The following is a 57,671-nucleotide window of genomic DNA, read 5'->3' on the forward strand; positions in this document are numbered from 1 at the left end:
GCCGGGATGGGGCGAAGGTTTGTTGTCGTCCTTCGCCGTCATCGGCCTGCCCTGCGCGGGCGACGTATCCGGGCCTTGCTCGACCGCGTCGAACATTTCGGTCTCTGTGGGCTTCTTCGGCTGCTGTCCGTTACCCGAAGCCGCCTTTGTCCTGGCGGTGCCACCCTGGGCGCTCATGAGCTACTCTCCTCCCCCGTCTTCCTCACTCTCGACCGAAGTCTCCATGGACTCGGCGTTCCGGGCGAGGGCCACCACGCTGTCGCCTTCAGCGAGATTCATCAATCGCACTCCCATGGTCTGGCGGCCGGACTGCTTGATCTCGCCGGCACTCGTCCGGATCACCCCGCCGGCGGACGTGATCGCGAAAACCTCGTCCTCTGGGTTGACCATGACGGCTCCGACCAGCTTGCCACGGGAAGATACGATCTTCGCAGTCAGCACGCCTCTCCCGCCACGTCCTTGAACTGGATACTGTTCCACTGGCGTCCGTTTTGCGTACCCAGCCTTCGTAGCGATAAGCACGTCTTGACCGTCGGCGATGCGATTCATGGCGAGAAGTTCGTCGCCTTCGAGGAACCTCATCCCGATAACACCGCTGGTAGCCCGCCCCATGGGACGGAGTGCCTCGTCGGAGGCGGTGAACCGGATCGACTGCGCGCCCTTCGAGACGAGCAGCAGATCATCGGCTTCGGAGACCAGACGGGCTCCGATGACCTCGTCGTCCTCGCGCAGATTGATCGCGATCAGACCGCCGGACCTGGGGGAGTCGTACTCGGCCAGGCGGGTCTTCTTGACCAGCCCGCTGCGCGTGGCGAGGACGAGATAAGGAGCGACGTTGTAGTCGCGTAGGTCGAGAACCTCCATGACTGTTTCGTCGGGCTGCATGGCCAAAAGGTTCGCGAGATGCATGCCGCGAGCGTCGCGACCCGCGTCCGGCAGCTCGTACGCCTTGACGCGGTACACCCGGCCCTTGTTCGTGAAGAACAACAGCCAGTGATGCGTCGTGGTGACGAAGAAGTGGTCGACGATGTCGTCCTGGCGCAACTGCGCGCCGCGCACACCCTTGCCGCCTCGCTTCTGGGCGCGGTAGAGGTCGGTCCGGGTGCGCTTGGCGTAGCCGCCCCGCGTGATGGTGACGACGATCTCGTCCTCGGCGATGAGGTCCTCGATCGACATGTCGCCGTCGTAGGCGATGATCTCGGTCTGCCGGTCGTCACCGTAGCGGTTGACGACCTCGGCGAGCTCCTCGTTGATGATCTCGCGCTGGCGGGCCTCACTGGCCAGGATCGAGTTGTACTCGGCGATCTGCGTCATCAGGCCGTCGTACTCGTCCTGGATGGACTGCCGCTCCAACGCGGCCAGCTTGCGGAGCTGCATGTCGAGGATGGCCTGGGCCTGCACCTCGTCGATCTCCAGCAGCGTCATGAGGCCCTGCTGGGCGTGCGAGGCGGAGTCGGAGGCCCGGATCAGCGCGATGACGTCGTCGAGCCGCTCCAGCGCCTTCAGCAGCGCGCGCAGGATGTGGGCGCGCTCCTCGGCCTTGCGCAGCAGGTAGCGCGTCCGGCGGACGACGACCTCGATCTGGTGCGCCACGTAGTGCCGGACGAACTGGTCGAGCCGCAGTGTGCGCGGCACGCCGTCCACCAGCGCGAGCATGTTGGCGCCGAAGGTGTCCTGGAGCTGGGTGTGCTTGTACAGGTTGTTCAGCACGACCTTGGCGACCGCGTCGCGCTTGAGCACGATCACCAGCCGCTGCCCGACCCGGGAGGAGCTCTCGTCGCGGACGTCGGCGATGCCGGTGAGCTTGCCCTCGCGGACCAGCTCGGCGATCTTCAGCGCGAGGTTGTCGGGATTGACCTGGTACGGCAGCTCGGTGACGACCAGCGCCTGCCGCCCCTTGTCCTCCTCGACCTCGACCACGGCCCGCATGGTGATCGAGCCGCGGCCGGTGCGGTAGGCGTCCTCGATGCCCCTGCGGCCCACGATGAGCGCCTTGGTGGGGAAGTCGGGGCCCTTGACCAGCTTGATCGCCGCTTCGAGCAGCTCCTCGTCGCCGGCCTCCGGGTTCTCCAGCGCCCACTTGACCGCCGCGGAGACCTCGCGCAGGTTGTGCGGCGGGATGTTGGTGGCCATGCCGACGGCGATGCCGCCCGAGCCGTTGACCAGCAACTGCGGGAAGCGCGCCGGCAGGACGTCGGGCTCCTGCGACTTGCCGTCGTAGTTGGGGCGGAAGTCGACGGTCTCCTTGTCGATGTCCCGCAGCATCTCCATGGCGATGGGCGCGAGCTTGCACTCGGTGTAGCGCATCGCCGCCGCCGGGTCGTTGCCGGGCGAACCGAAGTTGCCCTGCCCGTCGACCAGCGGGTACCGCAACGACCACGGCTGCGCCAGGCGTACCAGCGCGTCGTAGATCGAGGTGTCGCCGTGCGGGTGGTAGGTGCCCATCACGTCTCCGACGACGCGGGCGCACTTGAAGTAGCCGCGGTCGGGACGGTAGCCACCGTCGTACATCGCGTAGAGCACCCGGCGGTGCACCGGCTTGAGGCCGTCGCGCACGTCCGGCAGCGCCCTGGACACGATGACCGACATCGCGTAGTCCATGTAACTGCGCTGCATCTCGGACTGGATGTCCACCGGCTCGATGCGCTCAGCCGGGGGAGTGGTGTTCACGTCCGTCACAGGTAAGGTCCTTTTATTGGCTAAACGTCGAGGAAGCGCACGTCGCGAGCGTTTCGGATGATGAAGTCCCGCCGTGCCTCCACGTCTTCACCCATCAGCACGCTGAACAGGTCGTCGGCCTGCGCCGCGTCGTCGAGCGTGACCTGGCGCAGCAGCCGGGTCTCCGGGTTCATCGTGGTCTCCCAGAGCTGGCCGGCGTTCATCTCGCCCAGACCCTTGAAGCGCTGCACGTTGTCGCGCGGCCGGGGGTCGGGCTTGCCGTTGGCGATGCCCTCGGCGATGACGGCGTCGCGCTCGGCGTCGGAGTAGGTGTAGGAGGCGTCCTCGCCCTTGCGGTCCCACTTGATCTTGTAGAGGGGCGGGCACGACAGGTAGACGTGGCCGGCCTCGATCAGCGGTCGCATGAACCTGAACAGCAGCGTCAGCAGCAGCGTGTTGATGTGCTGGCCGTCCACGTCGGCGTCGGCCATGAGGATGACCTTGTGGTAGCGCAGCTTGCTGATGTCGAACTCGTCGTGCACGCCGGTGCCCAGAGCCGTGATCAGCGCCTGGACCTCGTTGTTCTTCAGGACCTTGTCGATCCGCGCCTTCTCGACGTTGAGGATCTTGCCCCGGATGGGCAGGATGGCCTGGAAGCGCGAGTCGCGGCCGCCCTTGGCCGAGCCGCCGGCCGAGTCGCCCTCGACGATGAACAGTTCGCACTTCTCCGGGTCGTTCCACTGGCAGTCGGCCAGCTTGCCGGGCAGCCCGCTGCCCGACTCCAGCAACGACTTACGCCTGGTGAGGTCGCGCGCCTGACGTGCCGCGAGGCGGGCACGCGAGGCCTGCAGGGACTTGTTGATGATGTCCTTGGCCTCGCCGGGGTTGCGCTCGAACCAGTCGCGCAGGTGGTCGTTGCAGGCCTTCTGCACGAACGACTTCGCCTCGGTGTTGCCGAGCTTGGTCTTCGTCTGCCCCTCGAACTGCGGGTCGGACAGCTTGACCGAGATGATCGCGGTCAGCCCCTCGCGGACGTCCTCGCCGGAGAGGTTGTCGTCCTTGCCCTCCTTGAGGAACTTCTGCTCGCGCGCGTAACGGTTGACGATCGACGTCAGCGCCGCGCGGAAGCCCTCCTCGTGGGTGCCGCCCTCGGCGGTGTTGATCGTGTTGGCGAAGGTGTAGACCGACTCCGAGTAGGAGTTGTTCCACTGCATGGCGATCTCGACCGCGATGCCGTCGCCCTCGGACTCGAAGGAGATGATCGACGCGTGCGCCGGCTCCTTCTTGGAGTTGAGGTGCTGGACGAAGTCGGCCAGGCCGCCCTCGTAGTGGTACTCGACGGTGTGCGGCTCGCCGTTGACATGGTCGGGACGCTCGTCGGTCAGCGTGATCTTCAGGCCCTTGTTGAGGAAGGCCTGCTCCTGGAAGCGCCGCGAGAGCGTCTCGTAGTTCCACGCCGTGGTCTCGAAGATGTCGGGGTCGGGCCAGAACGTGACCATGGTGCCGGTCTCGTCGGTCTCCTCGCCCTGGGCCAGGGGGGCCGTGGGCTTGGTCAGCTCGTAGCGCTGCCGCCAGTAGTGGCCGTTCTGCTTGACCTCCACCTCCATGGCGGTGGACAGCGCGTTGACGACGGCCGAGCCGACGCCGTGCAGGCCGCCGGAGACCGCGTACGCCTGGCTGTCGAACTTGCCGCCCGCGTGCAGCGTGGTCAGCACGACCTCGACGGCCGAGCGCTTCTCCACCGGGTGGATGCCCGTGGGGATGCCGCGCCCGTCGTCGATGACGCGCACGCCGTTGTCGGCGAGCAGCGTGATGTCGATCGTGCTCGCGTGACCCGCGAGAGCCTCGTCCACCGCGTTGTCCACGATCTCGTAGACCAGGTGGTGCAGGCCGCGCTCGCCGGTCGAGCCGATATACATACCCGGGCGCTTGCGAACCGCCTCAAGCCCTTCGAGTACGGTGATTGAGCTAGCGTCGTAGGACAACTGCGAAATCCTCCTGCCGCGGACACGCGGCGGGGGAGGCGATCAACTAGCGAAGCTGCCCCTACCGTGCCCGTCACCGTCGTGAGTGCCCCGATGCGCGGTCACCCGGGGGAGTCGGCTTGCTGCCGGGGTGACACGCAAGCGGACGTGTCCGGAATCCTTTTTCATTCTACCGCTTCCGGAGGGTCAAGGTGGCAATGAACGCGCCTGTGATGCCCTCTAGCTCGTTTTGCCCCCTGGCAAGCATCCCCCCTCCGGAAAGGGGGCTTATCGCGTCTGTGGCTTTCTGATCGCCCTGAGCGCCAAACGGCCGTGAGGTCGCCGCGCGGCTGTGGACGGCCGCCGAACGCGGTCATCCATAGGTGTCGCGGGGCCCCCGGCTTCCGGTCACCCGCAATCCCCCTGAGAGACGCGGCGCGTTCTGCGGGCCCCTGACCTTGACCTTTGTCACGGTGCCGTCGCCGAGCTCCTCGTTCAGCCGGCGTACGAGGGTGCGGGCGAGCAGCCGGACCTGGGTCGCCCACGCCGTCGAGTCGGCCGCGATGAGCACCTCGCCGTCGTCGAACGACTCGGGTTTGGTGTGCGCGGCCAGGTCGGGGCCCACGATCTCGACCCAGCGGCCGAACACCCCGCCCACCTTCGCCGAACGCTCCCAGCCGCGATCGGACAGCAGGTCGGCGATCGCGCGTCCGAAAAGCTGAGGGTCGCCGCCCGGCCGGTGCCCCCCCGCGGCCTTGCGCCTGGGCTCGCGTCGCGGCAACTGGCCGCGCTTGGCGGCGTCGGCCTTGGCCTGGGCGAGCTTCTCCCTGGCCATGGCCACTCCTCTGGCCGTCGCGTTCTCCCCACCGGCCGCCGCGGGACCTCCGCCGCCGGTTCTGGGCCCAGCGCCGGCGGCACCGCTCGCGGGCCCGTCCTGTGGACCGGCGCCGCCCGCCCGTGGTTGTCCACCGGCCGCGCCCGCCTGTGGACGATCGCCCGCCACCGCGCCGGGCCGCGGCTGTGGATGACCGGTCCCGCCACGCTCCCCGGCAGGGGAGCCCGCACCGCGGCGCGCGTCGTCAGCGGACACGGGCCACACCCCCCTCGGCGACGTCGAACCTGCCTCCCGCCAGCTCTCCCGGCACGTCGTCGGGCACGGCCGCGGTGATCAGCACCTGCTCGGCCGGCGCCACCATCTCGGCGAGCCGCCGCCTGCGCTGGCTGTCGAGCTCGGCGAACACGTCGTCGAGGATCAGCACCGGATCGCTCCCGTCGGCCCGCAGCAGGTCGTACGCGGCCAGCCGCAGCGCCAGCGCGAACGACCACGACTCCCCATGGCTGGCGTAACCGCGGGCCGGCAGATCGCCCAGCCCGAGAACCAGGTCGTCGCGGTGCGGCCCGACGAGTGTCACGCCCCGGTCGAGCTCCGACTGGCGGACCTCCAGTAGCCGTTCCCGCAGCCGTTCTTCAAGGGTTTTCCCCAAGTCTGTGGATAACGTCTGTGTATCGAAAGATCCCCGCTCACCGGGGACTTCGCCCTCCTGCTCACCGTCGCCGCCATCCCCACCTGTGGACAACGTGCTGCGGTAGGCCAGCGTCGCGGGAGCGCTCGACGGGGCGAGCGCCGCATAGGAGCCGGCCACCAGCGGGCGCAGCGCCTCGATGAGCTCCAGCCGCCCGCGCAACAGCTCCGCGCCGTGCCGGGCGAGGTGGGCGTCCCACACCTCCAGAGTGCTCAGCACGTCGCCGGCGCCGGCCGCGGTGAACCCGGTGTCACTTTCCTGCCGGCGCGCGCTCCTGCTGCCTCTGCGGGCCTGCGCGGCGGTGCGCAGCAGGGCTCCACGCTGCTTCAGCACCCGGTCGTAGTCGGCGCGCACCCCGGCGAACCTCGGGGTCCTGGCCACCAGCAGGTCGTCGAGGAAGCGGCGACGCTCGGACGGATCGCCCTTGGACAGCGCCAGGTCCTCGGGGGCGAACAGCACCGTGCGCAGCAGGCCGAGGGTGTCGCGGGCCCTGGACATGGCGGAGCGGTTGAGCCGGGCCCGGTTGGCGCGGCCCGGGTTGATCTCCAGCTCGATCAGCGCCCGCCGGTCCTGCCGTTGGATGGCGCAGCGCACGATCGCCCGGCTCGCCCCCTGGCGCACGAGCGGCGCGTCGCCGGCCACCCGATGGCTGGAGTGCGTCGCGACGTAGCCGAGGGCCTCGACCAGGTTGGTCTTGCCCTGGCCGTTGGGCCCCACGAAGGCCGTGACGCCCGGCTCCAGGCCGAGCTCCACGGACGGGTAGGACCGGAAGTCGGTCAGCGAGAGGTGGGCGACATGCACCCCACGAGGTTAATGCGCCTCACGCGCCACCGGGGTCACCGGCATGCGTTCTGTGGAAAACCCTGGTGTTGTGGACGACCCTAGCGCTCGGCCTCGCGGGGCGGCGTGACGTCCGCGCCGGGGGAGTCGGCGCCCTTGCCGGTGCTGCCCTCCGCCGAGGTGGTCGCGTGCCCGCCGAACTGGTTGCGCAGCGCCGCCACGACCTTCATCGCGGGGGAGTCGTCCTGCCGCGAGGCGAACCTGGCGTACAGGGCGGCGGTGATCACCGGCAGCGGCACCGCGTGGTCGACGGCCGCCTGCACGGTCCACCGGCCCTCGCCGGAGTCCTGGGCGTAACCGCGGAGCTGCTCGAGATGCTCGTCGTCGTCGAGCGCCCGTACCAGCAGGTCGAGCAGCCAGGAGCGGATCACGGTGCCGGTGCGCCAACTGCTGAAGGAGCCCTTGACGTCCTTGACGACGTCGGACGCCTCGAGCAGCTCCCAGCCCTCGGCGAACGCCTGCATCATGCCGTACTCGATGCCGTTGTGGACCATCTTCGCGAAGTGCCCGGCGCCGACGTCGCCCGCGTGCACGAAGCCGTCCTCGCCCTCGGGCTTGAGCGTCTCGAAGATCGGCATGAGCCGCCCGACCTCGGCCTCGCCGCCGCCGCACATGAGCGCGTAGCCGTTCTGCAGGCCCCAGACGCCGCCGCTGACGCCGCAGTCGACGAAGCCGATGCCCTTCTGGGCCAGCTCGGCGGCGTGCTTCTGGTCGTCCACGTAGTGGGAGTTGCCGCCGTCGATGACGATGTCGCCCTCGTCGAGCAGCTCGCCCAGGTCGTCGACGGTGGTCTGAGTGGGCTTGCCCGCGGGGACCATGACCCAGACGGCACGCGGCGCCTGCAGACGCTCGACCAGCTCCTTGAGGCTGGTGACGTCGCTGATCGCCGGATCGCGGTCGTAGCCGACGACCTCGTGACCGCCACGGCGAAGCCGTTCGGCCATGTTGCCGCCCATTTTGCCGAGCCCGACCATGCCGATCTGCATGATGTGTACCCCCTTGTCAGACTTCCATCATCTCCGATGACAGGGTCAGCCTGACAGTCGGATGGGCATGATCAGGTAGCGATAGTCGGTGACGGTTCCGTCCTCCACCGGCTTGCCACCGGTGAGGATAGCGGGCTTCGTGGACGTGGTCATCTGCAGCCTGGCCGTGTCCGAGTCGATGGCCCCCAGTCCTTCCAGGAGGAACTGGTGGTTGAAGGCGATGTTCATCTCCTCGCCCTCGTAGTCGACCGGCAGCGCCTCGACGGCCTGCGCCTCGTCGCCGCTGCCGGCCTCCAGCACGACCTCACCGCTCCTGAACGCCAGCCGTACCGGCGTGTTGCGCTCGGCGACCAGGGCCACACGCTTGACCGCCTCGACGAACGAGCTGGTGGACAGGTCGGCGCGGGCGGAGAACTCGGTGGGCAGCAGCGAGCGGTACTTCGGAAACTCGGGATCGAGCAGGCGGGTCGTCGTCCGTCGTCCGGCGCTGGAGAAGCCGATCATACCCTCGCCGGTGCCGCCCGCGGAGCTGAGCGCGATCTCCACCTCGGCGCCCGTCGTGCCGAGCGCCTTGGCGGTGTCGGCGAGGGTCTTGCCCGGGATCATCGCGATGGCGGCGAAGTCGGGCTGGCCCGGCTGCCACTTCAGCTCGCGCACGGCCAGCCGGTAGCGGTCGGTGGCGGCGAGGGTGACCGTGTCGCCCTCGATCTCCATCCGCACGCCCGTGAGCATCGGCAGCGTCTCGTCGCGGCCCGCGGCGACGGCCACCTGGCCGACTGCGGCGGCGAACACGTCGCTGCCGACCCGGCCCGCGGCCGGCGGCATCGCCGGGAGGGTCGGGTAGTCCTCCACAGGCATGGTCAGGAGGGTGAATCGCGCGCTGCCGCACGTGACGACGGCCTTGGCGCCGTCCACCACGAAGTCCACAGGCTGTGCGGGAAGCGCGCGCGTGATCTCGGCGAGCAGCTTGCCCGAGACCAGGACGACCCCGGGCTCGCCGGTGTGCAGTTCGAGCGTCACCTCGGCGGAGACCTCGTAGTCGAAGCCGGACAGTTTGAGCCGCTGCTCCTCCGTGACCTCCAGGCGCATGCCGGCGAGCACGGGCACCGACGGACGCGCAGGGAGGCTGCGTGCCGTCCATGCCACCGCCTCAGCGAGGACGTCTCGCTCGATTCGGAACATCACGGTGGTCAGCCTCCTGGGTTCGTCGTTGATTGCAGGATCTCAAGGATCCACCCTCCCGGACTCGCGCTCCGGGAGAACCCCTCTATGGGTCTTTGAGTTTCTTAGTTAGAGAGATAGGAAGTCATCACACTAGGGGCTGTGGAAACTGGGGACAACCGGCGTTCTGGCTGGTCAGACGCCAGATTTTCATCCACTGAGGCTGTGGGTGACGCCTGGGGAGAACTTCCGCGCCTGGGGATGACGAATCTTCGCCCACAGGCCGTCCCCAGATCATGGTGCCGTCATCCACCGCTGAGGCGGGGTTATCCACGGGGTTTCCACAGGTTATCCACGGGGTAGAAGGGGCCGTTCTGGAGCCCCAGATCGGTTGTTCACAGTCCGTCCACACGTTGTCCACTGGTAGTCCCCAGGTTCCCCACAGGATGTCCCCACCTTTGTCCCCAACCGATGTGGATGGATTTTTCCCAGCATTGTCGGGCGAACGGCGAGTGAATTTTTGTGTTTCCGCTGGTCCACAGTGTTTTCCACAGGCTGTGTACGAACTCAGGACCCGCGCTGTGTCTGCTTGATCCGCATTGTCAGCTCGTTGACCTGGTTGTACATCGACCTGCGCTCGGCGATGAGCGAGCGGATCTTGCGCTCCGCGTGCATGACGGTGGTGTGGTCGCGACCGCCGAACTGCTGGCCGATCTTCGGCAGCGACAGCTCGGTCAGCTCGCGGGCGAGGTACATGGCGATCTGCCGGGCGTTGACGAGCGCCCGGCTGCGTGAGGTGCCGCACAGGTCGTCGATGCTGATGCCGAAGTACTGGGCGGTCTCGCTCATGATGGCCGCGATGGTGATCTCGGTGTCGGACTCCGAGGTGATCAGGTCCTTCAGCACCACCTCGGCGAGTTGCAGGTCCACACCCTGCCGGTTGAGGCTGGCGAACGCGGTGACCCTGATCAGCGCGCCCTCGAGCTCGCGGATGTTGGTGGAGATACGGCTGGCGATGTACTCGAGCACCTCGGGCGGCGCGGCCAGGCCCTCCTGGATGGCCTTCTTCCTGAGGATGGCGATGCGGGTCTCCAGCTCGGGCGGCTGGACGTCGGTGATCAGGCCCCACTCGAACCGGTTGCGCAGCCGGTCCTCCAGCGTGATGAGCTGCTTGGGCGCCCGGTCGCTGGAGATGACGATCTGCTTGTTGGCGTTGTGCAGGGTGTTGAAGGTGTGGAAGAACTCCTCCTGCGTCTGCTCCTTGCCCTCCAGGAACTGGATGTCGTCCACGAGCAGGATGTCGATCGCCCGGTAGCGTCCGCGGAAGCCGTCGGCCTTGTGGTCGCGGATGCTGTTGATGAAGTCGTTGGTGAACTCCTCCGAGCTCACGTATCTGACCCGCGCCCCGTCGTACAGGCTTTGGGCGTAATGCCCGATGGCGTGCAGCAGGTGGGTCTTTCCCAGCCCAGAGTCGCCGTAGATGAAAAGAGGGTTGTACGCCTTCGCGGGGGATTCGGCCACCGCCACGGCCGCCGCGTGCGCGAACCGGTTGCTGGCACCGATGACGAATGTCTCAAATGTGTACTTCTGGTTGAGCCTGGCCGGTTCGCTGGGTTTATTGCTCTTCGCCTCCCACCGATTCGGCGCCTGCTCCGGCGACTTCTCCACAGGCGGTGTGTACGGCTGCGCCTGTTCAAAAGAGAAGCCCTGCTGTGGATACTCGGTGGATATCTGAGGCTGCTCCGGCTGTGGAGAGTAGAACTGCGGGGGCTCGGAAGCCGGGTTGTGCTGCGGCTGGGCGGGCTGTGCATATCGGAGCTGACTCTCCACACCCTGGGGATAACTTTGAGTCACAGGCTGTTGATGAGAGTCGATGACCGGCTGCTCGGGCGCCGTCGTGTCGAGCATCACGGCCACCCGCATGGTCTGGCCGAGCTCCTGCGACAGCGCGTGCGTGACGAGCGGGCGCAGTTTCGGGCCCTCGATGAGGTCCTTGAGGAAGTCGTTGGGGACGCCGAGCACGATCGTGTCGTTGGCCCGGGCGATCGGGCGCACCATCGACAGCCACGTACGCTGCTGGATCGGCACGCTCTCGTTGAGGAAGTTGCTCAGGGCCCTCGCCCATACCACGCCGAGGTCGACACTGTTCATGGTGCGCTTCCCCCTCCTTCCTCTCGCGGCCCCCCGCGATCGTTTGTCCACATGGCGAGGCCGGCCGCGTTGCTCGCCGGCCCCTTCGTCCACACGCGGGAGCCGGGCTCGCCGCCCCGCTCTCCACAGACGATCCACAGGCTGTCCACAGCCTCTGAGCGGGCCGAAAGGCCCGACAGTAGCTTTGTGCACAGCCGTGTTCAAGACGTTGTCCACAGCCTAGTGGCACCAGAGTGCACATCTTGTGGACGTGGGGCGGGCGGTGGAAAAGTGGCCTGTGGATTGGTGGACAACCGGTCCGGTTTGACCTGAGCGGTACTTGGCCCGTAACGTACGACGGTCGGCTTGTCACGCGGCGGCTATTTCGCGTGCCCTCGTAAACTGGCAGGCCATCCATGTGTTTTTAGGCGCCTTCGTGGCGCATCACCAAGCCTGGAGCCCACCCGTGAGCAAGCGTACTTTCCAGCCGAACAACCGTCGCCGCGCGAAGACCCACGGCTTCCGGCTGCGTATGCGCACCCGGGCCGGTCGTGCCATCCTCGCCGCTCGCCGCCGCAAGGGCCGCGAGAAGCTGTCGGCCTGATCGTCTCGAGCGAGTGCAGCCCGTCGGCGGATCACGCCGGCGGGCGTTAGACGTATACAGTGCTATCCCGTCAATCCCGCATGCGACGCGGGGAAGAGTTCGAGGCGGCGGTCAGGCGCGGCAAGCGCGCGGGTCGCCCGACTCTTGTGGTGCATTTCACCATCTCCGGCGAAGAACCACCTCTGGTGGGATTCGTGGTGAGCAAGGCCGTCGGCGGCGCCGTGACCCGGAACAAGGTCAAGCGGCGGCTCCGACACCTGATGCGGGACCGTCTTGACCGGCTGCCGCGAGGTAGCCTGCTTGTGGTACGCGCCAACCCACCGGCCGCGTCCGCGCGATTCGAGCAACTGGCCGCCGAACTCGACGTCGCGCTGGATCGTTTGCTCAGGCGGCGCGAGTCCTCGACGGGTGGACAGAGATGACGGAGCAACCGCAGGGGGAGGTGCCGGGCCTGGTCGCCCGGGCCCTCATCGTCCCCATTCGGTTCTACCGGGCGTTCATCAGCCCGATGCTCGGTCCACGCTGCCGGTTCTACCCGTCATGCAGTGCATACGGGCTCGAAGCGATTGCCGTGCACGGGGCATTGCGCGGCATATGGCTGACTGTCCGGCGCATCGGGCGGTGCCACCCATTCCATCCCGGAGGTATAGACCCGGTGCCCCCACGCCCGGTCCGGTCCCACGAAACGCAAGGGAGATAGCTCGGTGGAGCTGTCCTGGCTGAGCTGGCTCTATGAAGCCGTAGCCCATGTCATCATCTGGATCCATACTGGATACAGCACGGTTCTCGACCCGGACAGCGGGCTGACCTGGGCGTTGACGATCATCACGCTCACCGTGTTCATGCGGATCCTGATCTTCCCGCTCTTCCTCAAGCAGATGCGCTCGTCGCGGAAGATGCAGGAGTTGGCCCCCAAGGTCCAAGAGCTGCGCAAGCGTTATAAGAACGACAAGCAGCGCATGAACCAAGAGGTCATGGCGCTCTACCAGGGCGCGGGCGCCAACCCGCTCGGCGGCTGCCTCCCCGTGGTCGCCCAGTTCCCCATCTTCATCTCCATGTTCACCGTGCTGCAGAACATGGCGAACGGTCATCCCAAGTACGGCATGACGCAGGAGTTGGTCGACAGCGCCCGGTCCGCGCACATCTTCGGCGCGCCGCTGCCCGCCAACTTCTGGATGTCCTCCGAGGACATCGCGGGCTTCGACGCGGGTGTCGTCCAGACCAAGGTGGTCCTCGCGATCTTCGTCGCGATCAGCTCGCTGACCACGTTCCTCACCGTCCGGCAGAGCGTCACCCGCTCGATGGCCCAGATGCCGGACAACCCCATGGCGCAGCAGCAGAAGATCCTCATGTACATCTCTCCGCTGTTCGCCTTCTTCAGCCTGAACTTCCCCCTCGGCCTGATCCTGTACTGGGTCACCACCAACGTGTGGACGCTCGGCCAGCAGCACTGGTTCTACAGCCGGCACCCGATGCCGCAGTACGACGCCAAGGGCAACCCGATCCCGGTGGAGACCAAGCCCGGTCTCATGGCCAAGCTGCGCAAGACCACTCCGGAAGAACAGGCTCCTCCGCCCCCTCCGGAGCCTAAGATCGTTAGGCAGCAGCCGAGCAGGCAGTCCCGCAGCAAGCGCACCGGCAGCAAGAAGTCCTGAACATGAAGGAGAGGCCGGCCATGACCGAGGCCGAGCAGGAGAAGGCTCCTGACATCAGCGCTCTGGAACAAGAGGGCGAGATCGCTGCCGACTACGTCGAGGGCCTTCTCGACATCGCCGACATCGACGGCGACATCGACATGGACGTCGAGGGTGATCGTGCCATGGTCTCCGTCGTCGGGCTGAAGGGCACGGAACTGGTGGGGTCCGGGGGAGAGGTCCTGGAGGCGCTGCAGGAGCTGACCCGGCTGGCCGTGCACCGCCAGACCGGGGAACGTTCGAGGCTGATGCTCGACGTGGCCGGCTACCGCGAGCGCCGGAGGGCGGAGCTGACCAAGCTCGGCACCGAGATCGCGAGCCAGGTCAAGGATCACGGCGAGTCGAAGGCGCTGCAGCCGATGACCCCGTTCGAGCGCAAGATCGTGCACGACGCGGTCGCCGCCGCCGGGCTCCGTAGTGAGTCCGAGGGGGAGGAGCCGCAGCGGTACGTGGTGGTCCTGCCCGCCTGAGGCGCGTACCGCCGCCATCGGATCCGGCCGTCTGCCCGCTGTCGCGCGTGGCAGGCGGCCGTTTCGCATCCCGCGCCTTTCCGCACTGTGCGGCTTTCCTCCCGGTACGCCCCCGCCGACCCGGCGCGGGCGGGCGGACGGCGCGCTCACAGGCCACCTTCACCATGGCCCGCTAGTCTTCCTTTGTGATCTCACCCGTAGCCTTGGGGGAGACAGAGCAAGATTGAGAACGCGGAGCCGGGCTCCCGGAACGGAGCCGCTTCCAGCGGCGGCGCATCAGCCCGCCTGCCACCCGGCAACACGACCCCACAGCCGAGCGAGGGACGTCAGGTCCCAGAAAGGTCCACCGACCAGTGAGCGATGAGCTTCCGGAGCCGCCGGAGATAGCGCGGGACGTCTTCACCGGGGAGGCATGGGAGCGTGCGAACGCGTTCGCCGGTCTGCTGACTGGCCCCGGGGTCGTCCGCGGGCTGCTCGGTCCGCGGGAGGTGCCGCGGATCTGGGATCGTCACCTGCTCAACTGCGCGGTGGTCGCCGAGGCCGTGCCGCCGGACGTGCGGCTCGTGGACATCGGCTCGGGGGCCGGGCTGCCCGGCCTGGTTCTGGCCATTGTCCGGCAGGACATCACGGTTACGCTGTTGGAGCCGCTGTTGCGCCGTACTGTGTTCCTTGAGGAATGTGTTGAGGCGCTCAAGCTGGACAACGTCGAGGTGTTGCGCGGGCGGGCGGAGGACCTGGCGGGCAAACGCGAGTTCGACGTCGCCAGTGCCCGTGCGGTGGCACCGCTCGACCGCCTCCTGAAGTGGGCCATGCCGCTGCTCCGCGAGGGCGGCGAGCTGATCGCCATGAAGGGGGAGCGAGCCGCGGGCGAGCTCGCCGAGGCGGATGCCCAATTGCGGGCCAGCGGAGCCCGATCGGCCGAGCTCGTGACGGTCGGGCACGGTAAGGTCGAGCCGCCTGCAACATTGGTTCGGGTGGTAGCGGGTCGCGCGCCGGAGCGAGCAAGGCGGCGACGAAGGAGGTGACGGTTGTGCCAGTCGCGTCGAGCGGTGTTGGCTGGCCGGACAGCCGTCGGTCCGAGAGTCCAACCGGGGTTGGCTGGCCCGAAATGGGCATGTCGAGACAGCGAACTCCCGGCACCGGCACACCACTGGTTGAAAGGATGGCCAACGTGACCCAAACACCCCTGAACCCCGGTGATTCGCCCCTGGTACGAGAGGCCCTCAGCTCAGTGGTTTCACGTGAAACATCCGCAACCCAGACGGCCGCCCAGACGGGCGGGACCTCGAGCGAGGGGAACGGCGGCTGGCCGCGTCCGCCCAAGACCAGGGTGGTCGCGGTGGCCAACCAGAAGGGCGGCGTGGGCAAGACGACCACGTCGGTCAACATTGCCGCCGCTCTGTCGATGCACGGCCAGCGTGTCCTTGTGGTGGACCTCGACCCGCAGGGCAACGCCTCCACCGCGCTGGCCACGGAGCACCGTGGCGATGTGCCGGATGTGTACCAGGTGCTGGTGGACGACCTGCCGATGGCGGAGATCGTCAAGCAGGTGCCCGACATGCCGAACCTCTATTGCGCCCCGGCCACCATCGACCTGGCCGGCGCGGAGATCGAACTGGTCTCCCTGGTCGCCCGGGAGGCTCGCCTGCGGCGCGCCCTGGCGGCGTACGAAGCGGTGGACTTCGACTACATCGTGATCGACTGCCCGCCGTCCCTCGGCCTGCTGACGGTGAACGCCTTGGTCGCGGCGGACGAGGTCATGATCCCGATCCAGTGCGAGTACTACGCGCTGGAAGGGCTCGGCCAGTTGCTGCGGAACGTGGACCTGATCAAGGCGCACCTGAACCCGACGCTGCGGCTCTCGACGATCGTACTGACGATGTACGACGGGCGTACCCGGCTGGCGTCGCAGGTGGCGGAGGAGGTGCGGTCGCACTTCGGGGACACGGTGCTGAACACGGTGATCCCGCGGAGCGTCCGGCTGTCGGAGGCGCCCAGTTATGGGCAGTCGGTGATGACGTACGACCCGGGGTCCAGCGGGGCGATGGCGTACATGGACGCGGCCCGGGAGATCGCGCACCGCGCCGGCGTCGTCTGAACGGTGGCGCTGGTCCCTTCGGTTGCCGCATCGCCGCCCCATTCCATCGCCGGTTGCCACCCGGGCTGAGCTGCATCCTGTCGGGCCGTGTGGAACGGCGCCGTGCCGTGGCGTGGGTCACCGCGGTGAGTCCTGTCCACGGTTTCGGAGCCGACCATCCACCGTTGCGAAACGCCGGTCCGGCTTGGCGGCCAAGTTCAGGGGTGGGGTCCCGCTGCGCTTGGACGGTCGGGTTGGGTCTCCGGCGTTGAGAGCGCGGCGATGCACGACGTTCGGCTCCGGGTGCGGTCGGCTTCCCCCTAGAGTGCTGTGTCGGCTGAGGGGTTCGCAGCGCCCAGACCGATACCTCCATGTTCGGCGACGTTCGCACCTGGCGGCGTGTTCCTGGAATGGCTGTCTGCGGGGCCGTGGTCACGTGTGCGGTGCGTTGGTGGGCAGTCGCGTCCAAGTTGTGCAGGTCGTTCCGCGATGCCGTGCTGAATGTGATCAGCCGTGCCGGGGCGGGACTGCTGGTTCATGGGTAACAAGCAGTCGTGGGCAACGGGGCAGAGCGGCGGTGGTGGGTCTCGGGGCTCAAGTCAGGAGTTGGGCAGGTTTGTGACCGTGTCGGTGTAAATCCAACCGGGCGGTGTGTGGCGAGCGGGCACCGGGTGGGGCCTCCGACGGTAACCTCTCCTGGAGTGACCGGAATCGGCCGGGTGGATGAGGAGACGCAGTGAGTCAGCAGCGGCGGGGATTGGGCAAGGGGCTCGGGGCGCTCATCCCGACCGGTCCCATCGTTGACGGCACGGGGGCGGCACCGGCCCCGTCGAACGGGTCAACGGGGGAGACGGGCCCGATGCCGATCGCTGGGGCGTACTTCAGGGAGGTTGCTCTCGCCGCGATCGTGCCCAATCCGCGTCAGCCCCGTGAGATCTTCGACGAGGAACGTCTCGATGAGCTGGCTGCGTCCATCCGCGAGGTGGGCCTCCTTCAGCCGATTGTGGTCCGGTCGGTCGGGGGTGGCCAGTACGAGCTGATCATGGGGGAGCGGCGCTGGCGGGCGTGCCAGCAGGTCGGGTTGGATCCGGTTCCGGCGATCGTCCGCAACACCCAGGACACTGACCTCCTGCGGGACGCCCTCATCGAGAACCTCCAGCGCGAGCAGTTGAACGCGCTGGAGGAGGCGGCGGCGTACCAGCAACTGCTCGACGACTTCCAGGCCACTCACGACCAGCTCGCGAAGAAGGTCGGTCGCTCCCGCTCCCACATCACCAACACCCTGCGCCTTCTCAACCTGCCTCCGGACGTTCAGCGCACGGTTGCGGCCGGTGTCATCAGCGCCGGTCACGCGCGAGCGCTGCTCGGACTCGAGAGCGCGGAGGAGCAGATACAGCTCGCCAAGCGCATCGTGGCGGAGCTGCTCTCGGTGCGGGCGGTCGAGGAGATCGTCGCCATGGGAAGCGCGACGGCGGCCAAGAACCCGCCGAGGGAGCGTCAGGCGGCCAAGCCGACCGCCCCTGGTCTCACGCACCTCGCCGATCGACTCTCCGACCATTTCGAGACCAAGGTGAAGGTGGACCTCGGTCGTCGGAAGGGGCGGATCGTGGTGGAGTTCGCGACGATCGACGACCTTGAACGCATCATCGGAACCATGGCGCCTGAGGCGGCTCGTGCGATGCGGGAGGCCGAGGAGTGACCTCGGGGTGAGCTTGTCGGCCCCGGTGTTTCACGTGAAACACCGGGGCTCATTGTTTTTGGCGGCTGGGTTCTCGGCGTGTTTCACGTGAAACACGTGTCGGCCACTCGGCCGTTCCCCTTGCTTGGTCGCACCGTTCTCCGGTGTCCGGCTCATCGCCACGGGCAGGCCGGTGGGTGTTTCGTTCTGGGGATCGGCTCGCGTGGTGGATTCGCGGAGGAGGGGCGTGTGTTCCACGTGAAACACCGGGGCGGCGTAGCCGGCGTGGGCGGTCGGGGTTAGTTGTGGGCCGGACCGGTGTTTCACGTGAAACACCGGACGAGTCAGGCGCCGGCGGCCTTGTGGAGGTCGTCGAGGAAGTCGTCCACGTGTTCCGGTGTGGTGTCGAAGGCGGTCATCCAGCGGACGGTGCCGGCGGACTCGTCCCAGAAGTGGAACAGGTAGCGCTGCTGCAGCGCCTCGGCGAGAGCGTGGGGGAGGGTGGCGAAGACGGCGTTCGACTGCACGGGGTACGCCAGCGAGACGCCGGGGACGTCCGCCAGTCCGTCCGCCAGGCGTGCGGCCATCTGGTTGGCGTGGGCGGCGTTGCGGTGCCACAGGTCGTCCGTCAGGAGGGCTGAGAGTTGCGCGGAGATGAACCGCATCTTCGAGGCGAGCTGAAGGGACTGGCGGCGTAGAAACGGCACGGCGTGCGCCAGCGACGGATCGAGCACCACGACGGCCTCCGCGGCCAGCGCGCCGTTCTTGGTGCCGCCGAAGCTGAACACGTCCACCCCGGCGTCCGTCGTGACGGCCTTCAGGTCGCATTCGAGGAACGCGGCGGCGTTGGCGATCCTGGCGCCGTCCACGTGGAGGCGCAGTCCCGACTCGTGTGCCGCGTCGGCGAGGGCGGCGATCTCGGCGGGGGAGTAGGTGGTGCCGAGCTCCGAGGTCTGGGAGATGGAGACGACCGTCGGCTGGGACTCGTGGGGATTGCCGAGTCCGCCCAGGCGCGCCTTGATGTCGGCCGGGCGTAGCTTGCCGTCCTCGGTCGGGACCGTCATGAGCTTCACACCGAGCAGGCGTTCCGCCGCACCGGCCTCGTGGGTGGCGATGTGGGCGCTGTCGGCACAGATGACGGCGCTGTAGCGGCCCAGCATGAGGGCGAGGCCGACCATGTTGGCGCCCGCGCCGTTGAGTACCGGGAAACCGTTGGCGTCCGGGCCGAACGTCTCTTTGGTCTTTTCCTCGAACGCCGATGTCCAGGTGTCGCCGCCGTAGGCGGGGGAGTCGCCGTGGTTCGCGGCGGCCATGGCTTCCAGGATGGCCGGGTGCACGCCGGCGTGGTTGTCGCTGGCGAAGCTCTTGGGGTACATCGAATCGATCAGCACACCGTAAGGCTACTTATCCGCCTGCTCCGGCACTCCGGCCGGTCGTGGTGGGTGGAGGGAGTGGTGGCCGCGCCGGCTGTGAGCGGGCGCCGGTCGCGCGGTGTTCGGCGTGCGCGGCCGATCGGGCGGGACGGATGGGCGCGAGGGGTATCGCGTGTGAGGGCTGCGGGGGCGTTGAACGGGTGGAGGGGTTGGCTCCTGCGAGTGGTTGCCCGTGCGAAGGACGCCCGACCGAAAGGAGGGCCGTTCAGGAGGGGAGCGGGCGGCCTGGCCATGACGGGAACCGGACGTCGGAGGGGCGGGTCCGCGAGTGGTGCCACTCGGCGGGCGTGGGGTGAGAGGCGGATGGGATCTCGTCCGAGGCGTCCCGTCGCACGGGCCGCCCGGTCAGTTCTCGCGGGACGAGCGGTTGGCGGCGTTCTGGAGGAGGGTGTGGCAGAGCGCGCCCAGATCCTGCCCTGCGGCCTCCGCCGCCATCGGCAGCAGCGACGTCTCCGTCATGCCGGGCGCCACGTTGACCTCCAGGAAGTGCGGCACGCCGTCGCCGTCCACGATCAGGTCTGTCCGGGAGATGTCCCGCAGACCCAGCGCGGTGTGCGCGGTGACGGCGGTTTCGGCGCAGGCGGCGGCGGCCTGGGCAGGCAGGCGGGCGGGGGCGAAGAACTCGGTGTGGCCGGCGGTGTAGCGGGCCGCGTAGTCGTAGACGCCTTCGTCGGGGACGATCTCCACGGCGGGCAGGGCCACCGGGCCGTCACCGAGGTCGACGACGGAGACCGCCACCTCGACGCCCTCCACGTACCGCTCGATCAGTGCGGTGTCGCCGTACGCGAAGCAGCCGACCATGGCGGCGGGCAGTTCCTCCGCGGTACGGACGAACGAGGCGCCCAGGGCGGAGCCGCCACGGGCGGGCTTGACGAAGAGGGGGAGGCCGAGGTGTTCGACGATGCGGCCGAGCACGACCGTGGCGCCGAGGTCGTGGAAGGTCTCCTTGGGCAGCGTGACGGAGGCGGGGGTGCGCAGGCCGACGGAGCGGACGACGGCCTTGGCGGTGGGCTTGTCGAAGGCCACCCGGCAGGCGTCGGGGTCGGCGCCGACGTAGGGGACGTTCAGGAGTTCCAGCACGGAGCGGATGGCGCCGTCCTCGCCCGCGCCGCCGTGCAGCGTCACGAAGACCGCCTCCGGCGGGTCGGCCAGGATGGAGGGCACGAGGGAGGCGTCGGTGTCGCGGGTCTCCACGTCGATGCCCGTCGTCCGCAGCACCTCACTGACTCTGCGACCCGAGCGCAAAGACACCTCTCGCTCATAGGAGAGGCCCCCGGCCAGCACGAGCACGTGGCCCAGATCGCTCATCACATCTCCTCCGCTGGTGCCGTGGATGGCACGCTGTCCAACCGTACCGGCGGTGCGGGCACATGGTGTACGGGAGGTGCTTTCTCCGGCGATCCCCTCCCATCTCCCCCCGCAAAACGCCCTGGGCAGATCCCGGCGCGGCCGGGAAAGGTCGTGCCGGACAAAGCGACAGGCCGGCATCGCCACCCGCGACGCCGGCCTGCCGGTGGTTCAGGCCAGGTCGGGCCCGGGGGTGTCGACGCCCTGGTGGTCGCGGGCCGAGGCGGTGCCGAACGTGTCGCGGAGCTGGATCTCCTGCTCGATCACCCCGGCCAGCCTGCGCACCCCTTCCCGGATGCGGTCGGGCTCGGGGTAGCAGTACGACAGCCGCATGTGCCGCGCCCCGCTGCCGTCCGAGAAGAATCCGGTGCCGGGCACGAACGCGACCCGCTCGGACACGGCCCGGGGCAGGATCGCCTTGGAGTCGAGCCCTTCGGGCAGGGTGGCCCAGACGAAGAAGCCGCCTCCGGGTCGTGTCCAGGTGACCTCGGGCGGCATCAGCGATTCGAGCGCGTCCAGCAGCGCGTCACGGCGCTCGCGGTAGAGCTCCCTGAACGTCTTGATCTGCTCCTGCCACGGCTGCGTGGCGAGGTACTGGCCCACGGCGAGCTGGGTGAACGACGAGTGCGACAGCACCGCCGACTCCATGGCCAGCACGAGTTTCTCGCGGATGGCGTGCGGGGCGAGCGCCCAGCCGACGCGGAAGCCGGGGGCGAGCGTCTTGGAGAACGACCCGAGGTAGACCACTCCGTCGGGATTGTCGGCGCGCAGGGCGCGCATGGGTTCTCCGTCGAAGCCGAGCAGCCCGTACGGATTGTCCTCGATGATGAGGATCCCGGCCCGCTGGCAGATGTCGAGCACCTGCTGGCGGCGGGCGATGTTCAGGGTGACACCGCCGGGGTTGTGGAAGGTCGGGATCGTGTAGAGGAACTTGATGGGCGCCCCGGCGGTCTCCAGGGCGTAGACGGTCTGGGCCAGGGATTCGGGCACGATGCCCTGATCGTCCATGGCGATATGGACGACTTTGGCCTGATAGGCGGCGAACGTCCCCAGGGCCCCCACGTACGAGGGTCCCTCGGCCAGCACGACGTCACCCGGGTCGATGAAGATCCGGGTGATCAGGTCGAGGGCCTGCTGCGAGCCCACGGTGACGACCACGTCGTTCGCCCCGGCGGCGATCCCCTCCAGCCGCATGACCTCGCAGATCTGCTCACGCAGGTGCGGGTCGCCCTGGCCGGAGCCGTACTGCAGCGCGACGGGGCCGCGCCGGGTGACGAGGTCGGAGACCAGCTCGCCGACCATGTCGAGGGGAAGGGCCGTGACGTACGGCATGCCGCCCGCGAGCGAGACCACCTCTGGCCTCGACGCGACGGCGAAAAGAGCTCGAATCTCGGAGGCGACCATCCCGGTAGCTCGTGCCGCGTACCGATCGACGTAGGCGTCGATGCGCGACCCTTGGGTCGCGGGTGTCTGACCGTGATCCAGCTCTTCCGTCACGGCCCACCTCCTAGGTCTCATATGGGACTGAAATACCAGATTACGCCAGACGGACATGTCGCCCGTCGCCGGGCTCGCCCGTCGTGGTGTCCGGTGGCGGCATCTTCACTGGGCTACGATGCCACCTGTGGACGCGGTTTTCGCGCGCTTTTCCGGGTCAACGATAGGGGCGGTAGTTGTCGCGCCGGCTGGTCAACATAACCCTGGACAATCTCGGAGATCTACCGCGCCGCTGCGGGCGGTGTGTGTTCTGGGAGCTCGACCCCGTCAACGCGGAGCGAGCCCTGGATTCGGGAGACCCCAGGCTGGAGAAGGAGGCGTGGATCTCCGGCACGCTGCTTGAGTGGGGCAGTTGCGGGAAGATCGCCTATGTCGACGGGGCGCCGGCGGGGTTCGTGATCTACAGCCCGCCGCTCTACACCCCGCGCTCGGTCGCCTTTCCCACCTCGCCGGTGAGCGCCGACGCGGTGTTGCTGATGACGGCGCACATCATTCCCGAGTTCTCGGGCGGCGGGCTGGGCCGGATGCTGATCCAGGGTGTGGCCAAAGACCTGACGCGGCGTGGGGTGAAAGCCATTGAGGCTTTCGGGGACCTCAAGTGGGAAGAGCCGAGTTGCGTAGTTCCGGCGGAATACTTGCTTTCTGTGGGGTTTAAGACAGTTCGTCCGCATTTGCGATTTCCGCGACTGCGACTGGAACTCAAGACCGCGGTCTCGTGGCGTGAGGACGTCGAGGTGGCGCTTGAACGTCTCCTCGGCTCCATGAGTCCGGAACGCGCCCTACGTCCCGTCTGATGCCCCCTCAGGGCTGCCCATCACGGCATGAACAAGCCCCCCGCGCACGGAAGGCGCGGGGGGCTTGGCCGTGGGCGTCCTAGATGATGCCCTCGAGCTCGCGCAGCAGCATGGCCTTCGGCTTGGCGCCGATGATCTGCTTCACGACCTCTCCGTTCTTGAAGACGTTCATCGTCGGGATCTGGAGTACGCCGTACTGGCGCGGAACCTCAGGGTTCTCGTCGATGTTCAGCTTGACGATCTCCAGCTTGTCGCCGTGCTCGTTGGCGATCTCCTGCAGGATGGGCGCGACCTGACGGCACGGGCCGCACCACTCCGCCCAGAAATCGACCAGCACAGGCTTGTCGCTCTTGAGTACTTCGGACGCGAAATTGGCGTCGGTGACAGCCTTCACGGGTGCGCTCCTCACTTCTCGTTGTCAGCCAGCCAGCGCTCGGAGTCGAGCGAGGCCGCACAGCCGGTGCCCGCCGCGGTGATGGCCTGGCGGTAGGTGTGGTCGACGAGGTCGCCGGCCGCGAACACGCCCTCGATGTTGGTCGCCGTGGTCGGCGAGGCCACCTTGACGTAGCCGTTCTCGTCGAGGTCGATCTGGCCCTTGACCAGCTCGCTGCGCGGGTCGTGGCCGATGGCCAGGAACAGCGCGTCGGTCGCCAGCTCGCACTCCTCGCCGGTCTTGACGTTGCGCAGCTTGACGGCCTCGACCTTGGTCGCGCCGAGCACGTCGACGACCTCGGAGTCCCAGACGAAGCGGATCTTGTCGTTCGCGACCGCCCGATCCTGCATGATCTTGCTGGCGCGCAGCTCGTCGCGGCGGTGCACCACCGTCACCATGCGCCCGAACCTGGTCAGGAACGTGGCCTCCTCCATCGCGGTGTCGCCACCGCCGACGACCACGATGTCCTTGTTGCGGAAGAAGAACCCGTCGCAGGTGGCGCACCAGGACACACCGTGTCCGGACAGCCGCTTCTCGTTGTCCAGGCCCAGCTCGCGGTAGCCGGAGCCCATGGCCAGGATGACTGACTTGGCGTAGTAGGTGTCGGTGTGGGTCTTGACCACCTTGGGGTTGGCCCGCAGGTCCACCTCGACCACGTCGTCGGTCACCAGTTCGGCGCCGAACCGTTCGGCCTGCTTGCGCAGGTTGTCCATCAGGTCGGGGCCCATGATGCCGTCGGGGAAGCCGGGAAAGTTCTCCACGTCGGTGGTGTTCATGAGCGCGCCGCCCGCGGTCACGGAGCCCTCGAAGACGAGCGGCTTCAGCTCGGCGCGCGCGGAGTAGACGGCCGCCGTGTAACCGGCGGGGCCGGACCCAATGATGATCACGTTACGGACGTCGCTCAACGCTTTCACGCCTTCCTCGTCTGCTGTTGCCACCGGCGTCAACAGATCCTAGGCCGCCGTGATTCCCCGCCCTACCCGGCAACGCTGGGAGAACCGAAAGAGCCCGCCGAAGCGGGCTCTGACGTGGGCTTTTCTACGAACGAACGTTACCAGCGGCCCAGCGCGGGCTTACGCAGGTTCTTGCAGTTGAACGGATCGACGACGTCGATGCGCACCTTCTTGGCGGCCCGCTGCTTCCAGGAGGCCACGACGAGCGCCTCCTGACCGTTGTACTGCCCCTGGTCCACCGCGAACACCCGGAGCTTGGAGCGCCCGGAGACCGCGGTGACGCACTTGGCGACCTGGTCGGCCTCGGAGAAGTCGCCCAGGATGGGGGCCGGGGCGAGGAAGTCGCCCAGCCGGGTGCGTAGCTCGGGGTCGCTGTAGTTGTGGTCACTGCTCGTGACGGTGTAGCCGACCGGGTAGCCCTTTCCTCTCTGCGGCTGAGTGGTCACCGTCGGCTGCGGAGTCTGCGTCGGCTGCGCGATCGCCGGCGGTGCGACGCTCGCGCCGCCGTCGCCTCCGGCGACCAGCAGGTTGGTGGCGGCCACCGCCGTGCCGACCACGACGGCCGCCGCAGCGGCTGCGGCCACCGCGGGCATCGCCCAGCGCCGGCGCCGGATCGTCCGGCTCGTCGCGGGGACGATCGTGCCGTCGTCGGAGACCACGCCGAGGCGTGCCGGTTCGGCGGCCTCGTCCGAGGAGGAGTCGGAGGAAGAGGCCACGGCTCCCAGGCGCACGGGCTCCGGAACCACGGCCGGCCGCTCCCACGGGGTGTCCCGCATGAGCTCGTTCCAGTCCGGTGTTTCCGCGAGGCCGACTCCGCCACGCCGGGACTCCGCCTCGGCGGCCAGGGCTTTGTCGATGCGCAGTGCGACACCCATCGGCATGGCCGGTGTGGGGGTCGCGGCCAGCACCTCGCGAACCGCTGCCAAGTCTGCCAGTAGCTCCCCGCATGGGTCGCAGACCGCGAGATGCTCGCGGACCCGGCGCGCTGTGGCGGCGTCCAGGAGACCCTCGGCCAACTCGGCGAGGATTTCCAGATCGTAGTGCGTATCACCCGTCACGAAGTTCTGTCTCCCTTCGCGGATGAGACGCGATTGAGGTCCGAACGGTTCCGCAGATGCGAAAGAATTGGGGCAAGTTTCGCGCGTCCCCGTGCGCACCGGCTCTTCACCGTGCCGCTGGGCACCTGCAGCACCTGAGCTGCGTCTTCGACGGAATAGCCCATCATGTCCACCAGTACCAGCGCCGCCCGCTGGTCGGCGGGCAGCATTTTCAGCGCGGCCGAGACCTCCATCGAGACCTCGCGTTCGAGGGTCTGGTCGGGCAGCGGGGACTCGCGCTCCGCGGCCTCGATCAGCTCGTCGTCGGCCACCGGCCGGACGGACTTGCGGCGCATCCGGTCGAGGCAGGCGTTGACCACGATCCGGTGCAGCCAGGTGGTGACGGCCGCCTCACCGCGGAACGTGGCGGCCTTGCGATATGCGGAGACGAAGGCGTCCTGCACGGCGTCGGCGGCCTCGTCGGGGTCACCGAGCGTACGCAGGGCGACCGCCCACATGCGGTCGCGGTGCCTTTTGACGATTTCGCTGAAGGCGTGTGGATCCCCGTTGATGTGCGCGGTGAGCAGCTCGGCGTCTGTGACCGCCGGCCGCTCCGCTGCTGAGGGTGTCTCGGGTGGGGAGTTCACAAGAGGGATTCCTGATTATGCCGATCCGGGAGAGTGCACCACTACCTCATAGATGGTGCCATGAAAAGTGCCTGCATCCGTCGGAACGCGCGTAAACCAGATCAAAACGTACTGGCCGCTGGTCGCCTCCGCAGGGGCGAGGGTGGTCTTGCCTGCCGCGTTCTTCTTCGTCGCCACCGTCTTCAGAGAGCCTAGTTCAGGGGAGTCGCCCACCTTCAGCTCGACGGTCGCGCCGGGCGCGTCGGACAGCGTCGCCACCACGTCGCTGATCTGGACGGACTTGCCCATGTCGAGCAGCAGACCCACGCCGTCCTTGAGCCGGCCGAGGTCGGCGCTGGTGTAGGTCTCGGTCTTCCACAACGTGCCGGGCTTGCCGTCGATGGCCAGCTTCGCGATGTCGGACTTCTCGTCGCCGTCGCCGAGCGGGTCGAAGCCGCTCGCCTTCACCGGCTTGACCACCGCGGCGGCGGCCGTGGCCGACGCGCTGCTGGTGGGGCTGGCACTGGTCGACTGCGAGGCGGTCGGGCTGCCCAGGCTGCGGCCGATCGTCCAGGCGCCGACGCCGACGGCGGCGATGATGAGCAGCACCACCAACGTCATCAGCACCCGGTTGAACGTGCGGCCACCGCCGCTCGACGGCCGGTGCGGCGGCGGGAGCGGCGGCAGCGGGGGACCGGGGGCGGCGTGCTGCCGGTGCGCCAGATCGAGGCCCTCGGTGTGGGAGGCCGAGGCCACCGCGGGGGTCGAGGGGTAGGAGATCGGGATCGGCATCGGCCTGGCCACGTCGGCCAGCGCGTCGGCGACCTCCGCCGGACTGCTCAGCGCGCCCTGGCCCCGGCGCGACTCGGGCAGGCAGGCCCGCACGGTGACCGCGTCGAGATAGCCCGGCACGCCGGCGATGGCCTGGCGGGGCGTGCAGAAGTGGCCGTCGGTCATCGGGGCGGCGGGCAGGCCGCCCTCCTCCTCGTCGCCCGGCCAGAGGCCGGTCAGGCCGGCGTACAGCAGCCGGCCGAGGCCCTCGGCGTCGTCGAGCGCGGGCTGGTCGGTGGTGAGCCCCCACATCGCCGCGTCCACGGCCACGCCGAGCACCTTGACCGTGTTGCCGCTCGTCCACATCAGGTGGGAGGGACGCAGGCACAGGTGGTAGAGCTGGGCGCGGTGGGCGTGCGCGAGCGCCTCGGCGGCCTCGGCCACCAGCCCGGCCGCCCGCTCGGGCTCCAGCGGCCCGTTGGCCAGCAGGTCGGTGAGCGACTCGCCGGTGACCCACTCGCTGACGACGTAGGAGCGCTTGTCCTCCTCCGCGGCGTCGAACACCTGGGTCAGGCGCGGGTCGGTCAGCCGGCTCGCCGCGCGGGCGGCCGTGACGACCTCGTGCACCCTCGGGAAGTCGGGCGAGAACGTGTGCACCGCCACGGGACGGGCGAGGATCTCGTCGATCGCCTTCCACAACGTGGCGCCGTCGGACTCGCTGACGCGGTCCTCGAGCCGGAATCGCTCGGCGAGTCGGGTGCCGGGTTCGACGGCCGACGTGCTGCTCACTGGCTCACTCCGCTTGGCCGATCGGGCGTGTTCATGACTCGACTCACCTGCGTGGTCGTGTCCCACGAAGGCACGCTATGCCGGGTGGATCCGCCCACGCCCCTCCTGCTTCCATTTCGCGCGTGTCGGGCTCCATGGTAGTGCCGAGTAGATTCCGCCCGCGTTCTTTACCGACCTACCCGCCTCGCGACCATCCCAACGATCGAGTTGACCTCCGGGATGCGCATTCTGTGGGCCACGCCGAGATAGAGCAAGATCCCGAGCCCGCCGCCGACGGCGAGCACGATGACCGAATTGAGAAAATCGAGCCCCCCGAACACGCTCGTAACCACCCAGACGGCGGCCAGCGCCAGCACGGCCGTGGGCAGCGCCGCGAGATACATCCTGGTCAGCGCCATGCCGACGGCCCAGCCGCCCAGTCCCTCGACCCGGCGCGCGGCCAGCCACCAGGCCAGGATCGCGCCGAGCCCGTACGCGATCGCGTACGCCAGGGCCAGCCCCATCACCGCGTAACGGGCGGGCAGCACCAGGTAGAGGAGCACCATGAACAACGCGTTGACCGCCGTCGTGCCCGCCCCGACGAACACCGGCGTCCTGGTGTCGCCGAAGCTGTAGAACACCCGCAGCAGGAGCTGGAAGATCGCGAACGGCACCAGCGCGAGCCCGTACACCTGGAGCACGTTGCCGATGTAGACGGCGTCGGCCACGCTGTTGGCGCCGTGGCCGTAGATGGGCACGGCGATCGCCGGGCCGAGCACCATGAGCAGCAGCGACACCGGCACCATCAGCGAGCAGACCAGCCGCACGTTCGCCCCGAACTCGGTGCGCACCTCGTCGAGGCGCCCGTCGGCCACGGCCCGGCTCATCCGCGGCAGCATGGCCGTGATCACCGAGACGCCGATGACGCCGTACGGAAGCTGGAAAAGCTGGAACGCCAGCGTGTACGGGCTGATGCCGTGCCCCGGCACCGCGTCGCCGGCGCTGCTGGCCAGGTTGGTGGTCAGCACGAAGCCGAGCTGGGTGACCACCACGTAGCCGATCGTCCAGACGCCGGCCTTGCCCATCTCGCCCAGCCGCGCGTTGCGCAGGTCGAAGCGGGGCATGAAGGAGAACCCGACCCGCCGCAGCGCCACGATCAGCACCGCCGCCTGGGCCACGATGCCGGCCGTGGTGCCGAGACCGAGCAGCGCGAGGTCGAAGGTGGTGAGCCGGCCGATCTCGCTGCCGGAGCCGACCATGGCGTAGAGCACGAACACGCAGATGACGACCACGTTGTTGAGCACCGGGGCCCACATGGGGGCGCCGTAGCGGTCGCGGGTGTTGAGGATGGCGCCGGCCACCGCGCCCACGCCGAAGAACGCGAGCTGCGGCAGGATGAAGCGGGCCAGCGTGACCGCGGTCTGGTACTTGGCGCTGTCGGGGGCCCAGTCGGTGTAGAGGTCGATCAGCAGCGGCGCCGCGAGCACGGCGATCACCGCGACCACGAACAGCGTGGCCGTGGCGATGGTCAGCAGGCGTTGCTCGTAGGCCCGGCCGCCGTCCTCGTCGTGCTGCTGGGCGCGCACGATCATCGGCACGACGACGCTGCTCAGCACACCCAGCAGCAGCAGGTCGAGGATGCTGTACGGGATCGCGTACGCCGCGTTGTAGGCGTCGCCCAGCGCGGCGGTGCCGATCGCGTAGGCGAGCACCATCGTCCGCACGAACCCCGTGACCCTGGACACCATGGTGCCCGCCGCCATGATGGCGCTGGCCCGAAGCATGCGGCTCATCCGCTCTCACTCTCCCGGTTCTTGGCGGTACGCGCGAGCTTGCGCTCCGACCGGCGCCGCAGCAGCCGTGTGACGACGGCGGCCAGCATCACGGTCAGTGCCCCGCCCACGATCACCAGGGCGATCCCGGTGTAGCCGGTCGTACGGATCGTCAGCCGTTGCGGCTTGCCGTACGCCTGCCCGTCGGCGGTCTTGAGCTGCACGGTCACGGTCGCGTCGCCACTCGTGTCGGGGGCGGCGATCATCGACACCTGCACCGTGCCGCTCTGCCCGCCGCCGATCGGCAGCGGCTCCCTCTGGTCGAAGTTGACCGTCAGCAGCTCGGGGTTGTCGGACTTGACGTCGATGTACAGCTCGATGGAGGTGTTCAGCTCGTTCTTCACGCTGATCGGCACCACGCCGTTGCTGCCCGCGAGCGTGCGCGGCGAGTCGGGGCTGGCTCCGGTGATCTTGATCTCGTCGAGCCTGGCCGCCACCGCGTCGGTGACGATCTTGGTCACCGAGCGGCCCATCCGCGTGTTGGCGCGCCAGGCGGACGAGGTCAGCCGCAGCACCGCCGAGTCGAAGCGCGACTGGGCCTTCTGCGTGGTGACCAGCGAGGTGAGCTGCGACATCGACCAGGCGTCGCGCACCGGATCGAGGTACTTGCGGGTCAGCTCTTCCTTGCGGTCCTGGTCGGTGTAGACCAGGCCGGCCCGCGGCACGGACGCCTTGCCAGGCTTGATCGACTCCAGCGTGCCGAGTTGCAGCCACGGCAGCCGGCCCGCCGTCTTGATCAGCGAGGTGACCAGCGCGGGGTTGGGGTTCCAGCGCCGGGACGGGGCGACGACCAGCGACCTCGGCGCGCTCTGGCCCGGCTCGGCGGCGATGATCGCGGTCTCGGCGATGAACCGCTGCGTGCTCAGCAGCAAGGACGAGTTGGTGCCCGGCTCGAACAGGCGGCTCAACTCGGCGTCGGCGACCAGCGCGGTGACGGGGCCGTTGACCGCGTCGAGGGTCGTGGCGGCGTCGGGCGTGGTGGCGGACGGCTGCTGCGGCGGCAGGTTGGTGGGGTTGAGCAGCACGGTGTCGGCGCCGCTGACCGAGAGCAGGTCGAGCGCGTCGGGGTCGAGCACGCCGTCGGCGGGCCAGTTGAGGTTCGTCTTCGCGTTGCGGTTGAGCAGCCCCCTGGCGGTCTGCCCGCCCAGCTCGATCGCCCGCCTGGTCTGCGTGTCCAGCCCCTGGTGGGCCAGCGCCGCCACGTCGGGATCGGCGTACGGGGTGGCGACCACGGGGGAGGCGGCCAGCGCGCTGCGCATGGTCGTCAGCCACTTGGCGGCCTCGGCGTTGGCCGGCCGGTCCTGGACGCCGTCCTTGTTCTTGACCCGGTAGCCCTTGGTCATCGCATTGACGTCGTCGAGCAGCGCCGGGTCGAACACCCAGGTGACGGTGGTCGGCGCCGACTGCGCGATCTGCGCGATGTCGGCCAGCCGGCCCCGGCCGGTCAGCGCCTGGCCGAGCTTGTCGTCCACGAACAGGGGGTCGTCGGTGGCCCGGTGCGGCTGGTCGATGACGGGCAGCGCGATGGCGAGCTTGTTGCGGGCGATCCGGGGCGTCGTGGCCGGCGCGTACGTGAGATAGGTGCGCTCCGACTTCTGCGACACGCCGTTGGGCGCCACGTCGACGGCGACCGGGTAGACGCCGAACGCCTGGTAGCCGAGCTGCACGGGCGTCGCGGTGAACTCGAAGTTCTGCTGCGCGCCCGCGGCCAGCATCGGGATGATCATCGAGGAGGCGGTTGAGACGGAGGCCGGGATCGCCGCGGGGTCGGCCTCGTAGGCGTGCAGGGCGGCGCGGTCGGCGAACGGCTGCGACTGGTAGCGCAGCCGTACGGAGACGTTGTACTGGGGCATGCCGGTGTCGTTGCGTACCGTGCCGGTGAACCTGATCTGATCGGTCAGGTTCCTGGGGGCCTCGGGCGTGATCGACGCGATCGTCACCGTGAAGTTCTGCCTCTTCGCCGCGGCCTCGGCGGCCTCGGCGGCGGGTCTCGCGGCAGCAGAGCCGGGCGTCACCGCCACCATGGGGGCGAGCAACGCGGCGGACAGCGCGGCGAGCAGCGTGACCTTACGGATCACGCGGATGCCCGAACTGGACTACGACGACGCACGCCCGCAATGGTACGGGCTCAGTGCTGTCGCGCGACCGCCCCGCGGGGTCGGCCGGGCCTCGAACCGCGTAGGTTCACCATCTTTCCCGGCAGGACACCCAGCAGGTCGAGCGCACGTAGGGACAGTACGGTATGCCGTTCACCGGTGGTGGTGAAGATCGGCTCACCGTCGGTGGGGAGGCGGTCGTCGATGTACATCGGCAGCGACTCCGGCAGCAGCAGCGGGCACACCAGCCCGGCCGCGTAGTCCGTGGTCGCGTTGACGACGTGGGCGCGCGCGGGGCGCACCTGACGCGCCCGGAGCAACCCGCCGACGGCTCCCGGCCGGGGCGGCGAGGAGACGGGGGTGGCGACCGCGACGACGACGTCGTGGCCGACCCAGGTCGTGACCTCGAGCACGGTGACCATCAGGCATCGCTCAGGAGCGGCGCGGACCGCCTCCGGCAGTTCTTCGGCGCATGTCATGGGACGCGGAAGGCGTACGATCTCATGATGGATCTGGTGTGCGAGGAGCCGGCGGTGGATCGCGAGGGCATCCTTCATATAGTCCTCCTTGCCTCAGTCCATTGGCCCCCGACGGTCCCTTGACCGACGGTAACCCGGACCTGGTGTGGCTCGGGGGATATGTTCCGGAAGCAGAAGGCCGACGCAGTTTTGTCCGACTCACTCTTGACCGAAAGCCAGCAGCGGGCCATGACCGACCTGTTCCGCAAGATCGCTCCGGTGGCCGACGAGCTCGGCCGCCTGTTCGCCGCGCAGGGCCACGAGCTGGCCCTCGTCGGCGGTCCCGTGCGCGACCTCCTGCTCGGCCGCAGCGGCAACGACCTCGACCTGACCACCGACGCGCACCCCGAGCGGGTGCTGGAGACGGTCAGAGACTGGGCCGACTCCGTGTGGACGATCGGCATCGACTTCGGCACGGTCGGGCTGCGCAAGGGGAGCTGGCTGATCGAGATCACCACGTACCGGAGCGAGTCCTACGACCCCAAGTCGCGCAAGCCCGAGGTCATGTACGGCGAGACACTCGAGGCCGACCTGGAGCGGCGCGACTTCGCGGTCAACGCGATGGCGGTGCGGCTGCCTGGCCACGAGTTCGTCGACCCGTACGGCGGCCTCGACGACCTGCGCTCCCGCGTGCTGCGCACCCCGGGCACACCCGAGCAGTCCTTCGGCGACGACCCGCTGCGCATGCTGCGTGCCGCCAGGTTCGCCGCGCAGCTCGGCTTCACCGTGGACGAGGCGGCCGTGGCGGCGATGACCGCGATGGCCGAGCGCATCGAGATCGTCTCGGCCGAGCGCATCCGCGACGAGCTCGACAAGCTGATCTGCGGCGCGTACCCGCGCGAGGGCCTGCGCCTGCTGGTGGCGACCGGCCTGGCCGCCCACGTGCTGCCCGAGCTGCCCAAGCTGCGCCTGGAGATCGACGAGCACCACCGTCACAAGGACGTCTACGAGCACACGCTCACCGTGCTCGAACAGGCCATCGCGCAGGAGCAGGACGACAAGCCCGACCGGATCCTGCGCTGGGCGTCGCTCATGCACGACATCGGCAAGCCCAAGACGCGCCGCCACGAGGCGGGCGGGCGGGTGTCGTTCCACCACCACGAGATGGTCGGCGCGCAGATGACCAAGAAGCGCATGGCCGAGCTGAAGTTCCCCAAGGACGTGGTCTCCGACGTCGCCCGCCTGGTCGAGCTGCACCTGCGCTTCCACGGCTACGGCACGGGGGAGTGGACCGACAGCGCCGTGCGCCGCTACGTCCGCGACGCCGGCCACCTGCTCGACCGGCTGCACAAGCTGACCAGGGCCGACTGCACCACGCGCAACAAGCGCAAGGCGGCGGCGCTGTCGCGGACCTACGACCACCTCGAGGAGCGCATCGCCCGGCTCGCCGAGGAGGAGGAGCTGGCCAAGATCCGGCCCGAGCTCGACGGGAACGAGATCCAGCAGGTGCTCGGCGTCGGGCCGGGGCCGGTGGTGGGGCAGGCCTACAAGTTCCTGCTGGAGCTCAGGCTCGACAAGGGCATGATCGGCAAGGAGGCCGCCACCGAGGCGCTACTGGAGTGGTCCAGGTCGAACGGCCTTGACGCGTGACGGCGCGGTGACCAGCCGGTAGCCGAGCGCCGCCGCCGGGTAGCCGAGCGAGATGATCGCCACGGCCGCGTACGACTTGCCGTCGGGCGGCAGGATGGCCGCCGACAGGGTCGCCGCGAGCACGTACATGCCGTTGAAGAGCATGTCGTAGATGGAGAACGCGCGGCCCCGGTAGAGGTCCTCGACGTCGCGCTGGACGGTGGTGTCGGCGCAGATCTTGACGCTCTGCCCGGCCAGCCCCAGCGCGAACCCGGCCAGCGGCAGCCCCCACTCCTGGAACGGCAGCACCAGTGCCGCCGTCAGCACCCCGGCCGCGGTCAGCGCGATCTGCACCCAGCGCTCGATCCCGAACCGCTCGGTCGCGTACGGGGTGACGACCACGGCCAGCGCGGTGCCGATGCCGGCGGCGACGACCACCAGGCCGATCCCGCGCAGCGCCGCGTCGGCGTCGCCGTCGGTGAAGTAGTAGCGGTAGAGGATGATGCCGAGCGCGGTGCACATGCCGAACAGGAAGCGGTGCGCGGCCATCGCGCCCATGGTCGCGGCGGCCACCCGGCGTCCGGCGAGGTGCCTGGCGCCGTCGGTCAGCCCGGTGACCACGTTGCGCAGGGCCTGGCGGGCCTGTGGCCGGTCGGGGTCGGGCCACGGGCCGAGCAACTGGCGGTCCATCGTCCGCGCCACCAGGGTGCTCGTGGTGAACACCACGCCGGAGATGGCCAGCAGCAGTGCCACCCCGAAGTCGTCGCCGCCGAAGATCTCCCGCAGCAGGAAGCCGACTCCCGCGCCGATGAACGTGGCCACCGTCCCGGAGGTGGGCACGACCGCGTTGGCGGAGATCAGCCGCTCGGGCGGCACGACGTGCGGCAGCGACGCGCCGAGCGCGGCCAGGAAGAACCGGTTGACCCCGAGCACGGCCAGCGCCACGCCGTAGAACCACGGATCGGGCGCGTCGGCGGCGACCAGCCCGGCGGCCACCAGCAGCAGCAGGCCGCGGATGAAGGGGGCCACCATCAGGATCTGCCGCCGTGACCAGCGGTCGATGAAGACGCCGACGAACGGCCCGAGCACGCTGTACGGCAACAGCAGCACGGCCAGGCCGGCGGCCACTTCGAGAGCCGTGGTCTGGTTCTCGGGGCTGAAGAAGGCGAACCCGGTCACGCCGAACTGGAAGATCCCATCGGAGAACTGGGAGACCAGCCGGGTGCCGAACAGCCGTCGGAAATCCCTGCCCCGCAGGACCACGCGGAGATCGGCGACGAAAGACACGCCGTCAGCCTAGCTCCGCCGTGCCGGTTCAGGATGATCGGAGTCGAGTGCCGTCAGGGGTTCCTAGTGGTGCGCGTGATCTCGTACGCTTCGAAGCGTGACGCTTGAGGAGCACGTTGTGCTCGTAGACCTTGACGGCCGCGCGCTCGGCACCGCGCCCAAGACGTCGGTGCACGGGCAGGCGACGCCCCTGCACCTCGCCTTCTCCAGCTACGTCTTCGACGGCGACGGCCGCGTGCTGCTCACCAGGAGGGCCGAGCACAAGCTCACCTGGCCGGGCGTCTGGACCAACAGTTGCTGCGGCCACCCGCTTCCCGGCGAGCCCGTCGCCCACGCGGTCCTGCGGCGGTTGTCCTACGAGCTGGGCCTCACGGTCGATCGCGCCGACCTCATGCTGCCCGCCTTCTCCTACCGGGCCCAGATGGCCAACGGCATCGTCGAGCACGAGCTCTGCCCCGTCTTCCGGGTCACGGTCGACGCGCCGGTCGTGCCCAACCCCGACGAGGTGGGGGAGGTGCGGTGGATGCCGTGGAAGGAGTTCGCCGAGGGGACGCTGAGCGGGCTGCTGGCGATCTCGCCGTGGTGCCGCGAGCAGGTGCCGCTGCTGGCCGAGCTCGGCTCCGACCCGCTCGCCTGGCAGCCCGCCTCGCCTGACGACCTGCCGCCGGCGGCCCGTCCCTGAGCGTGGAAAGGCGCCGCGCCCCCGAGCACGGGAGCGCGACGCCCTGGACCGCAGCCCGGTCAGCCGGTCAGCGCTCGACCTCGCCGCTGATGAACTTCTCGACGTACTCCCGGGCCTCGTCGTCGGAGAACTGCTTCGGCGGCGACTTCATGAAGTACGAGGACGCCGACAGGATCGGCCCCCCGACCCCCCGGTCGAGGGCGATCTTGGCCGCCCGCACCGCGTCGATGATGATGCCGGCCGAGTTCGGCGAGTCCCACACCTCGAGCTTGTACTCCAGGTTCAGCGGCGTGTCGCCGAAGGAGCGCCCCTCCAGCCGCACGTAGGCCCACTTGCGGTCGTCCAGCCACGGCACGTGGTCGGACGGGCCGATGTGCACGTCGGCCTTGCCCATCTCGTGCGGGATCTGCGAGGTGACGGACTGCGTCTTGGAGATCTTCTTGGACTGGAGCCGGCTGCGCTCCAGCATGTTCATGAAGTCCATGTTGCCGCCGAAGTTGAGCTGGTACGTACGCAGCAGCTCGACCCCGCGGTCCTCGAACAGCTTGGCCATCACCCGGTGCGTGATCGTGGCGCCGACCTGCGACTTGATGTCGTCGCCGACGATTGGCACGCCCGCCTCGGTGAACTTCGCGGCCCACTCCGGGTCGGAGGCGATGAAGACCGGCAGCGCGTTCACGAACGCCACCTTGGCGTCGATCGCGCACTGCGCGTAGAAGCGGTCGGCCTCCTCCGACCCCACCGGCAGGTACGACACGAGGACGTCGACCCGGTTGTCGCGCAGCACCTGGACGACGTCCACGGGCTGCTCGTCGGACTCCTCGATGATCTCGCGGTAGAACTCGCCAAGACCGTCGAAGGTGTGGCCACGCTGGACCGTCAACCCCGTGGGCGGGACGTCGCAGATCTTGATCGTGTTGTTCTCGCTGGCGACGATCGCCTCTGACAGGTCGCGGCCGACCTTCTTGGCGTCCACGTCGAAGGCGGCGACGAACTCGACGTCGCCCACGTGGTAGTCGCCGAACTTCACGTGCATCAGGCCCGGGACCCGTGTGTCCGGGTCCGCGTCCTTGTAGTAGTGAACGCCCTGGACCAGTGACGACGCGCAGTTGCCGACACCGACAATGGCTACGCGAACCGAACCCATCGCACTCGCTCCCTTACTCATCAGTTGACGTGGTATCTCTTTCGGGCCTGTCCTCTGACGAGGCCCGACGCTCTGTTGCGATCAGCTCGTTGAGCCAGCGCACCTCGCGCTCGACGGACTCCAGCCCGTGGCGTTGCAGCTCGAGCGTGTAGCTGTCGAGCCGCTCGCGGGTGCGCGCCAGCGCGGTGCGCACCGCGTCGAGGCGCTCCTCCAGCCGGCTGCGGCGTCCTTCGAGGATGCGCAGCCGCACTTCGGCCTCGGTGTGGCGGAAGAAGGCGAAGTGCACGCCGAAGCTCTCGTCCTCCCACGCGGAGGGGCCGGCCTGCGTGAGCATGTCCTGCAGGCGCTCCTTCCCGTCCGCGGTCAGCTTGTAGACGATCTTCGACCGGCCGCCGACGATCGTGGCCGGAGCCGGCTGCTCCTCCGCGATGAGGCCCTGGGTCAGCAGTGATCGCAGACACGGGTACAGCGACCCGTAGGAGAACGCGCGGAACATCCCCAGCAGGGCGTTGAGCCGTTTGCGCAGCTCATAGCCGTGTAGCGGTGTCTCGTGCAGCGACCCGAGCACGGCCAGTTCCAGGACCCTGCCCTGTCCGCCGGCCACTGGCACCCGCCCCCTCTCGCTTCGATGTATCGAGCCGATACATCCCGAGGATACGTCGGGTCGCTATATGGCCGCAATCTATGAATCTGCCAAGGCGTTGGGATGAACCCGTAAAACGCCGTAGTCTGGCGCTCATGTGGTCACAGAGAAGGGTGGTGGATTACGGCCTCGCGAAACGGGCGGTGGTCCGATCCCTGCACGCGGGGCGAGCCGCCCGCGGCGACGTCTGTGACGCGCATCCCTACCTCCTTCGCGCGGCGCGCCACTTCGGCGAGCCGACCGAACGCCTCTGCCCGGTGTGCGAAAAGGAGAACGTCACCAACGTGACCTACGTCTACGGGGATTCCCTCGGTAGGCATGCCGGTCAGGCAAAGGTCACATCAGAACTCGTCGCCATGGCTCATGATTACGATGAGTTCCGGGTGTACGTTGTCGAGGTCTGCCAAGGTTGTTCCTGGAATCACCTGACGGTTTCGTACGTCCTCGGCAACGGACCGCCTGACCTCACCGGACAAGCGTGAAACCTGAGGGCGGCGAGGTGCCTCACGCCCAACCGCCGTTTCTGTTCCGACGACGTTGCGAGGACGTGTGAGTAACAGCATGAATGAGGGAACGGCCCGCCCGGGGAGGCGTCGCCGATCCAACTCATCCCGTTCTGTGCCCCAGGGTTCTCCGCCCCAAACCGGCGAGCCGGGCTGGAGCGCGGCGCCGCCGGACCGTCGTCCCGAAGCGGCGTACGAGCAGACCGGCGCGATGGCCGCGCAGCCGTACGACGAGCCTCCGCCCAGACGCGCCGAGCCGCGCGCGGAGTACGCCGAGCAGCCGCCGCCGCGCTCCCGCGCCCGCCAGGAAGCTCGCCAAGAAGCCCGCCAGGACGGCCGGCAGGAGCCCCGGCAGGAATCCCGCCAGGAATCCCGCCAGGACGGGCTCCCCGGCGGGCGTCGCGACACCCGCCAGGACGGCCGCCAGGACATGCGCACGCTGGGTAACCAGGAGACGATCGTCAGCGACGCCCCGCGCCGCTCCCGCCGGCGCGGCTCAGGCGCCCCGCCGGAGCCCCCGGGCCCGCCGACGAAGAAGGACGGCGGCGGCGGTGGCGGCTGGCGCAGGTTCATCCCGAGCTGGAAGGTCTTCGTGGCGGGTGCCGTGGTGCTCGCGGCCGGCCTGTTCGGCATGATCATGGTCGCCTACGCCAACACGCCGGTCCCGACCACCGCGCAGAGCGAGGCGACGGCCCAGCAGAGCACCATCTACTACCGCGACGGCAAGACCGAGATCGCCAAGCTCGGCTTCAAGCGCGAGATCGTCCCGCTCGCCAAGATGGACGAGGACGTCAAGAACGCCGCCGTCGCCATCGAGAACAAGACGTTCTGGGAGGACTCCGGCATCTCCATCTCCGGCATGGCCCGGTCGGTGTGGATGACCGCCACGGGGCAGCAGCTCCAGGGCGCCTCGACGATCACCCAGCAGATGGCCCGTAACTACTACGACGGCCTCAGCCAGGAAGTCTCCATCAAGCGGAAGGTCATGGAGATCTTCGTCGCGGTCAAACTCGACGAGACCATGTCCAAGGAAGAGATCCTGGCCAACTACCTCAACACCGTGAACTTCGGTCGCGCGTACGGTGTCGAGGCCGCCGCGAAGGCGTACTTCCCCGGCCGGAACGTCACGGCCGCGAAGCTGACCCCCGAGCAGAGCGCCTACCTCGCCGCGCGCATCCAGCAGCCGAGCTGGGACCACGACTCCCCGGCGCTGCGGGAACGCTTCCAGCAGGTCCTCAGGAACATGGCCGAGCTGTGGCCCGACAAGTACGGCAGCCTCCCGCAGACCGCGAAGTTCCCCAAGACGCGCGCCTCCGCCGGCAACGACGACCTGAGCGGCCTCAACGGCTACATGGTCAAGGAGGTGCTCAGGGAGCTGAAGGGCCGCGGCCTGACCGAGGACGAGGTCAAGAGCGGCGGCTACGACATCATCTCGACCTTCGACCGCAAGCTCATGAAGGCCGCCCAGACGGCGGTGAAGAGCACGATGAAGGCGTACAACATGTCCACGGAGTACCACGCGGGGCTGGCCGCGGTGGATCCGAAGAACGGCCGGGTGCTCGCCTTCTACGGCGGCGACGACTACCTCACCGACCCGTGGAACGAGCCCTTCCAGTCCACCAAGCAGGCCGCGTCGGCGTTCAAGCCGTACGTGCTGGCGGCCTGGCTGCAGGCCGGCTACTCGCTCAAGAGCTACGTGCCGGGCAACCAGACGGTGCCGAAGGTGCTGCCGGGCCAGCAGAAGGGCGGCATCAGGAACAGCCACAACGTCGGCGTGTCCGTGGACGTCGTCAAGGCCACCGCGGCGTCGGTCAACACGGCGTACGTGTCGATGGCCTACGCGCTGCCGGGCCAGCTCGAGGACGTCAAGAACCTCGTCGAGTCCGCCGGGTTCGACCAGCAGCGCATGCAGGACGACGTGGACGTGCACCACTACCAGTTCGCGATCGGCAGCGCGCTGGTGACGCCGGTCGAGCAGGCCGCCGGATACTCGATCTTCGCCAACGGCGGCACGTACACGAAGTACCACGTGGTGGAGAAGGTCAAGCTCAACGGCAAGGTGGCCTACCCCGAGCAGGCGGTCAGGAAGTCGGTCATCGACGCGGGCGTCGCGGCCGACGCCACGATCGCGATGCAGGCGGTGCTCCAGCCGGGCGGCACCGCGGTGGGCAAGGGCCTGGGCGCCAGGCCGGCCGCCGGCAAGACCGGCACCAACAACGACGAGAAGGAAGCCTGGTTCGTCGGCTACACGCCGCAGTTCTCCACCGCGGTCGGCTTCTACCGCGAGCAGTGCATGACCAAGACGGGCAAGGTCATCCCGCCGCAGCACTCCAACTGCCCCTTCACCAAGAAGGGCAGCAAGAAGTTCGACGGGAACAACCCCTACACGCGGCCGAAGGAGGTCTCGCTCGGCTTCGAGGGCGCCGGACCTCCCACGATCGCCTGGCAGAAGTTCATGCAGCTCGCCCACGAGGGGCTGCCGGTCGAGCAGTTCCCGGACCGGGCCGAGGTCGGCGTCCCCGAGAACATCGTGCCGAGCCCGACCCCCACGCCGACGCCCACGCCGGAGGACGACAACCCGTTCGGCTCCGACAACCCGTTCGACGACCAGGGCGGCAGGGACGACTGCCTGATCGGCTGCGACAACAACGACGCCACCGTTCCGGACGACGACGTCCAGAACGACGACGGCGCCGGCGACGACTTCTCCGAGACCAACCCCGACGACGTGGGCCTGGCCGGTCAGGGCTCGGCGCCGGAACCGAGAACCAGCGGGTCACGGCCGAAGTCCACCAAGCCAGAGGACCAGTGACCAGCGCCGAGGCACGCGCCCCCTGGGTGGCGCGTGCCGTGCCGTACCTGCCCCTGGGGCTGATCGCGGCCCTCGGGGCGACCTTCGCGTACGTGGTGCGGCTCCCGTGCCGTACCGGCGGGTGGAACGACCAGGTCTCCACCTACACGAACTTCTGTTACACCGACATCTACCCCCTGTACTTCGACAGGGAGCTGGCCACCCAGAACCCCTACTTCGCCGACGTGCCGTTCGACAAGCAGGTCGAGTACCCGGTGGTGCTGGGCGAGGTCATGCAGTTCTTCGCCTGGTTCGCGCGTGCGCTCGGGCCGGACCGGGTCGCCCAGGCGGTGCGCTTCTACGACCTGACGGTGCTGCTGCTCGGCGTCAGCCTCGTGGTCGGCGTGCTGCTGATGGCTGCGGTGGCCGGCCCGACGCGGCGGTGGGACCCCCTCTGGTACGCCATCTCGCCGGCCGTGGTGCTGGCCGCCTACATCAACTGGGACCTGGTCGCGGGCGCGCTGTCCATGGGCATGCTGCTGGCCTGGAAACGGCAGCGGCAGGTGGCGGCCGGGGTGCTGCTGGGGCTGGCGATCGCGACCAAGTTCTATCCGCTGATGTTCCTGGGCGCGTTGTTCCTGCTCACGTGGCGAACCGGCCGATGGCGGCCGTTCCTGGTGACGGCCGGCTCGGCCGCCGGCGTGTGGCTCGTGGTCAACGTGCCTTTCATGATCTTCGCGTGGGACGGGTGGCGCAGGTTCTACGTCTTCTCCCAGGAGCGCGGGGTCGACTGGGGCTCGCCGTGGTTGTTCTTCCAGAACAAGGGCTGGCCGGTCCTCGGCGACGGCGACGTGAGCACGCTGGGCATGGCCACGCTGGCGATCATGTGCCTGGGCATCGCCGTGCTGACGCTGGCCGCGCCCCGGCGGCCCCGGCTGGCCCAGATCTGCTTCCTGGCGCTGGCCGCGTTCATGATGACGAACAAGGTGTGGTCGCCGCAGTTCGTGTTGTGGCTGGTGCCGTTCGCGGTGCTGGCCAGGCCCAACTGGAAGCCGCTGGCGCTGTGGCAGCTCGCTGAGGTGTGGTACTTCGCCGCGATCTGGCTCTACCTGCTCGCCCAGCCGCCGCTCAGCCGCGACGACCTGGGCATCGGCGACGACACGTACTTCACCGCCGTCTGGGGCCGGATCATCACCATCGGGATCATGATGGCGTTCGTCGTGCGGGACGTCCTGCGGCCTGAGAAGGACGTGGTGCGCCAGGCCGACATCGACGACCAGGCCGGCGGCGTGTTCGACGACGCGCCCGACAGGTTCACCCTCCAGTCCGTGCTCAGATGATCACTCGCTCGGCCGGCCGGGACGCGCTGCTGCTGTGGTTCGGCTCGCGGGCCGGGCTGCTGGCGGCGACGCTGCTCGGCGTGACGCTGGGCGAGTACGTCGACAAGTGGCGCAAGTGGGACGCCACGCTGTTCATCACGATCGCCCGGTACGGCTACGACGGCGAACCCGGCCGGCCGCCGGACGACGGGCTGCCCGCGTTCTTCCCCGGCCTGCCGGCGGCGCTGCGGCTGGTGCACCTGGTGGTGCCGGACTGGGCGGCGGCCGGGCTGCTGATCTCGCTGGCCGCCGGGGCGGTCGCGATGTTGTCGCTGGCCAGGCTGGCCGAGGTCGAGGGCGCGTCCGGGTGGATGGCCGTGCTGGCGCTGCTGCTCTTCCCGACGGCGGTGTTCCTGTCCGCGGGCTACAGCGAGTCGCTGTTCCTGGCGTTCGCGATCCCGGCATGGCTGGCCGCCCGGCAGGGGAACTGGGCGTCGGCGGCGGTGCTGGCGGCGGGGGCCTCGTGCGTGCGGATCACCGGTCTGTTCCTCGCGGTCGCGCTCGTGGTGGAGTTCGTGATGCGCCGGGAGTCGCCGCGGCGGGCCGCGTGGCTGGCGGTGCCGTTCCTGCCGCTGGTGGCGTACTCGTATTACCACTACGGCAGGACCGGCGACTGGCTGGCGTGGAAGCACGCGCAGGAGGCCGGCTGGGGCCGTGACTTCGCCTGGCCGTGGGAGGCGTGGGCGACGACCTGGGACTCGGCCATGGGTTCCGGGGACTTCGCGGTGGCCTTCCGCATGGAGATCGCCGGGGTCGTGGTCGCGCTGGGCGGGCTGGTGTGGCTGCTCGTCCTGCGGAGGTGGAGCGAGGCCGTCTACACGGGCACGCAGGCGGCGGCGCTGATGACCTCGGCGTACTACCTGTCGATCCCGCGTTCGCTGTTGTTGTGGTTCCCGCTGTGGATCCTGGTCGCGCGGGTCGCGACCAGGCGGACGTGGGTGATCGTGCTGTACGCGCTGATCTCGGGGCCGTTGATGCTGGTCAACGCCGGCCGGTTCCTGAGCGGGGCGTGGGCAGGGTGATCGCCTTACCCACTTTTCCGTCTCGGTAATCCAGGGAAGTTATCCACAGCCTGTGTGTATTGGCTAGAGGTTCTTCCGCAGGAAGGCGATGTCCTCCGCCTGGCCCTCGCCGGGCGTCTCCACCACGACCGGCGCGCCCGCCGCCCGGCACACCGCCAGGATCAGCTCCGGGTCGATCTTCCCCTTGCCCAGGTTGGCGTGCCGGTCGGCGCCCGAGTCGAAGTCGTCGCGCGAATCGTTGCAGTGGACCAGGTCGATGCGGCCGGTGATGGCCTTGACCCGGTCGACCAGGTCGACCAGCTCCTCGCCGCCCGCGTGGGCGTGGCAGGTGTCGAGGCAGAAGCCCACGTCGAACCCGTCGAGCGCCTCCCACAACCGGGCGATGCGCTCCAGCTTGCGGGCCATCGCGTTGCCGCCACCCGCGGTGTTCTCGATCAGCACGGGGATGGGGCACTCCATGCGCTCGAACACCTTGCGCCAGTTGTCGAACCCGGTCTGGGGGTCGTCGCTCTTGTTGACGTGGCCGCCGTGCACGATCAGGCCCTTGGCGCCGAGGCCGGCGGCGGCCTTCAGGTGCTGCTCCAGCAGCTTGCGGCTGGGGATCCTGATGCGGTTGTTGGTCGTCGCCACGTTGATCAGGTAGGGGGCGTGGATGTAGATCTCCACGCCCTCGACGGGCTTGGCCGGCAGCACCGGCTTGTCGTAGCCCTGTGGGTCGCCGAGGAAGAACTGCACCACCTCGGCTCCCACCTCCGCGGCGTGGGCGGCGGGGTCGTCCTGATCGACGTGAGCACCGATGAGCACCATGTCATCGAGCTTATCCGGAGCCCGGGACCAGGTCGGGCGCGTTTGGGACAGGTGGATCAGGGCAGTCGGGAGGCGCCCCCTACCCCCTAGGAGAAGCCATATGAGCCGCTGGCGCTTACGGGCGCTGCTCGTCCTGATCTACGTCGTCGTCGGCGTCTACGTCGGCTGGGTGTACGACTACATCACGCCAGGGCTGCTCAGGGACCTCGCCGAGGCCCTGCTCGCGGTCTTCCTCTGGTTCCTGGTCCTGCTCGGCATCGACCTGCGCATAGGCGGATGAGACGCATATCGAACGGCCCCGGCGCACGTCGGCCGGGGCCGTCCGGCTGCCGGCTGCCGGGCGCCGGGTCACGGGTAGGGGAGGAAGCCGCCGTGGGCGATGCCCAGCGCGGCCCCGACGAAGGAGCCCACGAGCCCGATGATGTTGAGCGTGCGCTGCGGCGTCGTGGCGGAGATGTACTGGGAGAACAGGCCCATGCCGAAGCCCAGCGTGCCGACCCAGGAACTGATCATGTGCGCCGCGGGCCAGAACGTGGCGACGAAGGCGATCACGCCGCAGGCGAGCGTGGCGACGGCCATGATGTTCTCGACCGGGTGCGGACGTCCGTCAGGGTTGAGCGTGAGTCTGAACCGCTCCGATTCGGAGGGTTGAAGCACGTGTGGCACAGCCACCACCCCCTATGGGTTTCCTAGAGGCCTTCCCACCTACCCGCGGCTGGTAACCTGGGGCACGCTGCGTTGTGATGGGTCATCCATCGTCCCAGGGAGGCCGAAAGGGGCTTCCCGGGCCAAGACGTCAGCGTCCTCCTGTCACGGCAGAGTGTCGTGACCGCAAGAGTCCAGAGGAGGTTGGAGTCAGGCATGCGTCGTTACGAAGTAATGGTCATCCTCGACCCTTCGCTCGATGAGCGCACTGTCGCGCCGTCCCTCGACCAGTTCCTCACCGTGGTCCGCACCGACGGCGGCACCGTGGAGAAGGTCGACGTCTGGGGCCGTCGCCGGCTCGCCTACGACATCGACAAGAAGTCCGAAGGCATCTACGCCGTCATCGACCTGTCCGCGGAGCCCGCGACGGTCAAGGAGCTCGACCGGCAGATGAACCTCAACGAGGGCATTCTGCGCACCAAGGTCCTGCGTCCGGACGTGCACTAACCTCCGGCTTTTGTCGGAGGAGCCCCGTACTCTGGGCCGTAATCCAAGCGAAGGCGTGCAGGAAGGCGAGCGCTAGCCATGGCAGCAGGCGACACCGTAATCACCATCGTCGGCAACCTGGTCGACGACCCGGAGCTGCGCTTCACCCCGACGGGGCAAGCGGTGGCTCGATTCCGCATCGCGTCCACTCCGCGGTTCATGGATCGACAGACCAACGAGTGGAAGGATGGCGAGAGCCTCTTTCTGACCTGCAACGTCTGGCGGCAGGCGGCGGAGAACGCCGCCGAGAGCCTGCAGCGCGGCATGCGGGTCATCGTGCAGGGGCGGCTCAAGCAGCGGTCTTACGAGACCAAGGAAGGCGAGAAGCGCACGGTCTACGAGGTCGAGGTCGACGAGGTCGGCCCGTCCCTGCGTAACGCCACCGCCAAGGTCAACCGCACCTCCCGTCAGGGTGGCGGCGGTGGCGGCGGCTTCGGTGGCGGCCCGGCCGACGACCCGTGGGCCTCCGCGACGCCCGCCGCGCCTCAGGGCGGTGGCTACCAGGGCGGCGGCGGTGGTGGCGGCGGCTTCGGCGGCGGCCAGCAGAGCGGCGGCGGCGGCTTCAGCGGCGGCGGCGACTTCAGCGACGAACCGCCTTTCTAATCCCAGTTCACCAGCCCGAGTCCATTCCCGCCCTGAAGGCGGGGCTCTGAAAGGAGCACCACGATGGCAAAGCCGGCACTGCGCAAGCCCAAGAAGAAGGTTTGCCTGTTCTGCCACGACAAGATCTCCTACGTCGACTACAAGGACACGGCGCTGCTGCGGAAGTTCATCTCCGACCGCGGCAAGATCCGTGCGCGCCGGGTGACGGGCAACTGCACCCAGCACCAGCGTGACGTGGCGACCGCGATCAAGAACGCCCGTGAGGTGGCTCTGCTGCCTTACACGAGCACGGCGCGCTAAGGAGGTCTGTCGATATGAAGCTCATTCTCACCAATGAGGTCTCCGGCCTCGGCACCCCCGGTGACATCGTCGAGGTCAAGGACGGCTACGGCCGTAACTACCTCATCCCGCGCGGCTACGCCATGCGCTGGACGCGGGGCGCCGAGAAGCAGATCGAGACCATCCGCAAGGCTCGCGACGCTCGCGAGATCCGCGACCTCGGCACCGCCAAGGAGGTCGCCGGCCAGCTCGGCGCGCTGCGCGTCCGGCTGAGCACGCGTGCGGGCGAGTCGGGCCGGCTGTTCGGCTCGATCACGACGGGCGACATCGCCGACGCGGTCAAGGCCGCCGGCGGCCCGATCCTCGACCGCCGCCGCATCGAGATCGTCAACCCGATCAAGAGCGTCGGCTCCCACCGCGTGTCGGTCCGGCTCCACCCGGAGGTGGCCGCCTCGATCGACGTCGAGGTCGTCGCGGGCTGACCCCTGTGCGAGAAAGCCTCCCTCGTCATGAGGGAGGCTTTTTCGTTGCGGTGCGCCGTACCCGGCGCTTCGGGAAACGGCCCGCCGACCCCGGGCGTGCCGGCGGGGCGTCACGCGAGCCCGAAGTGGGCCGAATGCCGTGGTGAGGGGCACCCTCGAACGGTATTCCCTATTCCAGCCGCGTAGAATGCGGTCGTTCTGCTGCACTTTTCCCCCTGGAGGCAAGGCCATGGCCACCCGCCCCTTGATGCTGCTTGCCCTGGCCGTCGCCGTGGTCGGTTGTGCGCCCATGGACGACACCACCACCGGCACCGGTGCCGGCGCGGCCCCGTCGCAGTCCACCGCCTGCGCCAAGGAGCAGCTCGCGCTGTTCACCCCGGGCAAGCTGACCATCGGCACCGACAAGCCCGCCTACGAGCCCTGGTTCAAGGACGACGATCCGGCCAACGGGCAGGGGTTCGAGAGCGCGGTGGCCTTCGCGGTGGCGGGGGAGCTCGGCTTCGACCGTACCGAGGTGCAGTGGAGCACGGTGAAGTTCGACGCCGCGTTCGCGCCGGGGGACAAGCAGTTCGACTTCGACGTCAACCAGGTCTCGATCACCGACGACCGGGCCAAGGTGGTCGACTTCAGCAACGGCTACTACACGGTCAAGCAGGCCGTCGTGGCGGTCGAAGGCGGCAAGTACGCGGGGGCGACGAGCGTGGCCGAGCTGGCGGGCGCGAAGATCGGCGTCCAGGTCGGCACCACCTCGCTCGACGCGGTCAAGAACGTGATCAAGCCCACCGACGACCCCAACGTCTACAACGAGCAGATCGACGTCGTGAACGCGCTGAAGAACAAGCAGGTGGACGCGGTGGTCGTCGACCTGCCGACCGCGTTCTACGTGACGGCCGCCCAGGTCGACAACTCCAAGATCGTCGGCCAGTTCGGCTCGACCGGCGGTACGCCGGAGGAGTTCGGGCTGGTCATGGAGAAGGGCAGCGCGCTGAAGCCCTGCGTGGACAAGGCGGTCGAGGCGCTGAAGACGAAGGGTGAGCTGGCCAAGATCGAGCAGCAGTGGCTGGGCTCGGCGGCGGGCGCGCCCGAGTTGCGATGAGCGAGTGGGTCAAGTCCGAGCGGCAGGCCGAGCGTGAGCGGGTCCGCCGCTCGCGCGCCCGCCGCTCGGCCTCGATCGCGACGGCCTCGACGATCGTCTTCATCGTCCTGGTCGTCTGGGGGGTCACCGGTTCGCCGGGCTGGCCGCGGGTGCGCGAGACCTTCTTCGACGGCGAACAGTTCGCCAAGGCGCTGCCCGACGTGCTCAGCGGGTTCGTGCTCAACGTCAAGATCTTCATCGTCGCCGAGGTCCTGATCCTCGTCGTCGGGCTGCTGGTGGCGCTGGCCAGGGGCATCAAGACGCCGGCGTTCTTCCCGATCCGCGCCCTGGCGACGCTCTACACGGACGTCTTCCGCGGCGTGCCGACGATTCTGGTGATCTACCTCGTCGGGTTCGGGCTGCCGGCGCTCAGGTTGCAGGGCATCCCGTCCGACCTGGCGACGCTGGGCGTCATCGCGCTGACCCTGTCGTACGGCGCGTACGTGGCCGAGGTGTTCCGGGCGGGCATCGAGTCGGTGCACCCCAGCCAGGTGGCCGCCGCCCGTTCCCTGGGTCTCGGCCACGTCAAGACCATGCGCTTCGTGGTGCTGCCGCAGGCCACTCGCAGGGTCGTGCCGCCGCTGCTCAACGACTTCGTCTCGTTGCAGAAGGACACCGCGCTGGTGGCCACCATCGGGCCGCTGGAGGCGCTCAGGCAGGCCCAGATCCATGCCGCCAGCACCTTCAACTACACCCCCTACCTGGTCGCGGCGCTGCTGTTCATCCTGCTCACGATCCCCATGGCCAGGCTCACCGACCACCTGGCGGCCCGTACCCGCAGGAGGCGCGGAGCATGAGCGTGCTGAGCATCGAAGGGGTGTGGAAGAACTTCCACGGCCACAGCGTGCTGCGCGGCATCGACCTGGAGGTCGAACCGCACGAGGTGGTGAGCCTCATCGGGGCCTCCGGCTCGGGCAAGTCCACGTTGCTGCGCTGCGTCAACCTGCTGGAGACGGTGGACGACGGCGTCATCCACCTCGACGGCGAGGACATCACCGACCCGAGGGCCGACGTGGACCTGGTCCGCAGGCGGCTCGGCATCGTCTTCCAGTCGTTCAACCTGTTCCCGCACATGACCGTGCTGGACAACATCACGCTGGCGCCCAGGCGGGTGCACGGCACGTCCAAGACGCGGGCCGAGGAGCAGGCGCACGACCTGCTGACCAGGTTCGGGCTGGCGTCGAAGGCGCGGGCCTACCCCGACCAGCTCTCCGGCGGCCAGCAGCAGCGGGTGGCGATCATCCGGGCGCTGGCCACGCAGCCCCGGCTGATGCTGCTCGACGAGGTCACCTCGGCGCTCGACCCGGAGCTGGTCGTGGAGGTGCTGGGGATCATCAGGGAGCTCAAGGAGTCGGGCATGACGATGATCTTGACGACGCACGAGATGAGCTTCTGCCGGGACATCTCGGACACGGTGTGCTTCCTCGACGGCGGCGTGCTGCTGGAGAAGGGGCCGCCCGAGCAGATCTTCACCGATCCCCGGGAGTCGCGTACCCAGGAGTTCCTGCGCAGCGTGCTGAAGTCGGGGCGGTTCTAGCGGCGGTGCCGGCCCTGGGGGGCGGCGGGCCTGGGGGCGACGGCGGGCTGGGCCAGCAGGCTGTGGCGGCGGCCGTACACGAGGTAGACCAGCAGGCCGAAGAGCATCCACAGGACGAACCACACCCACGTCACCACCCGCAGGTTCACCATCAGCCAGAACGTGGCCGCCAGCGACAGCGCGGGCACCAGCGGCGAGAACGGCACCTGGAACCCCCGCTCCAGGTGCGGCATGCGCCGCCGCATCACGATCACCCCGGCCGCCACGAACGCGAACGCGAACAGCGTCCCGATCACCGCGAGCTGCTGCAGCGTCAGCACCGGCACGAACTCGGCCAGCATGATCGCCACCAGCCCGATCACCAGCGTCACTCGGGTGGGCGTGTGGTAGCGGCGGCTCACCGTGGCCAGGCCGCGCGGGATGAGCCCGTCGCGGGCCATGGAGAACAGCACCCGGGTCTGCCCCACGATGAGCACCAGGATCACCGTGGTCAGCCCGAGCACCGCGCCCGCGTCGATGACGTGCACCATCCAGCCCACGTCGGCCGCGCGGAACGCGCCGGCCAGCGGCGCGCGTACGGAGATCGTCGTGTACGGCGCCATCCCCACCATGACCAGCGCGACCGCGATGTAGATGACGGTGGCGATCACCAGGCTGCGGATCATGCCCTTCGGCACCGCCCTGGGCGCGTTCACGGTCTCCTCCGCCGAGGTCGCCACGATGTCGAACCCGATGTACGCGAACGCGATGGCCGAGGCCGCCGTGAAGATCCCGAGCCACCCGAACGCCTGGCCCCCGCCGGTGAACAGCTCCAGCACGGTGACGGACGGGGTGTCCACCGGCTTCGACGGCACGTGGAAGCCGCCGTAGTTGACGGGGTCGATGTGCGCCAGGCCCACGACGATGACCGCGCCGATGGCCACCAGCTTGGCCGACACCATGACCCACAACGCCCGCAGCCCGACCCGCGCGCCCAGCGTCACGACGCCCGTGAGCAGCACGAGGATCACGAACACCAGGACGTCCTGGACGAGGTCACCGGCCGGGACGCGCACCCCGAAGTTGCTGATGGCCCCGACAGCGATCGCGCCCCACGCCCTGGCCACCACCGCGGCGGACAACTGCAGCTCCAGGATCAGCGCGCAGCCGATGATCCACGCCCACACCTCGCCGAAGATGACGTACGTGAAGGTGTAGGCGCTGCCCGAGGCCGGCATCGTGGAGGACAGCTCGGCGTAGCACAGGCAGGCGAGCAGGCAGGCGATGCCGGCGATCATGAAGGACAGGATCACCCCGGGCCCGGCCGTGGTGGCCGCCTGCTGCCCGGCGATGCTGAAGATGCCGGCGCCGATCATCACGCCGAGCCCGAGCACGACCAGGTCGGCCGTGCGATAGACCTCGGCCAGGCTGTGCCGGGCGCCGGTGCGCAGCCCGGTCGCCTCCGAAGGAGGCAGTCGTCGAAGAATCGTGGACAAGAAACACCCCGCTCAGGGAACCCGCCCACAAATGTCTCACCCTTCGGGTGACCAACAAGCACGAAGTGATTACGTGCCGGTTACCAGCCAGGCGGTTCCGTTCGCCCGCCGGGTCAGGGTGAGCAGGCGGGCCACCATCCACACGCCGAGCGCGCACCAGAGCGCGACCACGCCCATCCCGGAGGCGAGCAGGGCGGCGGGCAGGTACGCGAGCGTCGTCCACACTCCGGCCCAGGCCAGGTACCGCTGGTCCCCGGCGCCGATCAGCACCCCGTCCAGCACGAACACCACCCCGCAGAGCGGCTGGAGCAGCGCCACCGGCCAGAGCAGGTCCAGGAGCAGGCCGGCCACCCGCGGTTCGGCGTCGAACAGGCCCGGCAGCAGCGGCCTGGCCGCCAGCACCAGCAGGCCGAGCACGATCCCGGACCAGACGCCCCACGACACCATCCGCTTCGTGGCGGCCCTGGTGGCATCGACGTCGCCCGCTCCGAGCGAACGCCCGGTGATGGCCTGACCGGCGATGGCGATGGCGTCCAGGGCCAGCGCGAGCAGCGTCCACACCTGGGTGGCCAGCGCGTACGCGGCCAGTTCGGCCTCGCCCATCCTGGTGGCGATGACGGTGGCGGCCAGCAGCACGATCCGCATGCACAGGGTGCGGACGAACAAGGCGAACCCCGCCGTGCCCGCCTGCCCGACACCGGCGATCGAGGGCGTCAGCGGCGTCCCGAGCCGGACCGCGCCACGCGCCACCACCACGAGGTAGACGGCGGCGCCGAGAGTCTGCGCCAGCACGGTGCCCCACGCCGAGCCCGCGATGCCCCAGCCCAGCCCCAGCACGAACCAGCCGTTCAGCGCCGCGTTCAGCGCGAACGACCCCACCGCCACCAGCAGCGGCGTCGCCGTGTCCTGCAACCCGCGCAGCACGCCGGTCCCGGCCAGCACGACCAGCATGCCGGGCGCGCCGAGCAGGCTGATCCGCAGGTACGTCACGGCCTGCGCGGCCTGCGTGCCCGTGGCGCCGAACAGGTCCACGATGGCCGGCGCCAGCGGCCAGCCCAGCACGATCGCCACGGCTCCGAGGGCGAGCGCCAGCCAGATGCCGTCCACGCCGCTGCGCATGGCCCGCAGGTGGTTGCCGGCTCCGGTCTGGCGGGCCACGGAGGCGGTCGTCCCGTACGCGAGGAAGACGCACAGGTTCACCAGGGTCGTCAGCACCGTTCCCGCCACGCCCAGCGCGCCCACCGCCGTGGTGCCGAGTCCGTGGCCGACGATGGCGTAGTCGGCGAGCAGGAAGAGAGGTTCCGCCACCAATGCCCCGAAGGCGGGCACGGCCAGCCGCAGAATCTCCCGATCTCTGGCGGTAATGGGCATTCGTCCATTATGGGCCTTACTCGGCGTGTCGGGGCAACTTTCTTTCCTCCACAGCCGGTGGACACTATTCGCCCAGGTCGGAGCGGCTTCGGTGGATATCCGGAAGAGTTATCCCCAACCTCTGTCCACAGGCCGTTCACACCCTTGGGGCACTCGTCCACAGGTCGGCCACAGGGTTGTCCACAGGCCACGTTGCCGACTGAGCGCGACTCCGCGAAACTGTCACACCGGTCGACTATCAAGTGGGGGTGGTGCGACCGCCTGCAAGTTGTTCGAGGGGGCGCGGTGAGCATTGACGAAGAGACCGGCGGCGGAAGTCCAGGCTTCGAGCGCACCCCGCCCAGCAACATCGAGGCGGAGCAGTCGGTCCTCGGCGGCATGCTGCTGTCGAAGGACGCCATCGCCGACGTCGTGGAGATCCTGCGCTCCGACGACTTCTACCGCCCGGCCCACCAGATGGTCTACGACGTCGTCACCGACCTGTACGGCCGGGGCGAGCCCGCCGACGCCGTCACCGTCTTCGACGAGCTGCAGAAACGCGGCGAGATGGCCCGGGTGGGCGGCGCGGCCTACCTGCACACCCTCACGGCCGTCGTCCCCACGGCGGCCAACGCCGGCTACTACGCCAAGATCGTCCGCGAGCAGGCCATCCTGCGCCGCCTCATCGAGGCCGGCACCCGCATCGTCTCCTTCGGCTACGGCGGCCAGAACGAAGAGGTCGACGAACTCGTCGACCGCGCCCAGGCCGAGATCTACCAGGTCACCGAGCGGCGCACCTCGGAGGACTACGCGCCGCTGGCCGACATCATGCCGGGCGCCCTCGACGAACTGGAGGCGATCGGCAGCCGCGGCGGCCAGATGGTCGGCGTCCCGACCGGGTTCGTCGACCTCGACCAGCTCACCAACGGCCTGCACCCGGGCCAGATGATCGTCGTGGCCGCCCGGCCCGCCATCGGCAAGGCGCTCGCGCTCGACACACCCCTGCCCACCCCCGGCGGGTGGACCACCATGGGCGAGGTGCGGCCCGGCGACCTGCTGATCGGCGCCGACGGCAAGCCCACCCGGGTCGTGGCGGCCACCGAGGTCATGCACGACCGCCCGTGCTTCGAGGTGGAGTTCAGCGACGGCACGGTGATCGTGGCCGACGCCGAGCACCAGTGGCTCACCGACACACGCGCGGCGACCGGCCACGACGAGCGGCCCCACGCGCGGATGCGCACGACGGAGGAGATCGCCGCGTCGCTACGCCGCGCCGTCACGGCCGAGCGGCTCGACCACACGGTCGCCAACGCCCGGCCGCTCGACCTGCCCGACCGCGACCTGCCGATCCCCCCGTACACGCTGGGCGCCTGGCTCGGCGACCGCGACACCGACGACCACGGCACGGCCGACACCCGGCTGGGGAAGCTGGGCGTGCTGGGCGACAAGCACATCCCGGCCGACTACCTGCGCGCGTCCGAGGAGCAGCGCAGGGCGCTCCTGGCCGGGCTGCTCGACACCGACGGCTCCATCAGCGCCGCCGGGACGGTCCGGCTCGCGGGCACGAACCGCCGGCTGGCGGAGGATGCCAGGGAGCTGATCCTGAGCCTGGGCTACCAGGTGTCCGGGCCGGCCGGCCCGACCAGCCACGCGATCACGTTCACGCCCTTCGACAAGGTCTTCCGGCTGAGCGACGCGAACGCCCGCGTGCACACCGACGCCCGCCCCGGCACGACGTACCGCACCATCACCGCCGTCCGTCCCGTGGCGTCGGTGCCGGTGCGGTGTGTGGAGGTGGACAACGCCGACCGGATGTACCTGGCGGGCCGCACGTGGATCCCCACCCACAACTCCACCCTCGGCCTCGACTTCGCCCGTTCCGCGGCGATCAAGCATGGGATGACCACGGTCATCTTCTCCCTGGAGATGTCCCGCAACGAGATCACCATGCGTCTGCTGTCCGCCGAGGCCCGCGTGGCGCTGCACCACATGCGCTCCGGCTCGATGACCGACGACGACTGGACCCGCCTGGCGCGCCGGATGAGCGAGGTGGCCGAGGCGCCGCTGTTCATCGACGACTCGCCCAACATGTCGATGATGGAGATCCGGGCCAAGTGCCGGCGGCTCAAGCAGCGCAACGACCTGCGGTTCGTGGTCATCGACTACCTCCAGCTCATGAGCTCGCCGAAGAAGACCGAGAGCCGCCAGAACGAGGTCTCGGAGATCTCCCGTGCCATCAAGCTGCTGGCCAAGGAGCTGGAGGTGCCGGTCATCGCGATCTCCCAGCTCAACCGTGGCCCCGAGCAGCGCACCGACAAGCGCCCCCAGGTCAGCGACCTGCGTGAGTCGGGCTGCATGCCGGAGACCACCACCCTCCTGCGGGCCGACACCGGCGCTCAGGTCACCTTCCGGGAGTTGCTCGACCGGGGCCATGACGGGGTGCTGGTCTGGTCACTCGACGAGCAGAACAAGCTCGTCCCCGCCGTGATCACGAACGTCTTCCCGTCGGGGGTGAAAGAGGTGCACCGCCTCCGGCTCGCCTCGGGCCGGCAGGTCGAGGCGACCGCCAACCATCCGTTCCGCACCTTCGGCGGGTGGCAGCCGCTCGGCGAGCTCTCGCCCGGAGACCGGGTCGCGGTTCCCCGGCAGGTGCCGCCTCCCGTCGGCGCCGGGCTGGGCTGGTCCGAGCACCGGCTCGGCCTGCTGGCCCACCTGATCGGCGCCGGGAGCGTCTCGCCCGGTCAGCCGGTGCGCTACACCACTGACGACGAGGCGAACCTGCGGTTCGTCGAACACGCGGCGAACGTGGAGTTCGGCATCACGCCGCGGCGGGAGCGGCCGGACGACCGGTGGCAGGTCCACCTGCCGGCGCCCGACCGTGGCGGGCACCCCCTGCACGGGTGGTTCGGCGCACTGGGACTGACGTCCCGCGAGAGGCGCGTCCCCGAGGCGCTGCACCTGGCCGGCAACGACGAGATCGCGGTGTTCCTGCGCCATCTGTGGGCCACCGGCGGAACCGTCACCACGGAGGGCGGCACCGCGCCCGAGGCGTACTACGCGACGGGCAGCAGGGCGTTCGCCGACGGAGTCGCGCTGCTGCTCGCGCGGTTCGCCATCGTCGCCACGATCCGGCAGGCGCGGCAGGGCGGCTACCACGTCGTCATCGCCGACGCCCCCGGCCTGCGCACGTTCGGCGCGAAGATCGGGGTGCACGGCCGCCGCGGGGAGCCGGTGGCGCGGCTGCTGGACGTCCTGCGCGACACCGACGCGTGCCAGGATCCGGCGCGTGACGACGTGTTCTGGGACCGGGTCGTCGCGATCGAGCCGCTCGGTTCCCGCCCGGTCTACGATGCGACCGTCAAGGGCACGCACAACTTCGTCGCCGACGGGATCATCGCGCACAACAGCATCGAGCAGGACGCCGACATGGTCATCCTCCTGCACCGGGAGGACGCCTACGAGCCCGAGTCGCCCAGGGCGGGCGAGGCCGACCTGATCGTGGCCAAGCACCGTAACGGCCCCACCGCCACTGTCACCGTGGCCTTCCAGGGTCACTACAGCCGGTTCGTGGACATGGCCCAGCACTGACACTGCCGGGAGATGATGAGCCAGGGCCGCCGGGGCGACCCGTCCCTCGACGGAGGGACGGGTGGGCCGCCGGCCCGGTCTATGCTCAGGCCCATGACACTGGAATGGGAGCAGATCATCGTCGACTCCGCCGACCCCGTCGTTCTCGGGCGCTGGTGGGCCGAGGCTCTCGGCTGGGTGGTGGTCGACGAATCCGAGGAGATCATCGAGATCCGGCCTGCGCCGGACCAGATGCCGGGGCTGCTCTTCGTGCCTGTCCCCGAGGGCAAGACGGCGAAGAACCGGCTCCACCCCGACTTCCGCCCCGACGACCAGGAGGCCGAGGTCGCCCGGCTGCTCTCCCTCGGTGCCCGGCGCGCCGACACCGTGCAGGACGAGCAGCACTGGGTGACCCTCCTCGACCCGGAGGGCAACGAGTTCTGCGTCCTGAGTGAGCGCAAGAGCTGAGCGGAAGACACAGAAACTGAGGCCCTGCAGGGGCGCGGCTCGTGTGACGAACCAGACAACGGCCCCAGGAATGGCGGGTGATCGCCCCGGTGCTCTACCGAGTGACCGAAGCGAAGGGAAGACACCATGACCATCCTCGTTGCCTATGACGGCTCGGCCGACGCGCGCAGCGCGATCGAGTTCGCCGCCAAGCACCTCACGGCCGGGCCCACGGTGATCGTCACGGTCTGGGAGCCGCTGCTCGTCCAGCTCAAGAAGTACCCGCTGGCCGCGGGCGCGATCGACCCGAGCACGGAGGACGAGGCGCACGCCCAGGCCGAGCAGCACGCCAAGGAGGGCGCGGAGCTGGCGATCACCTCCGGGCTGAGCGACGTCACCTACCGGGCCGTGGCCGACAACGAGTCGATCTGGAAGACGATCGTGGACGTGGCCGACGACATCGACGCCTCGCTGATCGTCACGGGCTCGCGCGGCCTGGCCGGGGTGCGCTCGGTGCTGCTCGGCAGCGTCTCCAACCACGTGCTGCACCACGCCCACCGCCCGACCCTCATCGTCCCGCCGGCCAAGAAGCAGGGCTAGGACGCACGGCTACGTCGGTGCGGCGACCTGGCAGCTCCCGGGCGGCGGGCAGAGCCGGGTGTCCATGCGGTGCGCGCCCGGCCCCTCGTCGCCCAGCCGGTCGTGCGGGTTGGCGACGGGGCAGCGGTCCAGCGACAGGCAGCCGCAGCCGATGCAGTCGGTGAGGTCGTCGCGTAGCCGCTGGAGCTGCACGATCCGGTCGTCCAGCTCGCCGCGCCAGGCGGCCGACAGCCGGGCCCAGTCGTCGCGCGTGGGGGTGCGCTCGTCCGGCAGTTCGGCCAGCGCGTCCTTGATGACCTTCAGGGGGATGCCGATGCGCTGCGCGAGCCGGATGAAGGCGACCCTGCGCAGGCTGTCGCGGGCGTAGCGGCGCTGGTTCCCGGCCGTGCGGCGGCTGCCGATCAGGCCCTTGGCCTCGTAGAAGTGCAGGGCGGAGACGGCCACGCCGCTGCGCTCCGCGAGCTGGCCGACGGTCAGCTCCTTGGTGTTCCAGGCGACCTTCGTCATACCTGGAGATTACTTGAGGCTTCTTTCGAAGAATGTCTCGAGTACGACGACTGTCTGGGTGCCGGTCACGCCGGCCACCTCGAAGATCCGGCGCAGCACGTCCTGGAGTTCGCCGGTGCCGGCCGTACGGACCTTGAGCAGCACCGACGCGGGCCCCGCGATGACGTGCGCCTCCTCCACCTCGGGGATCGCCGCCAGCGCCGCGCCGGCGTCCCCCATCCACGAGCCGCCCTGGACCAGCACGTACGCCGTCACCGCCCGCCCGAGCGCCGCGTGGTCCACCTCGATCGTGGTGCGCCTGATGACGCCGCGCTCGCGCAGCTTGCGCACCCGCTCGTGCGCCGCCCCGCCGGACAGCCCCACCGCCGCGCCGAGCGCCGCGTACGACTGCGTCGCGTCCTCCTGCAACAGCCCGACCAGCATCCTGTCGATCTCATCCACAGCCGAATGCTATCTGGTCATATCCTGAAAACACCGAACCGCGTATGGTGATGGGCATGACGGACACCATCCCCACTGAGTTCGAGGTCCTCGACGAGCGGTTCGCCGGGGTAGGCGGCGACGGCAAGGTCGAGATCCTGTACACCGGCACCCGCTGGGCGGAGGGCCCGGTCTACTTCCCGGCCGGCCGCTTCCTGGTGTGGAGCGACATCCCCAACGAGCGGATGTTGCGCTGGGACGAGCCGACCGGCGCGGTGGGCCCGTTCCGGCAGCCGTCCGGCTACACCAATGGCAGCACGCTCGACCGCGAGGGCCGGCTGATCTCCTGCGAGCAGGG

General features: G+C 69.1%; 54 protein-coding genes and 1 pseudogene (1 of these 55 running past the window's edge). 27 read left to right on the forward strand and 28 right to left on the reverse strand.

Annotated features, from left to right (window positions below; genetic code table 11):
- Positions 1–180: 180 nt before the first annotated feature.
- From gyrA to dnaA, 7 genes are all read right to left on the reverse strand, one after another.
- Entirely contained in the window at positions 181–2,679 is a 2,499-nt protein-coding gene (gene gyrA, locus FAF44_RS07325) for a DNA gyrase subunit A (RefSeq protein WP_308193293.1), read from the reverse strand.
- Positions 2,680–2,699: 20 nt separating this feature from the next.
- Positions 2,700–4,643, reverse strand: a complete 1,944-nt coding sequence (gene gyrB, locus FAF44_RS07330) for a DNA topoisomerase (ATP-hydrolyzing) subunit B (RefSeq protein WP_237102268.1) — start codon at positions 4,641–4,643, stop codon at positions 2,700–2,702.
- A gap of 352 nt (positions 4,644–4,995) precedes the next feature.
- A complete protein-coding gene (locus FAF44_RS07335) occupies positions 4,996–5,457 on the reverse strand; it encodes a DUF721 domain-containing protein (RefSeq protein ID WP_237102269.1) in 462 nt (153 codons plus the stop codon).
- 244 nt (positions 5,458–5,701) lie between these two features.
- Positions 5,702–6,946 carry a DNA replication/repair protein RecF gene (gene recF / locus FAF44_RS07340; RefSeq protein WP_237102270.1) on the reverse strand — a complete coding sequence of 415 codons (1,245 nt, stop codon included), beginning with the start codon at positions 6,944–6,946 and terminating at the stop codon, positions 5,702–5,704.
- 80 nt (positions 6,947–7,026) lie between these two features.
- Entirely contained in the window at positions 7,027–7,971 is a 945-nt protein-coding gene (gene gnd / locus FAF44_RS07345; RefSeq protein WP_237102271.1) for a phosphogluconate dehydrogenase (NAD(+)-dependent, decarboxylating), read from the reverse strand.
- Between the two features lie 45 nt (positions 7,972–8,016).
- Positions 8,017–9,156: a DNA polymerase III subunit beta gene (dnaN, locus tag FAF44_RS07350; RefSeq protein WP_237102272.1), complete on the reverse strand. Its 1,140-nt coding sequence runs from the start codon at positions 9,154–9,156 to the stop codon at positions 8,017–8,019.
- Positions 9,157–9,699: 543 nt separating this feature from the next.
- Positions 9,700–11,283: a chromosomal replication initiator protein DnaA gene (gene dnaA, locus FAF44_RS07355; RefSeq protein ID WP_237102273.1), complete on the reverse strand. Its 1,584-nt coding sequence runs from the start codon at positions 11,281–11,283 to the stop codon at positions 9,700–9,702.
- Between the two features lie 445 nt (positions 11,284–11,728).
- Between dnaA and rpmH the strand changes: the two genes are divergently transcribed.
- The 8 genes from rpmH to FAF44_RS07395 all read left to right on the forward strand — a co-directional run bounded on the left by rpmH (position 11,729) and on the right by FAF44_RS07395 (position 17,806).
- Positions 11,729–11,866 carry a 50S ribosomal protein L34 gene (gene rpmH, locus FAF44_RS07360; RefSeq protein ID WP_043614899.1) on the forward strand — a complete coding sequence of 46 codons (138 nt, stop codon included), beginning with the start codon at positions 11,729–11,731 and terminating at the stop codon, positions 11,864–11,866.
- Between the two features lie 59 nt (positions 11,867–11,925).
- The gene (gene rnpA / locus FAF44_RS07365) at positions 11,926–12,288 is read left to right on the forward strand and encodes a ribonuclease P protein component (RefSeq protein ID WP_308193294.1); all 363 of its coding nucleotides are present in this window, start codon (positions 11,926–11,928) and stop codon (positions 12,286–12,288) included.
- On the forward strand, positions 12,285–12,566 hold the full coding sequence (gene yidD, locus FAF44_RS07370; protein WP_237102275.1) for a membrane protein insertion efficiency factor YidD: 282 nt from the start codon (positions 12,285–12,287) through the stop codon (positions 12,564–12,566). The genes rnpA and yidD overlap by 4 nt, the downstream gene beginning before the upstream one ends.
- Before the next feature lie 4 nt (positions 12,567–12,570).
- Positions 12,571–13,521, forward strand: coding sequence for a membrane protein insertase YidC (gene yidC / locus FAF44_RS07375; RefSeq protein ID WP_237102276.1), 951 nt, complete (start codon positions 12,571–12,573; stop codon positions 13,519–13,521).
- Between the two features lie 20 nt (positions 13,522–13,541).
- Positions 13,542–14,030 (forward strand): R3H domain-containing nucleic acid-binding protein, encoded by a 489-nt coding sequence (locus tag FAF44_RS07380; RefSeq protein ID WP_237102334.1) that lies wholly within the window; start codon positions 13,542–13,544, stop codon positions 14,028–14,030.
- A gap of 353 nt (positions 14,031–14,383) precedes the next feature.
- Positions 14,384–15,055, forward strand: coding sequence for a 16S rRNA (guanine(527)-N(7))-methyltransferase RsmG (rsmG, locus tag FAF44_RS07385; protein ID WP_237102277.1), 672 nt, complete (start codon positions 14,384–14,386; stop codon positions 15,053–15,055).
- Between the two features lie 137 nt (positions 15,056–15,192).
- A complete protein-coding gene (locus FAF44_RS07390; RefSeq protein ID WP_237102278.1) occupies positions 15,193–16,128 on the forward strand; it encodes a ParA family protein in 936 nt (311 codons plus the stop codon).
- Between the two features lie 715 nt (positions 16,129–16,843).
- Positions 16,844–17,806, forward strand: coding sequence for a ParB/RepB/Spo0J family partition protein (locus FAF44_RS07395; protein WP_237102279.1), 963 nt, complete (start codon positions 16,844–16,846; stop codon positions 17,804–17,806).
- A gap of 323 nt (positions 17,807–18,129) precedes the next feature.
- Here FAF44_RS07395 and FAF44_RS07400 read toward each other — a convergent pair whose 3' ends face one another.
- The 3 genes from FAF44_RS07400 to FAF44_RS07410 form a co-directional block, all read right to left on the reverse strand.
- Positions 18,130–19,176 carry a low specificity L-threonine aldolase gene (locus tag FAF44_RS07400; RefSeq protein ID WP_237102280.1) on the reverse strand — a complete coding sequence of 349 codons (1,047 nt, stop codon included), beginning with the start codon at positions 19,174–19,176 and terminating at the stop codon, positions 18,130–18,132.
- Between the two features lie 387 nt (positions 19,177–19,563).
- Positions 19,564–20,526, reverse strand: coding sequence for a D-alanine--D-alanine ligase (locus FAF44_RS07405; RefSeq protein ID WP_237102281.1), 963 nt, complete (start codon positions 20,524–20,526; stop codon positions 19,564–19,566).
- A 210-nt stretch (positions 20,527–20,736) separates the two neighbouring features.
- Positions 20,737–21,969, reverse strand: a complete 1,233-nt coding sequence (locus FAF44_RS07410) for a PLP-dependent aminotransferase family protein (RefSeq protein ID WP_237102335.1) — start codon at positions 21,967–21,969, stop codon at positions 20,737–20,739.
- 269 nt (positions 21,970–22,238) lie between these two features.
- Between FAF44_RS07410 and FAF44_RS07415 the strand changes: the two genes are divergently transcribed.
- Positions 22,239–22,856, forward strand: coding sequence for a GNAT family N-acetyltransferase (locus tag FAF44_RS07415; protein WP_237102282.1), 618 nt, complete (start codon positions 22,239–22,241; stop codon positions 22,854–22,856).
- A gap of 79 nt (positions 22,857–22,935) precedes the next feature.
- Here FAF44_RS07415 and trxA read toward each other — a convergent pair whose 3' ends face one another.
- From trxA to FAF44_RS07455, 9 genes and pseudogenes are all read right to left on the reverse strand, one after another.
- Positions 22,936–23,250 carry a thioredoxin gene (gene trxA, locus FAF44_RS07420; RefSeq protein WP_237102283.1) on the reverse strand — a complete coding sequence of 105 codons (315 nt, stop codon included), beginning with the start codon at positions 23,248–23,250 and terminating at the stop codon, positions 22,936–22,938.
- Positions 23,251–23,261: 11 nt separating this feature from the next.
- Positions 23,262–24,194 (reverse strand): thioredoxin-disulfide reductase, encoded by a 933-nt coding sequence (gene trxB, locus FAF44_RS07425; protein ID WP_237102284.1) that lies wholly within the window; start codon positions 24,192–24,194, stop codon positions 23,262–23,264.
- 146 nt (positions 24,195–24,340) lie between these two features.
- Positions 24,341–25,168: a hypothetical protein gene (locus FAF44_RS07430; protein ID WP_237102285.1), complete on the reverse strand. Its 828-nt coding sequence runs from the start codon at positions 25,166–25,168 to the stop codon at positions 24,341–24,343.
- Positions 25,169–25,198: 30 nt separating this feature from the next.
- Positions 25,199–25,300: pseudogene (locus tag FAF44_RS56340) on the reverse strand (hypothetical protein); the annotation flags it as partial.
- Positions 25,297–25,926, reverse strand: coding sequence for an RNA polymerase sigma factor SigM (gene sigM, locus FAF44_RS07435; RefSeq protein WP_237102286.1), 630 nt, complete (start codon positions 25,924–25,926; stop codon positions 25,297–25,299). The gene sigM and the pseudogene FAF44_RS56340, both read right to left, overlap by 4 nt.
- A 15-nt stretch (positions 25,927–25,941) precedes the next feature.
- Positions 25,942–27,465 (reverse strand): protein kinase family protein, encoded by a 1,524-nt coding sequence (locus FAF44_RS07440; RefSeq protein ID WP_237102287.1) that lies wholly within the window; start codon positions 27,463–27,465, stop codon positions 25,942–25,944.
- Between the two features lie 167 nt (positions 27,466–27,632).
- Complete coding sequence (gene murJ, locus FAF44_RS07445; RefSeq protein WP_237102288.1) at positions 27,633–29,237, reverse strand: murein biosynthesis integral membrane protein MurJ; 1,605 nt, start codon at positions 29,235–29,237, stop codon at positions 27,633–27,635.
- Positions 29,234–31,354, reverse strand: a complete 2,121-nt coding sequence (locus FAF44_RS07450; RefSeq protein WP_237102289.1) for a DUF6049 family protein — start codon at positions 31,352–31,354, stop codon at positions 29,234–29,236. Before FAF44_RS07450 ends, murJ begins: the two co-directional genes overlap by 4 nt.
- A gap of 50 nt (positions 31,355–31,404) precedes the next feature.
- Complete coding sequence (locus FAF44_RS07455; protein WP_237102290.1) at positions 31,405–31,929, reverse strand: aminoacyl-tRNA deacylase; 525 nt, start codon at positions 31,927–31,929, stop codon at positions 31,405–31,407.
- An 81-nt stretch (positions 31,930–32,010) separates the two neighbouring features.
- Between FAF44_RS07455 and FAF44_RS07460 the strand changes: the two genes are divergently transcribed.
- A complete protein-coding gene (locus tag FAF44_RS07460; RefSeq protein ID WP_308193295.1) occupies positions 32,011–33,480 on the forward strand; it encodes a CCA tRNA nucleotidyltransferase in 1,470 nt (489 codons plus the stop codon).
- Here the strand turns inward: FAF44_RS07460 and FAF44_RS07465 are convergent.
- The gene (locus tag FAF44_RS07465) at positions 33,442–34,746 is read right to left on the reverse strand and encodes an MFS transporter (protein WP_237102292.1); all 1,305 of its coding nucleotides are present in this window, start codon (positions 34,744–34,746) and stop codon (positions 33,442–33,444) included. The genes FAF44_RS07460 and FAF44_RS07465 overlap by 39 nt on opposite strands.
- Before the next feature lie 97 nt (positions 34,747–34,843).
- On the opposite strand from FAF44_RS07465, the gene idi reads away from it, so the two are divergent.
- Positions 34,844–35,428, forward strand: a complete 585-nt coding sequence (gene idi / locus FAF44_RS07470) for an isopentenyl-diphosphate Delta-isomerase (protein ID WP_308193296.1) — start codon at positions 34,844–34,846, stop codon at positions 35,426–35,428.
- A 67-nt stretch (positions 35,429–35,495) separates the two neighbouring features.
- Here the strand turns inward: idi and FAF44_RS07475 are convergent, their stop codons facing one another.
- On the reverse strand, positions 35,496–36,575 hold the full coding sequence (locus tag FAF44_RS07475; RefSeq protein WP_237102294.1) for an inositol-3-phosphate synthase: 1,080 nt from the start codon (positions 36,573–36,575) through the stop codon (positions 35,496–35,498).
- A gap of 13 nt (positions 36,576–36,588) precedes the next feature.
- On the reverse strand, positions 36,589–37,179 hold the full coding sequence (locus FAF44_RS07480; protein WP_237102295.1) for a PadR family transcriptional regulator: 591 nt from the start codon (positions 37,177–37,179) through the stop codon (positions 36,589–36,591).
- Positions 37,180–37,313: 134 nt separating this feature from the next.
- On the opposite strand from FAF44_RS07480, the gene FAF44_RS07485 reads away from it, so the two are divergent.
- The 4 genes from FAF44_RS07485 (at position 37,314) to FAF44_RS07500 (ending at position 42,913) form a co-directional block, all read left to right on the forward strand.
- Positions 37,314–37,700 carry a DUF5318 family protein gene (locus FAF44_RS07485; RefSeq protein WP_272894186.1) on the forward strand — a complete coding sequence of 129 codons (387 nt, stop codon included), beginning with the start codon at positions 37,314–37,316 and terminating at the stop codon, positions 37,698–37,700.
- A 136-nt stretch (positions 37,701–37,836) separates the two neighbouring features.
- A complete protein-coding gene (locus FAF44_RS07490; protein WP_237102297.1) occupies positions 37,837–40,533 on the forward strand; it encodes a transglycosylase domain-containing protein in 2,697 nt (898 codons plus the stop codon).
- Positions 40,530–41,852, forward strand: a complete 1,323-nt coding sequence (locus FAF44_RS07495; RefSeq protein WP_237102298.1) for a glycosyltransferase family 87 protein — start codon at positions 40,530–40,532, stop codon at positions 41,850–41,852. Before FAF44_RS07490 ends, FAF44_RS07495 begins: the two co-directional genes overlap by 4 nt.
- Positions 41,849–42,913, forward strand: coding sequence for a mannosyltransferase family protein (locus FAF44_RS07500; RefSeq protein WP_237102299.1), 1,065 nt, complete (start codon positions 41,849–41,851; stop codon positions 42,911–42,913). Before FAF44_RS07495 ends, FAF44_RS07500 begins: the two co-directional genes overlap by 4 nt.
- Positions 42,914–42,976: 63 nt before the next feature.
- Here FAF44_RS07500 and FAF44_RS07505 read toward each other — a convergent pair whose 3' ends face one another.
- Positions 42,977–43,720, reverse strand: a complete 744-nt coding sequence (locus FAF44_RS07505) for a deoxyribonuclease IV (RefSeq protein WP_237102300.1) — start codon at positions 43,718–43,720, stop codon at positions 42,977–42,979.
- Positions 43,721–43,820: 100 nt separating this feature from the next.
- On the opposite strand from FAF44_RS07505, the gene FAF44_RS07510 reads away from it, so the two are divergent.
- Positions 43,821–44,000, forward strand: a complete 180-nt coding sequence (locus FAF44_RS07510; RefSeq protein WP_237102301.1) for a hypothetical protein — start codon at positions 43,821–43,823, stop codon at positions 43,998–44,000.
- Positions 44,001–44,068: 68 nt separating this feature from the next.
- Here the strand turns inward: FAF44_RS07510 and FAF44_RS07515 are convergent, their stop codons facing one another.
- A complete protein-coding gene (locus FAF44_RS07515; protein WP_237102302.1) occupies positions 44,069–44,386 on the reverse strand; it encodes a hypothetical protein in 318 nt (105 codons plus the stop codon).
- A 195-nt stretch (positions 44,387–44,581) separates the two neighbouring features.
- On the opposite strand from FAF44_RS07515, the gene rpsF reads away from it, so the two are divergent.
- The 7 genes from rpsF (at position 44,582) to FAF44_RS07550 (ending at position 48,947) form a co-directional block, all read left to right on the forward strand.
- Entirely contained in the window at positions 44,582–44,872 is a 291-nt protein-coding gene (rpsF, locus tag FAF44_RS07520) for a 30S ribosomal protein S6 (protein WP_103957115.1), read from the forward strand.
- A gap of 78 nt (positions 44,873–44,950) precedes the next feature.
- Complete coding sequence (locus FAF44_RS07525) at positions 44,951–45,514, forward strand: single-stranded DNA-binding protein (RefSeq protein ID WP_237102303.1); 564 nt, start codon at positions 44,951–44,953, stop codon at positions 45,512–45,514.
- 63 nt (positions 45,515–45,577) lie between these two features.
- Positions 45,578–45,814, forward strand: a complete 237-nt coding sequence (gene rpsR, locus FAF44_RS07530; protein WP_020543048.1) for a 30S ribosomal protein S18 — start codon at positions 45,578–45,580, stop codon at positions 45,812–45,814.
- A gap of 14 nt (positions 45,815–45,828) precedes the next feature.
- Entirely contained in the window at positions 45,829–46,275 is a 447-nt protein-coding gene (gene rplI / locus FAF44_RS07535) for a 50S ribosomal protein L9 (RefSeq protein WP_237102304.1), read from the forward strand.
- A 229-nt stretch (positions 46,276–46,504) separates the two neighbouring features.
- On the forward strand, positions 46,505–47,371 hold the full coding sequence (locus FAF44_RS07540; protein ID WP_237102305.1) for an ABC transporter substrate-binding protein: 867 nt from the start codon (positions 46,505–46,507) through the stop codon (positions 47,369–47,371).
- Complete coding sequence (locus tag FAF44_RS07545) at positions 47,368–48,207, forward strand: amino acid ABC transporter permease (RefSeq protein ID WP_237102306.1); 840 nt, start codon at positions 47,368–47,370, stop codon at positions 48,205–48,207. Before FAF44_RS07540 ends, FAF44_RS07545 begins: the two co-directional genes overlap by 4 nt.
- Complete coding sequence (locus FAF44_RS07550; RefSeq protein ID WP_272894187.1) at positions 48,204–48,947, forward strand: amino acid ABC transporter ATP-binding protein; 744 nt, start codon at positions 48,204–48,206, stop codon at positions 48,945–48,947. The genes FAF44_RS07545 and FAF44_RS07550 overlap by 4 nt, the downstream gene beginning before the upstream one ends.
- Here FAF44_RS07550 and FAF44_RS07555 read toward each other — a convergent pair.
- Together FAF44_RS07555 and FAF44_RS07560 are read right to left on the reverse strand one after the other, a co-directional pair.
- Positions 48,944–50,422, reverse strand: coding sequence for an APC family permease (locus FAF44_RS07555; RefSeq protein WP_237102307.1), 1,479 nt, complete (start codon positions 50,420–50,422; stop codon positions 48,944–48,946). The genes FAF44_RS07550 and FAF44_RS07555 overlap by 4 nt on opposite strands.
- Before the next feature lie 69 nt (positions 50,423–50,491).
- The gene (locus tag FAF44_RS07560) at positions 50,492–51,793 is read right to left on the reverse strand and encodes an MATE family efflux transporter (protein WP_237102308.1); all 1,302 of its coding nucleotides are present in this window, start codon (positions 51,791–51,793) and stop codon (positions 50,492–50,494) included.
- A 285-nt stretch (positions 51,794–52,078) separates the two neighbouring features.
- Here FAF44_RS07560 and dnaB point away from each other — a divergent pair, with 285 nt between their 5' ends.
- From dnaB to FAF44_RS07575, 3 genes are all read left to right on the forward strand, one after another.
- Entirely contained in the window at positions 52,079–55,360 is a 3,282-nt protein-coding gene (gene dnaB / locus FAF44_RS07565; protein ID WP_308193297.1) for a replicative DNA helicase, read from the forward strand.
- Positions 55,361–55,453: 93 nt separating this feature from the next.
- Entirely contained in the window at positions 55,454–55,807 is a 354-nt protein-coding gene (locus FAF44_RS07570; RefSeq protein ID WP_237102309.1) for a VOC family protein, read from the forward strand.
- 126 nt (positions 55,808–55,933) lie between these two features.
- Positions 55,934–56,386 carry a universal stress protein gene (locus FAF44_RS07575; RefSeq protein ID WP_237102310.1) on the forward strand — a complete coding sequence of 151 codons (453 nt, stop codon included), beginning with the start codon at positions 55,934–55,936 and terminating at the stop codon, positions 56,384–56,386.
- Positions 56,387–56,395: 9 nt separating this feature from the next.
- Here the strand turns inward: FAF44_RS07575 and soxR are convergent, their stop codons facing one another.
- Both soxR and FAF44_RS07585 read right to left on the reverse strand, forming a co-directional pair.
- The gene (soxR, locus tag FAF44_RS07580) at positions 56,396–56,893 is read right to left on the reverse strand and encodes a redox-sensitive transcriptional activator SoxR (RefSeq protein ID WP_237102311.1); all 498 of its coding nucleotides are present in this window, start codon (positions 56,891–56,893) and stop codon (positions 56,396–56,398) included.
- A 9-nt stretch (positions 56,894–56,902) separates the two neighbouring features.
- Positions 56,903–57,334: an Lrp/AsnC family transcriptional regulator gene (locus FAF44_RS07585; RefSeq protein WP_237102312.1), complete on the reverse strand. Its 432-nt coding sequence runs from the start codon at positions 57,332–57,334 to the stop codon at positions 56,903–56,905.
- Between the two features lie 56 nt (positions 57,335–57,390).
- Between FAF44_RS07585 and FAF44_RS07590 the strand changes: the two genes are divergently transcribed.
- Positions 57,391–57,671 carry the start of an SMP-30/gluconolactonase/LRE family protein gene (locus tag FAF44_RS07590; protein ID WP_237102313.1) on the forward strand. It continues 634 nt past the right edge of the window, so 281 of the gene's 915 nt are visible here — the first part of the coding sequence; its start codon is at positions 57,391–57,393; the stop codon falls past the right edge of the window.

This window comes from Nonomuraea sp. MG754425, from assembly GCF_021699195.1.
GTDB lineage: Bacteria > Actinomycetota > Actinomycetes > Streptosporangiales > Streptosporangiaceae > Nonomuraea.

Excerpts from the sequence above, each read along its gene's own strand:
- FAF44_RS07335 (WP_237102269.1), bottom strand. The coding sequence starts at position 5,457 with ATGGCCAGGGAGAAGCTCGCCCAGGCCAAGGCCGACGCCGCCAAGCGC.
- gnd (WP_237102271.1), bottom strand. The coding sequence starts at position 7,971 with ATGCAGATCGGCATGGTCGGGCTCGGCAAAATGGGCGGCAACATGGCC.
- dnaA (WP_237102273.1), bottom strand. The coding sequence starts at position 11,283 with ATGAACAGTGTCGACCTCGGCGTGGTATGGGCGAGGGCCCTGAGCAAC.
- yidD (WP_237102275.1), top strand. The coding sequence starts at position 12,285 with ATGACGGAGCAACCGCAGGGGGAGGTGCCGGGCCTGGTCGCCCGGGCC.
- FAF44_RS07380 (WP_237102334.1), top strand. The coding sequence starts at position 13,542 with ATGACCGAGGCCGAGCAGGAGAAGGCTCCTGACATCAGCGCTCTGGAA.
- FAF44_RS07390 (WP_237102278.1), top strand. The coding sequence starts at position 15,193 with ATGGCCAACGTGACCCAAACACCCCTGAACCCCGGTGATTCGCCCCTG.
- FAF44_RS07405 (WP_237102281.1), bottom strand. The coding sequence starts at position 20,526 with ATGAGCGATCTGGGCCACGTGCTCGTGCTGGCCGGGGGCCTCTCCTAT.
- FAF44_RS07410 (WP_237102335.1), bottom strand. The coding sequence starts at position 21,969 with ATGGTCGCCTCCGAGATTCGAGCTCTTTTCGCCGTCGCGTCGAGGCCA.
- murJ (WP_237102288.1), bottom strand. The coding sequence starts at position 29,237 with ATGAGCCGCATGCTTCGGGCCAGCGCCATCATGGCGGCGGGCACCATG.
- FAF44_RS07455 (WP_237102290.1), bottom strand. The coding sequence starts at position 31,929 with ATGAAGGATGCCCTCGCGATCCACCGCCGGCTCCTCGCACACCAGATC.
- FAF44_RS07460 (WP_308193295.1), top strand. The coding sequence starts at position 32,011 with ATGTTCCGGAAGCAGAAGGCCGACGCAGTTTTGTCCGACTCACTCTTG.
- FAF44_RS07475 (WP_237102294.1), bottom strand. The coding sequence starts at position 36,575 with ATGGGTTCGGTTCGCGTAGCCATTGTCGGTGTCGGCAACTGCGCGTCG.
- FAF44_RS07485 (WP_272894186.1), top strand. The coding sequence starts at position 37,314 with ATGTGGTCACAGAGAAGGGTGGTGGATTACGGCCTCGCGAAACGGGCG.
- FAF44_RS07500 (WP_237102299.1), top strand. The coding sequence starts at position 41,849 with ATGATCACTCGCTCGGCCGGCCGGGACGCGCTGCTGCTGTGGTTCGGC.
- FAF44_RS07505 (WP_237102300.1), bottom strand. The coding sequence starts at position 43,720 with ATGGTGCTCATCGGTGCTCACGTCGATCAGGACGACCCCGCCGCCCAC.
- FAF44_RS07510 (WP_237102301.1), top strand. The coding sequence starts at position 43,821 with ATGAGCCGCTGGCGCTTACGGGCGCTGCTCGTCCTGATCTACGTCGTC.
- rpsF (WP_103957115.1), top strand. The coding sequence starts at position 44,582 with ATGCGTCGTTACGAAGTAATGGTCATCCTCGACCCTTCGCTCGATGAG.
- FAF44_RS07525 (WP_237102303.1), top strand. The coding sequence starts at position 44,951 with ATGGCAGCAGGCGACACCGTAATCACCATCGTCGGCAACCTGGTCGAC.
- rpsR (WP_020543048.1), top strand. The coding sequence starts at position 45,578 with ATGGCAAAGCCGGCACTGCGCAAGCCCAAGAAGAAGGTTTGCCTGTTC.
- rplI (WP_237102304.1), top strand. The coding sequence starts at position 45,829 with ATGAAGCTCATTCTCACCAATGAGGTCTCCGGCCTCGGCACCCCCGGT.
- FAF44_RS07540 (WP_237102305.1), top strand. The coding sequence starts at position 46,505 with ATGGCCACCCGCCCCTTGATGCTGCTTGCCCTGGCCGTCGCCGTGGTC.
- FAF44_RS07545 (WP_237102306.1), top strand. The coding sequence starts at position 47,368 with ATGAGCGAGTGGGTCAAGTCCGAGCGGCAGGCCGAGCGTGAGCGGGTC.
- FAF44_RS07550 (WP_272894187.1), top strand. The coding sequence starts at position 48,204 with ATGAGCGTGCTGAGCATCGAAGGGGTGTGGAAGAACTTCCACGGCCAC.
- FAF44_RS07560 (WP_237102308.1), bottom strand. The coding sequence starts at position 51,793 with ATGCCCATTACCGCCAGAGATCGGGAGATTCTGCGGCTGGCCGTGCCC.
- FAF44_RS07570 (WP_237102309.1), top strand. The coding sequence starts at position 55,454 with ATGACACTGGAATGGGAGCAGATCATCGTCGACTCCGCCGACCCCGTC.
- FAF44_RS07575 (WP_237102310.1), top strand. The coding sequence starts at position 55,934 with ATGACCATCCTCGTTGCCTATGACGGCTCGGCCGACGCGCGCAGCGCG.
- soxR (WP_237102311.1), bottom strand. The coding sequence starts at position 56,893 with ATGACGAAGGTCGCCTGGAACACCAAGGAGCTGACCGTCGGCCAGCTC.